The 56,838-nt window shown below is 70.4% G+C and carries 48 protein-coding genes and 1 riboswitch (2 of these 49 cut by a window edge); of the genes, 16 read left to right on the forward strand and 32 right to left on the reverse strand.

Annotated features, from left to right (window positions below; all coding sequences use genetic code 11):
* The 4 genes in view from ABZ463_RS07890 to ABZ463_RS07905 are tightly spaced (at most 41 nt apart) and all read left to right on the forward strand, a layout consistent with a single transcriptional unit that may run on beyond the window.
* A protein-coding gene (locus ABZ463_RS07890) for an Asp23/Gls24 family envelope stress response protein (protein ID WP_352010258.1) crosses the window boundary here: on the forward strand, positions 1-330 show its 3' portion. 75 nt of this gene lie to the left of the window's left edge; 330 of the gene's 405 nt are visible here — the last part of the coding sequence; the start codon falls outside the window, past its left edge; its stop codon occupies positions 328-330.
* The gene (locus ABZ463_RS07895) at positions 327-1,100 is read left to right on the forward strand and encodes a DUF6286 domain-containing protein (RefSeq protein WP_352010257.1); all 774 of its coding nucleotides are present in this window, start codon (positions 327-329) and stop codon (positions 1,098-1,100) included. The genes ABZ463_RS07890 and ABZ463_RS07895 overlap by 4 nt, the downstream gene beginning before the upstream one ends.
* Positions 1,101-1,105: 5 nt before the next feature.
* Positions 1,106-1,669 carry a hypothetical protein gene (locus ABZ463_RS07900; protein WP_352010256.1) on the forward strand — a complete coding sequence of 188 codons (564 nt, stop codon included), beginning with the start codon at positions 1,106-1,108 and terminating at the stop codon, positions 1,667-1,669.
* 41 nt (positions 1,670-1,710) lie between these two features.
* On the forward strand, positions 1,711-2,148 hold the full coding sequence (locus tag ABZ463_RS07905) for an antibiotic biosynthesis monooxygenase (RefSeq protein ID WP_362774154.1): 438 nt from the start codon (positions 1,711-1,713) through the stop codon (positions 2,146-2,148).
* Between the two features lie 62 nt (positions 2,149-2,210).
* Here the strand turns inward: ABZ463_RS07905 and ABZ463_RS07910 are convergent, their stop codons facing one another.
* On the reverse strand, positions 2,211-2,807 hold the full coding sequence (locus ABZ463_RS07910; protein ID WP_352010254.1) for an HD domain-containing protein: 597 nt from the start codon (positions 2,805-2,807) through the stop codon (positions 2,211-2,213).
* A 71-nt stretch (positions 2,808-2,878) separates the two neighbouring features.
* Here ABZ463_RS07910 and ABZ463_RS07915 point away from each other — a divergent pair, with 71 nt between their 5' ends.
* The 3 genes from ABZ463_RS07915 to ABZ463_RS07925 all read left to right on the forward strand — a co-directional run bounded on the left by ABZ463_RS07915 (position 2,879) and on the right by ABZ463_RS07925 (position 6,972).
* Positions 2,879-3,835, forward strand: coding sequence for a helix-turn-helix domain-containing protein (locus tag ABZ463_RS07915; RefSeq protein ID WP_352010253.1), 957 nt, complete (start codon positions 2,879-2,881; stop codon positions 3,833-3,835).
* 446 nt (positions 3,836-4,281) lie between these two features.
* The gene (locus ABZ463_RS07920; RefSeq protein ID WP_352010252.1) at positions 4,282-4,896 is read left to right on the forward strand and encodes a cysteine hydrolase family protein; all 615 of its coding nucleotides are present in this window, start codon (positions 4,282-4,284) and stop codon (positions 4,894-4,896) included.
* Positions 4,897-5,343: 447 nt separating this feature from the next.
* Positions 5,344-6,972: a heparinase II/III family protein gene (locus ABZ463_RS07925; protein ID WP_362774159.1), complete on the forward strand. Its 1,629-nt coding sequence runs from the start codon at positions 5,344-5,346 to the stop codon at positions 6,970-6,972.
* A 60-nt stretch (positions 6,973-7,032) separates the two neighbouring features.
* Here ABZ463_RS07925 and cimA read toward each other — a convergent pair whose 3' ends face one another.
* The 3 genes from cimA to ABZ463_RS07940 form a co-directional block, all read right to left on the reverse strand.
* Positions 7,033-8,613, reverse strand: a complete 1,581-nt coding sequence (gene cimA / locus ABZ463_RS07930) for a citramalate synthase (RefSeq protein WP_352010250.1) — start codon at positions 8,611-8,613, stop codon at positions 7,033-7,035.
* Positions 8,614-9,063: 450 nt separating this feature from the next.
* On the reverse strand, positions 9,064-10,158 hold the full coding sequence (locus ABZ463_RS07935; protein ID WP_362774163.1) for a branched-chain amino acid aminotransferase: 1,095 nt from the start codon (positions 10,156-10,158) through the stop codon (positions 9,064-9,066).
* Between the two features lie 182 nt (positions 10,159-10,340).
* Positions 10,341-11,387, reverse strand: a complete 1,047-nt coding sequence (locus tag ABZ463_RS07940) for a 3-isopropylmalate dehydrogenase (protein ID WP_352010248.1) — start codon at positions 11,385-11,387, stop codon at positions 10,341-10,343.
* A 148-nt stretch (positions 11,388-11,535) separates the two neighbouring features.
* Positions 11,536-11,750, forward strand: a riboswitch (cyclic di-AMP (ydaO/yuaA leader).
* Here ABZ463_RS07940 and ABZ463_RS07945 point away from each other — a divergent pair.
* Positions 11,738-12,445 (forward strand): C40 family peptidase, encoded by a 708-nt coding sequence (locus tag ABZ463_RS07945; protein WP_352010247.1) that lies wholly within the window; start codon positions 11,738-11,740, stop codon positions 12,443-12,445. Its footprint overlaps the riboswitch before it by 13 nt.
* A gap of 525 nt (positions 12,446-12,970) precedes the next feature.
* On the opposite strand, the gene serA is transcribed toward ABZ463_RS07945, so the two are convergent.
* Entirely contained in the window at positions 12,971-14,560 is a 1,590-nt protein-coding gene (gene serA / locus ABZ463_RS07950) for a phosphoglycerate dehydrogenase (protein ID WP_352010246.1), read from the reverse strand.
* 208 nt (positions 14,561-14,768) lie between these two features.
* Here serA and ABZ463_RS07955 point away from each other — a divergent pair, with 208 nt between their 5' ends.
* Positions 14,769-15,701 (forward strand): hypothetical protein, encoded by a 933-nt coding sequence (locus ABZ463_RS07955; protein WP_362774168.1) that lies wholly within the window; start codon positions 14,769-14,771, stop codon positions 15,699-15,701.
* Between the two features lie 51 nt (positions 15,702-15,752).
* Here ABZ463_RS07955 and ABZ463_RS07960 read toward each other — a convergent pair whose 3' ends face one another.
* The 3 genes from ABZ463_RS07960 to ABZ463_RS07970 are packed head-to-tail and all read right to left on the reverse strand — an operon-like array spanning position 15,753 to position 19,599.
* Positions 15,753-18,371, reverse strand: a complete 2,619-nt coding sequence (locus tag ABZ463_RS07960) for an FtsX-like permease family protein (RefSeq protein WP_362774171.1) — start codon at positions 18,369-18,371, stop codon at positions 15,753-15,755.
* A complete protein-coding gene (locus ABZ463_RS07965) occupies positions 18,368-19,075 on the reverse strand; it encodes an ABC transporter ATP-binding protein (RefSeq protein WP_362774174.1) in 708 nt (235 codons plus the stop codon). Before ABZ463_RS07965 ends, ABZ463_RS07960 begins: the two co-directional genes overlap by 4 nt.
* The gene (locus ABZ463_RS07970) at positions 19,072-19,599 is read right to left on the reverse strand and encodes a PadR family transcriptional regulator (protein WP_362774178.1); all 528 of its coding nucleotides are present in this window, start codon (positions 19,597-19,599) and stop codon (positions 19,072-19,074) included. Before ABZ463_RS07970 ends, ABZ463_RS07965 begins: the two co-directional genes overlap by 4 nt.
* Before the next feature lie 88 nt (positions 19,600-19,687).
* Between ABZ463_RS07970 and ABZ463_RS07975 the strand changes: the two genes are divergently transcribed.
* The gene (locus tag ABZ463_RS07975) at positions 19,688-20,233 is read left to right on the forward strand and encodes a DUF1707 and FHA domain-containing protein (protein WP_352010229.1); all 546 of its coding nucleotides are present in this window, start codon (positions 19,688-19,690) and stop codon (positions 20,231-20,233) included.
* Here ABZ463_RS07975 and ABZ463_RS07980 read toward each other — a convergent pair.
* Positions 20,214-21,599 carry an MFS transporter gene (locus ABZ463_RS07980; protein WP_362774181.1) on the reverse strand — a complete coding sequence of 462 codons (1,386 nt, stop codon included), beginning with the start codon at positions 21,597-21,599 and terminating at the stop codon, positions 20,214-20,216. The genes ABZ463_RS07975 and ABZ463_RS07980 overlap by 20 nt on opposite strands.
* A gap of 173 nt (positions 21,600-21,772) precedes the next feature.
* On the opposite strand from ABZ463_RS07980, the gene ABZ463_RS07985 reads away from it, so the two are divergent.
* Complete coding sequence (locus tag ABZ463_RS07985; protein WP_362774184.1) at positions 21,773-22,552, forward strand: CAP domain-containing protein; 780 nt, start codon at positions 21,773-21,775, stop codon at positions 22,550-22,552.
* Positions 22,553-22,642: 90 nt separating this feature from the next.
* Here the strand turns inward: ABZ463_RS07985 and ilvC are convergent, their stop codons facing one another.
* From ilvC to ABZ463_RS08060, 15 genes are all read right to left on the reverse strand, one after another.
* A complete protein-coding gene (ilvC, locus tag ABZ463_RS07990) occupies positions 22,643-23,623 on the reverse strand; it encodes a ketol-acid reductoisomerase (protein ID WP_352010725.1) in 981 nt (326 codons plus the stop codon).
* Positions 23,624-23,672: 49 nt separating this feature from the next.
* Positions 23,673-24,197 carry an acetolactate synthase small subunit gene (ilvN, locus tag ABZ463_RS07995; RefSeq protein WP_184720112.1) on the reverse strand — a complete coding sequence of 175 codons (525 nt, stop codon included), beginning with the start codon at positions 24,195-24,197 and terminating at the stop codon, positions 23,673-23,675.
* 64 nt (positions 24,198-24,261) lie between these two features.
* Complete coding sequence (locus ABZ463_RS08000; RefSeq protein WP_352010226.1) at positions 24,262-26,025, reverse strand: acetolactate synthase large subunit; 1,764 nt, start codon at positions 26,023-26,025, stop codon at positions 24,262-24,264.
* Between the two features lie 295 nt (positions 26,026-26,320).
* Positions 26,321-28,981, reverse strand: a complete 2,661-nt coding sequence (locus tag ABZ463_RS08005) for a GGDEF domain-containing protein (protein WP_352010225.1) — start codon at positions 28,979-28,981, stop codon at positions 26,321-26,323.
* Between the two features lie 360 nt (positions 28,982-29,341).
* Positions 29,342-30,250: a 2-hydroxyacid dehydrogenase gene (locus tag ABZ463_RS08010; RefSeq protein ID WP_362774189.1), complete on the reverse strand. Its 909-nt coding sequence runs from the start codon at positions 30,248-30,250 to the stop codon at positions 29,342-29,344.
* Between the two features lie 455 nt (positions 30,251-30,705).
* A complete protein-coding gene (locus ABZ463_RS08015; protein ID WP_362774192.1) occupies positions 30,706-32,811 on the reverse strand; it encodes a VanW family protein in 2,106 nt (701 codons plus the stop codon).
* 241 nt (positions 32,812-33,052) lie between these two features.
* On the reverse strand, positions 33,053-33,421 hold the full coding sequence (locus ABZ463_RS08020) for an SH3 domain-containing protein (RefSeq protein WP_352010222.1): 369 nt from the start codon (positions 33,419-33,421) through the stop codon (positions 33,053-33,055).
* Between the two features lie 198 nt (positions 33,422-33,619).
* The gene (gene gatB, locus ABZ463_RS08025; RefSeq protein ID WP_362774200.1) at positions 33,620-35,125 is read right to left on the reverse strand and encodes an Asp-tRNA(Asn)/Glu-tRNA(Gln) amidotransferase subunit GatB; all 1,506 of its coding nucleotides are present in this window, start codon (positions 35,123-35,125) and stop codon (positions 33,620-33,622) included.
* A 171-nt stretch (positions 35,126-35,296) separates the two neighbouring features.
* Entirely contained in the window at positions 35,297-35,863 is a 567-nt protein-coding gene (locus ABZ463_RS08030) for a hypothetical protein (protein WP_352010220.1), read from the reverse strand.
* Positions 35,860-36,948, reverse strand: a complete 1,089-nt coding sequence (locus ABZ463_RS08035) for an AAA family ATPase (RefSeq protein WP_362774204.1) — start codon at positions 36,946-36,948, stop codon at positions 35,860-35,862. The genes ABZ463_RS08030 and ABZ463_RS08035 overlap by 4 nt, the downstream gene beginning before the upstream one ends.
* Before the next feature lie 42 nt (positions 36,949-36,990).
* A complete protein-coding gene (gatA, locus tag ABZ463_RS08040) occupies positions 36,991-38,481 on the reverse strand; it encodes an Asp-tRNA(Asn)/Glu-tRNA(Gln) amidotransferase subunit GatA (protein WP_352010218.1) in 1,491 nt (496 codons plus the stop codon).
* A complete protein-coding gene (gene gatC / locus ABZ463_RS08045; protein ID WP_352010217.1) occupies positions 38,478-38,777 on the reverse strand; it encodes an Asp-tRNA(Asn)/Glu-tRNA(Gln) amidotransferase subunit GatC in 300 nt (99 codons plus the stop codon). Before gatC ends, gatA begins: the two co-directional genes overlap by 4 nt.
* Before the next feature lie 177 nt (positions 38,778-38,954).
* Positions 38,955-41,036: an EAL domain-containing protein gene (locus ABZ463_RS08050; RefSeq protein ID WP_352010216.1), complete on the reverse strand. Its 2,082-nt coding sequence runs from the start codon at positions 41,034-41,036 to the stop codon at positions 38,955-38,957.
* A gap of 158 nt (positions 41,037-41,194) precedes the next feature.
* On the reverse strand, positions 41,195-43,375 hold the full coding sequence (ligA, locus tag ABZ463_RS08055) for an NAD-dependent DNA ligase LigA (protein ID WP_362774208.1): 2,181 nt from the start codon (positions 43,373-43,375) through the stop codon (positions 41,195-41,197).
* 149 nt (positions 43,376-43,524) lie between these two features.
* A complete protein-coding gene (locus ABZ463_RS08060) occupies positions 43,525-44,553 on the reverse strand; it encodes a methionine synthase (RefSeq protein WP_352010214.1) in 1,029 nt (342 codons plus the stop codon).
* Between the two features lie 148 nt (positions 44,554-44,701).
* Between ABZ463_RS08060 and mycP the strand changes: the two genes are divergently transcribed.
* Together mycP and ABZ463_RS08070 are read left to right on the forward strand one after the other, a co-directional pair.
* Positions 44,702-45,859 carry a type VII secretion-associated serine protease mycosin gene (gene mycP, locus ABZ463_RS08065; RefSeq protein WP_362774211.1) on the forward strand — a complete coding sequence of 386 codons (1,158 nt, stop codon included), beginning with the start codon at positions 44,702-44,704 and terminating at the stop codon, positions 45,857-45,859.
* A gap of 120 nt (positions 45,860-45,979) precedes the next feature.
* Positions 45,980-48,247 (forward strand): serine/threonine protein kinase, encoded by a 2,268-nt coding sequence (locus ABZ463_RS08070; protein WP_362774214.1) that lies wholly within the window; start codon positions 45,980-45,982, stop codon positions 48,245-48,247.
* An 81-nt stretch (positions 48,248-48,328) separates the two neighbouring features.
* On the opposite strand, the gene ABZ463_RS08075 is transcribed toward ABZ463_RS08070, so the two are convergent.
* On the reverse strand, positions 48,329-48,745 hold the full coding sequence (locus tag ABZ463_RS08075; RefSeq protein WP_352010211.1) for a YbaB/EbfC family nucleoid-associated protein: 417 nt from the start codon (positions 48,743-48,745) through the stop codon (positions 48,329-48,331).
* A 155-nt stretch (positions 48,746-48,900) separates the two neighbouring features.
* On the opposite strand from ABZ463_RS08075, the gene ABZ463_RS08080 reads away from it, so the two are divergent.
* Together ABZ463_RS08080 and ABZ463_RS08085 are read left to right on the forward strand one after the other, a co-directional pair.
* On the forward strand, positions 48,901-49,200 hold the full coding sequence (locus ABZ463_RS08080) for a hypothetical protein (RefSeq protein ID WP_352010210.1): 300 nt from the start codon (positions 48,901-48,903) through the stop codon (positions 49,198-49,200).
* Between the two features lie 91 nt (positions 49,201-49,291).
* Positions 49,292-50,092: a hypothetical protein gene (locus tag ABZ463_RS08085; protein ID WP_362774219.1), complete on the forward strand. Its 801-nt coding sequence runs from the start codon at positions 49,292-49,294 to the stop codon at positions 50,090-50,092.
* 7 nt (positions 50,093-50,099) lie between these two features.
* Here the strand turns inward: ABZ463_RS08085 and ABZ463_RS08090 are convergent, their stop codons facing one another.
* Genes ABZ463_RS08090 through ABZ463_RS08100 form a run of 3 tightly spaced genes read right to left on the reverse strand, consistent with a single transcriptional unit; the run spans position 50,100 to position 51,627 of the window.
* Positions 50,100-50,528 carry a YbaB/EbfC family nucleoid-associated protein gene (locus ABZ463_RS08090; protein ID WP_352010208.1) on the reverse strand — a complete coding sequence of 143 codons (429 nt, stop codon included), beginning with the start codon at positions 50,526-50,528 and terminating at the stop codon, positions 50,100-50,102.
* Positions 50,525-51,325 (reverse strand): hypothetical protein, encoded by an 801-nt coding sequence (locus ABZ463_RS08095; RefSeq protein ID WP_362774222.1) that lies wholly within the window; start codon positions 51,323-51,325, stop codon positions 50,525-50,527. The genes ABZ463_RS08090 and ABZ463_RS08095 overlap by 4 nt, the downstream gene beginning before the upstream one ends.
* On the reverse strand, positions 51,322-51,627 hold the full coding sequence (locus ABZ463_RS08100) for a hypothetical protein (RefSeq protein ID WP_362774225.1): 306 nt from the start codon (positions 51,625-51,627) through the stop codon (positions 51,322-51,324). The genes ABZ463_RS08095 and ABZ463_RS08100 overlap by 4 nt, the downstream gene beginning before the upstream one ends.
* A 204-nt stretch (positions 51,628-51,831) precedes the next feature.
* On the opposite strand from ABZ463_RS08100, the gene eccB reads away from it, so the two are divergent.
* Positions 51,832-53,283 (forward strand): type VII secretion protein EccB, encoded by a 1,452-nt coding sequence (gene eccB, locus ABZ463_RS08105; protein ID WP_352010205.1) that lies wholly within the window; start codon positions 51,832-51,834, stop codon positions 53,281-53,283.
* Positions 53,284-53,287: 4 nt separating this feature from the next.
* On the opposite strand, the gene ABZ463_RS08110 is transcribed toward eccB, so the two are convergent.
* The 4 genes from ABZ463_RS08110 to ABZ463_RS08125 form a co-directional block, all read right to left on the reverse strand.
* On the reverse strand, positions 53,288-54,052 hold the full coding sequence (locus ABZ463_RS08110; RefSeq protein WP_352010204.1) for a hypothetical protein: 765 nt from the start codon (positions 54,050-54,052) through the stop codon (positions 53,288-53,290).
* A gap of 84 nt (positions 54,053-54,136) precedes the next feature.
* Positions 54,137-55,207 (reverse strand): hypothetical protein, encoded by a 1,071-nt coding sequence (locus ABZ463_RS08115; RefSeq protein ID WP_362774229.1) that lies wholly within the window; start codon positions 55,205-55,207, stop codon positions 54,137-54,139.
* Between the two features lie 38 nt (positions 55,208-55,245).
* Entirely contained in the window at positions 55,246-56,553 is a 1,308-nt protein-coding gene (locus ABZ463_RS08120; protein WP_362774232.1) for a hypothetical protein, read from the reverse strand.
* 13 nt (positions 56,554-56,566) lie between these two features.
* Positions 56,567-56,838: the 3' portion of a hypothetical protein gene (locus ABZ463_RS08125; protein WP_362774235.1), read on the reverse strand. 208 nt of this gene lie beyond the right edge of the window; 272 of the gene's 480 nt are visible here — the last part of the coding sequence; its start codon lies off the right edge, out of view; it ends in the stop codon at positions 56,567-56,569.

Genomic DNA, 56,838 nt, shown 5'->3' on the forward strand with positions numbered 1-56,838 from the left:
CCGGAGCGGGTCGTCACCCGCATCGCGGTCTGCGCGGCCAAGGAGGTGGAACGGGTGCGGGAGGTTCGCGAGCGGGGGCCGCTGACCTTCGGGAGACACACCCACTCCACCGTCGACGGAGGGCTCGCCCTGCTGGAGCTTGAGGTCTCCGTCGACTATCCGGCCCCGCTGCTGGAGACGGCCGAGGAGATCCGGCGGCACGTCGGCGAACGCGTCCACACGCTGACCGGGCTGTCCGTCGGCCAGATCGACCTCGACGTGACCGGGGTGGTCCCCTCTCCCGAGGAGCAGGGCCCGCCCCGGCAGACCGTGTGGGAGGAGGAAGGATGACCGTCCCTCCCTCGGACCCTTCGTCGGGCTCCTCCTGGAGTCCCTCCCGGGAGGCGGAGGACGACACCGTCCCCATTCCCGGGTCACAGGTCCCCACCTCGGGGGAAAGGCCCGTCCCGGTTCCTGTCCCCGGGACGGGTCCCGCCCCCGGGGCATCCACCGCACCCGGCGCGGAGGTCACGGAGGAGACCGCTCCGCCCGCGCGGGTTCCGAGGAACCACGCCGCGGACAGGGCGGCCGTCAGGGCCTTCCGTCCGCGCCGGGTGGTCCCCGCCGTCATCACCGCCGTGCTGATGACGGCGCTGGGCGTCGTCGTGGCCGCGGAGGTGATCTCCGCGTTGCTCGGCCGCCCGCTGCGCTGGACACCGTACGACCGGATGCTCTCCTGGGCGTCCACGACCAGGTGGGACGACTCCAGGGTGCTGTTCGGCGCCGGGGTGGTCGCCCTGCTCGGCCTGCTGCTGGTGCTGCTGGCCCTCATACCGGGACGGCCCAGGCTCATCCCGGTCAGGACGGGCGACCCCGAACTGATCATCGGCATGCAGCCAAGGGGTTTCACCCGCGCGCTGACCCACGCCGCGGAACAGGTGCCCGGGATCGACCGTGCCCGCGTCAGGCTGCGGGGCAGGACCGCCGAGGTGACGGCCCACAGCCCGCTGCGCGAGCCTGCCGGGCTCGCCGAGGCCGTACAGCGGGCCGTGACCACACGGATCGCCGCCCTCGGCCCGCTGAAGGACTACCCGGTGCGTGTACGCCTACGAGGAGAGTGAGCGTCGTGAACAGGAAGACCGGGCGGGGCAACAGGGTCGGCCTGTTGATCATGGGGGTGCTGCTGTTGCTTCTCGGTGGCTACACGCTGGCCCGGGGCGCGCACACCCTGCCCAGGGCGGTGGCGCCCGGGGACGAACCGCTGGTCAACGACCCGGTACGGGCCACCTTCGCCACGCACTCACCGTGGCTGTGGTGGGTGATCGCCCTGGCGGCGGTCGTGCTGGCCCTGTTCGGGCTGCGCTGGCTCCTCGTGCAGGGACGGCGTGACCGGCTGGGCGACTTCCGCCTGCAGAGCGGTTCCGGCGGGACCACCGACGTGCGCGGCTCGACCGTCGCCGACGCGGTCGCCGACGAGGTCGGCGCCCACCCGGCGGTCCTGAGCGCCAGCGCCGCGATGGTCGGCACGAAGGCCCATCCCGCCGTACGGCTGCGCGTCGTCGCCGACGAGGACGCGCCGATGAGCGCGCTGCGCGAGCAGCTCGGCCGCCGCGCCATCCCCCACATGCGCCAGGCTCTGGAACTGGCGCACGTACCGGCCGTCACCAGGGTGAACCTGGAGAGGCGCTAGTCGCACGAACCGGCGTTGACCTCGTGGGGCAGGATGGGTTCATGAGCGTTGTGAAGATCAATGTGCTGACCGTTCCCGCCGAGCGGCGCGAGGAGCTGGAACAGCGTTTCTCCGGACGGGCCGGGATGGTCGAGTCCTCCGACGGCTTCGAGTGGTTCGAGCTGCTCCGCCCGCTGGAGGGCACCGACCAGTACCTCGTCTACACCCGCTGGAGGTCCGAGGAGGACTTCGAACGCTGGACGCAGAGCCAGGCCTTCCAGCGAGGCCACGCCCAGGCCTCGGCCGAGGCCGCGGCACAGGGCCAGCAGGGTCAGCAGGGTCACGGCCATGCGGCGGCCCCCCATCAGGGACCCGGCCAGGGACACGGCCAGGGACACGGCCAGGGACACGGTCATGGCCACGGCGGGCCCGCCGCGACCGGTTCCACCCTGTGGTCCTTCGAGGTCGTCCAGAGCACCGGCCCCAGGAACGGTTCCTGACCACCGCCTCGTGAGCGCGGCGGAGCACGGCCCTTCGCGGGCACCGTGGGCGCCGCCGCGCGTCAGCGGTCCAGGACGTTCGACGCGACCCGGGCGGCGAAGCCGTTGCGGACGAAGTGGCCGGCCAGGCTGGTGGGTTTGCGCTTCGCCTGGTCCTCGAAGCACGCGGCGAACTCCCCGGCGATCCCGAGGCGGGGGTGACGTTCGAGGATCTCGGCCCTCAGCTCCTCGGGGAAGGCCTCCGACCGTCTTCCCGAGATGTCCAGGCCGGTGGACAGTTCGAGCAGGTGGCCCTCCGGGTCCTTCTCGACGTCCACCTCGGCCCACATGTGGCGCACGATCACCTCGCAGGCGCGCACCCGCCGTTCCACCGGCCATCCGGCCGCCGCGCAGAAGACCCACGCGAGGTGGCCCCCCGCCTCCTCGAACGGCACCGTGTGGCTGTCGAACTCCCTGACCAGCCCGATGTCGTGGAGCATCGAGGAGACGTAGAGCAGTTCGGCGTCGAAGGCGATGTCGTTCATCGCGGCGTACGCCGCGGCCCACAGGTAGGCCCGCACGGAGTGGTTCAGCAGCGCGGGCGAACAGTAGGCGGTCGCCACCTCGATGGCCGCGCGGGTGGCCGGGGTCTCGGGGACCACGATTTCGGCGTATTTCATGCGATTCAGCCTGCCGTGACCGCCGATGACCTGCGAGTGGCCGGAGAGACAACCATCGATAGGATTCCGCCATGGGGTTCAGGACGATCGCCGTGGTGATGTTCGACGAGATCCCGCTCTTCGAGGCCTCCGTGCCGATCGCGGTCTTCGGCGAACGACGTACCGGCTCGCCGGAGTTCGACGTGCGGGCGGTCTCCGCCGAGGGCGGCCCGGTGCGGACGGACGCGGGCATCGCGTTGTCGGCGCCGTACGGCTTGGACGCCGTGGACGAGGCCGACCTGGTGATCGTGCCGACCTGGCGGCACCCGCTCGACCGGCCGCCCGCCGCCGAGTCCCTTGAGGCGCTGCGTACGGCCCACCGCAGGGGCGCGACCGTCGTCGGACTGTGCCTGGGCACGTTCGTGCTGGCCGCGGCCGGCCTGCTGGACGGACGGCCCGCCGCGACCCACTGGCGTTACGCCCCGCTGCTCGCCTCCAGGTATCCGAGCATCGAGGTCAAGCCCGACGTGCTGTACGTGGACGAGGGTGACCTGCTGACCTCGGCGGGAAGCGCGGGCGGCATCGACCTGTGTCTCCATCTCGTCCGCAGGGCCTACGGCCACCAGGTGGCCAACGACATCGCCAGGTCCATGGTGATGCCGCCGCACAGGGCCGGTGGGCAGGCGCAGTACATCGACCATCCCGTTCCGGTTCCCGAGACCGGCGACCCGCTGGGCGAGACCCTGGAGTGGGCTCTGCGCAACCTCGACCAGGAGCTGACCGTGGACGCCCTGTCCTCCCGGGCCATGATGAGCCGCCGCACCTTCGACCGGCGCTTCCGCCAGGCCACCGGAACCACCCCCACCCAGTGGCTGCTCCACCAGCGGGTCCTGCACGCGCAACGCCTGCTCGAAACCACCGGCGAACCGGTCGAACGGGTGGCCCGCAGATCCGGCTTCGCCTCCGCGGTGGCCCTACGCCCCCACTTCCGCCGCCAGGTAGGCGTCTCCCCCACCACCTACCGCCAAGCCTTCGGCCCCCCAGCCTGACCCAAGGACTCTCCCTTGGCTTAAGCCTTACCGGTGCCGTCCGTGAGGGGTATGGCTTTTGTGCCCTACCGGTGCCGTGCATGAAGAGTGTCCGGCTTGGGCGCGTCGGTGCTTGGACTGAGGAGCGAAGGAGCGAAGCGGACGAACGACGAGGGAAAGCACCGACCCGAAGCGCCCAAGCCCGCGACGCCGCCAGGCGGAGCAAAGAAACCCGGCTTGGGCGCGCCGACGCTTGGACTGAGGAGCGAAGGAGCGAAGCGGATGAGCGACGAGGGAAAGCGTTGGCTCGAAGCGCCCAAGCCCGCGCCGCCGCGAGGCGGCGCAAAGAGACACAGCGCCCAAGCCCGCGGCGCCGCAGGCGCCGCGAATAGGCAGGGCCGGATTTTTGTGGTCGATGGCTGAGAGAACTATCACGCGGCCACCGTCCGCCCCGTCAAGCTGGAGTCATGAAGCGAGCACTAGTCGTCATCGACGTCCAGAACGAGTACTTCACCGGCAATCTCCCGATCGCCTTCCCCCCTCGGCAGGAGAGTCTCGCCAACATCGTGGCCACCATGGACGTGGCGCGCGAGCACGGTGTCCCCGTGGTGATCGTCAGGCACACCGCTCCGGCCGAGTCCCCGCTGTTCGCGAAGGGCAGCCCCTCCTGGGAGCTACGCGAGGAGGTCGGGAGCAGGCCGTACGACCACCTGGTGGACAAGACGCTGGCGTCGTCCTTCGCCGGGACGGATCTGGCCGGGTGGCTGGCCGCTCAGGAGATCGACACGGTGACCATCACCGGCTACATGACCCAGAACTGCGACGAGTCGACCGCCCGGGACGCCGCCCACCTGGGCCTGAAGGTGGAGTTCCTGTCCGACGCGACCGGCGCCCTCCCGCTGTCCAACAACGCGGGCACCGCGACGGCCGAGGAGCTGCACAACCACGTGCTGGTGGTGATGGCCTCCAACTTCGCCGCCGTGGCGACCACCGCGGAGTGGATCGACGCGGTCAGGGCCGGTGAGCCCCTCCCCCACTCGAACATCTGGGTGAGCACCGAGATCGCCCGCGCCACCCCCTGACCGGCACGAGAACGGCTCCGCCGGGGGCGCCTCAGGCGCCCCTCACCCCCAAAAGGTCACAGAAGCCACAAAGAAACCAGAGGGCCCGCTTTTCCCCGATGACTCACCGCTAAACTGACCCGACCTGGACACCCCCGCGGACAGAGCCGTCCAGCGCCCCCTTCTCTGGTGAACGGCGTGGCCTGGGCGCCGTCCGTGCTTGGAGTGAGGAGCCGACCTTGGCCCCCTCATCGCCGGGGTTGAGAGTTCTGGTTCGAGCGCCGTCGGTTAGGGGTGAGGGTTTTGGTTTGGGCGCCGTCGGTGCTTGGACTGAGGAACGCGGGAGCACGACGACGGAGAGATGAGGAAAAGCTCCGGCTCGAAGGCTCCCGAACCTCGCGACGCCGCCGGACGGCGCAGAGGAGCACAGCGCTGGCCGTCTCGTTCGTCCTGGCCCTGGCCTGCGGCGTGACGAACGGTACGGCGCAGGCCGCCGAAACGGTCAAGCGGACGGCCGAGTGCCAGGGAGACTGGCTGCCGGCGACGCCGACCTCGGCGGACATCATGGCGGGCAAGGTCGAGTTCGTCGGGCTGCCGCCGGTGAAGGTGGGCAAGGACGTCAACTGGCGTACCGACCCGTACCGCAACCGGTCCTGGAGCATGGTCTTCCACTCGCTGCGCTGGATGGGCCGCCTGGTCGCCGACTACGAGACGACCGGGGAGAAGGCCTATCTGGCCCGGGCCACCGAGATCGCCAAGGACTGGGTGGCGGACAACCCCAGGGGCGGGGGGCCGAAGGCCAGCCCGTACGCCTGGCAGGAGCACCCGATCGCCCTGCGCGCCCCGGCCCTGACGTGCCTGAGCAGGCACGTCAACGAGTCCTGGCTGTCGAAGAGCCTGGCCGAGCACGCCAAGATGCTCTCCAACCCGGCCCTGTACGAGAAGGGGCACAACCATGGGATGGACCAGGACATCGCGCTGTTCGGCATCGGCTGCCGCTTCAAGAACACGACGTGGTCGAACCTGGCGCTCAGGCGGCTGACCACGACCGTCAAGCTCGACATCGACTCCCAGGGGGTGCTGCGTGAGCAGGCCCCCCGGTACGCGATCTACGTCTACGACCGGCTCAAGCTCGCGATGGAGCGCATCGAGGAGTGCGGCAGGAAGGTTCCCGGCGAGATCCGCTCCCGGTGGGAGTCTCTTGAGGACTTCATCGCCCACTCGACGCAGCCGAACGGGTTCATGGTCCCGATCGGCGACGGTGGCGCAGACGTACAACCCTCGGGTTACGACCACCCCAAGAAGACGGTCCGGGTCTTCGGCAACGGCTATGTCTACGGGCGCACCGCCTGGGGCAAGCCGGAGTCGGCGTTCTACTCGATCCGGTTCGGCCCGGCCCTGAGGTTCCACGGCCATGAGGACCACCTGGGTGTGACCTACTACGCGCAGGGCCGTGACGTCCTGGTCGACGTGGGCTTCGACTCCTACGAGAAGACCCCCTACCGGCGTTGGACGATGTCGCCGGAGGCGCACAACACCCCCGCCGTGGTCGGTGCCCGGTTCCGTCCCAAGACGGCCAGCGCCCTGAGCAAGTCCTCGGTCGGGCAGGACAGGCAGAGTTACCGGCTGACCGACAGGGCCTACGGCGTGCCGAGGACCCGGTCGGTGCTGGTCAACCACGGCGATGACGTGATGGCGGTGCTGGACACCGTGCCCCGGGGCTCCAAGGTGAGCAACGTCTGGCACTTCGCCCGTGAAATGTCCCTGGTCTCCAACGGCGGCGGCCGGGTCGTGGTCAAGGACAAGTCCGGCTGGAAGGCGACGCTGGTCCAGCTGTCCATGCCCTCCTGCAAGCCGGTCGGCGGGCAGCGGGTGGTCTCCGGCCAGCAGAACCCCTTCCAGGGCTGGGTCTCTCCCACCTATCTGAACAAGCAGGCCGCTCCCGCGGTCCTGTCCCCCGCCACGGAGGGCGCGCTGCTCACCGTCGTGGTGCCGGGAACCGCCTCCCCCGAGGTCTCCTGCTCGGGCGGCAGGGTGCGGCTGCAGACCTCCGAGGGTCAGGTCACCTTCAAGGTCTCGGGCGCCAACCTGTCCTGACCTCGCTCTCCGCCCGTCCGGCGAGGGGTACGGCCCAGGCCGTACCCCTCGGTTGTGAGGTCAGTCGGCGATGTGGCCCGCCCTGAGCAGGCCGTAGGTGACCGCCTGCTCAAGGGCCTGCCAGGAGGCCTCGATGATGTTCTCGTCGACGCCGACGGTCGCCCACTCACCGGTCTCGTCGCTCGACGTGATGAGGACCCTGGTCACGGCGTCCGTGCCGTGGGTGCCCTCAAGGATGCGCACCTTGAAGTCGATCAGCTCGACGGCCGCGAGCTCGGGGTAGAGCTTCTCCAGGCCGAGCCGTACGGCCTTGTCCAGGGCGTTGACCGGGCCGTTGCCCTCACCGGTCGAGACGATCCGCTCGCCCTTGGCGTGCAGCTTGACCGTGGCCTCGCTGACCAGTTCGCCGTCGCGGGTCCGCTCGACGATCACCCGCCACGACTCGACCTCGAAGTGACGCCGCTTGCGGTCACCGGCGACGGTGTCGCGCAGCAGCAGCTCGAAGGAGGCGTCGGCCGCCTCGAAGGTGTAGCCCTTCGACTCAAGCTCCTTGACCCGTTCGACGAGGACGCGCGAGGTGTCCGGCGACAGGTCGTAGCCGAGTTCGCGCCCCTTGAGCTCGACGGAGGCGCGGCCCGCCATGTCGGAGACGAGCATGCGCATGTCGTTGCCGACCAGGGAGGGGTCGATGTGCTGGTAGAGGTTGGGGTCGACCTTGATGGCGCTGGCGTGCAGCCCGGCCTTGTGAGCGAAGGCGGAGACACCCACGTAGGGGGCGTGGGAGTTCGGGGTGACGTTGGTGACCTCGGTGATGGCGTGCGCGACGCGGGTCATGTCGGCCAGCGCCTCCTTCGGGACGAGGTCGAAGCCCCGCTTGAGCTGGAGGTTGGCGACCACGGTGAACAGGTTGGCGTTGCCCGAGCGCTCACCGTAGCCGTTGGCGCAGCCCTGTACGTGGGTGGCGCCCGCCTTCACCGCGGCCAGGGTGTTGGCCACCGCGCAGCCGGTGTCGTCGTGGCAGTGGATGCCGATCCTGGCCGTGGTCGCGACGGCGGCGGCGACGACCTCGGCGAGTTCGTCGGGGAGCATGCCGCCGTTGGTGTCGCACAGGGCGATGACCGAGGCCCCCGCCTCGGCGGCGGTGCGCAGGACTTCGAGCGCGTAAGCTGGGTTGGACTTGTAGCCGTCGAAGAAGTGCTCGGCGTCGAGGAAGACTCGCTGGCCCTCCGCACGAAGGTGAGAGACCGTGTCGCGGATCATCGCGAGGTTCTCCTGGAGAGTCGTGCGAAGGGCCAGCTCCACGTGCCGGTCGTGACTCTTGGCGACAAGGGTCACGACCGGCGCGCCGGATTCGCGCAGCGCGGCGACCAACGGGTCGTCGGCGGCCTTGACACCTGCTCGGCGGGTCGCGCCGAACGCGGCTAGCTGCGCGTGCTTCAGATCGAGCTCTGTTCGAGCCCGTCTGAAGAACTCTGTGTCCTTGGGGTTGGCTCCCGGCCAACCGCCTTCGATGAAGCCGACGCCCAGGCTGTCCAGGTGGCGGGCGATGGCCAGCTTGTCCACGACCGTGAGGTTGAGGCCCTCCTGCTGGGCACCGTCACGGAGTGTCGTGTCGTACACGTGGAAGCGGTCGTCGGCCATATCAGTCTCCTTCGCGGGGTTTCGATGTGATTCGCCGCGCGCTCTCTCGGCTCCGAGAAACAAAAAAACCCCTCACGGACGTGAGAGGTCTGCGCGCTGGCGGTGTCCTTTTTCAGCCAGCGCGCCTGCCGATAATGAGCAGACCGTAGAACATGGTGTCTTGGAGTCTGCCACACCCAACCACCACTTGACACATTGATCTCAGGATCTGGAACGCCCGTCCCGCCGACGCGCCCGGAAACCGTTCGCGGAGACAGCTCTGACCAGCGGGAACGGCCACCCGAAGGCGACTTTCCCGGATCCGGCCGTGGGGCGGTGCCCACGCGCGCACGCCACATGGCCCGACGGCGCGCCCGCGGGCGCGGCCGGGGGAGTTCATGGGTTCAGGCCGCCGGCGGCCGGGTGGCGTCGCTGACGCTCCCGGTCGCCGGCGGCCTCGGGTCCGCGAGGTCAGCAGATCTTGTGCACCCAGCCATGGGTGTCGGGGCGGGAGCCGTACTGGATGCCGACCAGGGCTTCGCGGACCTTGGCGGTGACCGGGCCCTGGGTGCCGTCGCCGACGGTCCAGGCGCGGTCGGCGCCCTTGACCGAGCCGACCGGGCTCACCACGGCGGCGGTGCCGCAGGCGAAGACCTCGGTGAGGTCGCCGGACTCGCAGCCCGCCTGCCACTCCTCGATCGACAGGCGGCCCTCCTCGGCGGTCAGGCCGAGTTCGGCGGCCAGGGAGAGGATCGAGTCACGGGTGATGCCGGGCAGGAGGGTGCCGGTCAGGGCGGGGGTGAGCAGCCGGTCTCCGTAGACGAAGAACAGGTTCATCCCGCCCATCTCCTCGACGTAGCGGTGCTCGTTGGCGTCGAGCCAGACGACCTGGTCACAGCCCTGCTCGACGGCCTGGCGCTGCGCGACGAAGGCCGCGGCGTAGTTGCCGCCGCACTTGGCGAAGCCGGTGCCGCCGGGGGCCGCGCGGGTGTACTCGGTGGACAGCCAGACCGAGACGGCCTTGGCCGCGCCGAAGTAGGCCGCCGCGGGAGAGGCGATCACCATGTAGCGGTAGGTCCGCGAGGGGTAGTTGACGCCGAGCGCGGGCTGGGTGGCGATCATGAAGGGGCGCAGGTAGAGGCTGTGGCCCTGGGTGGTCGGCACCCATTCGCGGTCGGTCTGCACGAGCAGTTCGATCGACTCGACGAAGGCCTCCTGCGGCAGTTCGGGCATGGCCATGCGCAGCGCCGACTGGTTGAAGCGGGCGGCGTTGGCGTACGGCCTGAAGCAGGCGATCGAGCCGTTCCCCTGCCGGTAGGCCTTCAGCCCCTCGAAGAGCTCCTGGGCGTAGTGGAAGACCGACGTCGCCGGGTCGAGGCTGAGCGGGCCGTACGGCGTGAGCCGCGCGTCGTGCCAGCCCTCCCCCTCGGTGTAGTCGATGGAGATCATGTGGTCGGTGAAGGTCTGACCGAATCCGGGATTCGCCAGTACCTGCTCGCGCTCGGCCGTGGAACGAGCGTGGTCGGAGAGCTGCACGTCGAAGGTCAGCTTCTGAGCGGTGGTCATGGCGGCGGTCCTTCTCTTCGTGGCGGAGTGCACCTACGGTCCATTCTGGGACGGAGCAGGCACCGGAAAACTACTGCATATATGCCAAAATCCGGCAGCCTGCTCGGTGAGACGAACAAAAAAGACGCGCCCGGCGGCTCTGCTGAGCCACCGGGCGCGTCTGGGGTCGTGCGGGCGGCTTGTCAGCCGGCTACTCGGGCGGTGATGTCGTCGCCGATCTCGTGGGTGGTACGGCTCGCCCACCCGGTCTGGCGCTCGACCAAGTCCTCGGCCACGGCCTGCTCGACCTTGGCCGCCTCCTCGGTCAGGCCGAGGTGGTCCAGGAGCATGGCGACCGACAGGATCGTGGCGGTCGGGTCGGCCTTGCCCTGGCCCGCGATGTCCGGGGCGCTGCCGTGGACCGGCTCGAACATGCTGGGCGCGGTGCGGTCGGGGTTGACGTTCCCGCTGGCCGCGAGGCCGATGCCACCGGCGACGGCGGCGCCGAGGTCGGTGATGATGTCGCCGAAGAGGTTGTCGGTGACGATCACGTCGAACCGCTCCGGCTGGGTGACGAAGAACATCGAGGCCGCGTCGACGTGGTAGTAGTCGGTGGCGACGTCGGGGTACTCAAGGCTGACCCGGTCGACGGTGCGGGACCACAGGTCACCGGCGAAGGTGAGGACGTTGGTCTTGTGGATCAGCGACAGCTTCTTGCGCGGCCTGCTGAGCGCCTTCTCGAAGGCGTAGCGGACGACGCGCTCGACACCGTAGGCGGTGTTCAGCGACTCCTGCGTGGCGATCTCGTACGGCGTGCCGCGGCGCAGCACACCACCGGCGCCCGCGTAGAGGCCCTCGGTGCCCTCGCGGATGACGACCATGTCGATGTCCTCGGGGCGGGAGCCGCCCAGCGGGGTCGCGACGCCGGGGAAGAGCTTGACCGGACGCAGGTTGACGTAGTGGTCGAGCTCGAAGCGGAGCTTGAGCAGCAACTCGCGCTCCAGGATGCCCGGCGGCACACTGGGGTCGCCGACCGCGCCGAGCAGGATCGCGTCGTAGCCGCGCAGTTCGTCGAGGACCGCCTCGGGAAGGACCTCACCGGTTCTGTGGTACCGGCCGGCACCCAGGTCGTAGGTGGTGGTCTCCACCTTCGTTCCGACGGCTTCGAGGACCTTCAGGCCCTCGGTGACGACCTCGGTCCCGATCCCGTCTCCAGGGATGACGGCCAGACGAACATTGCGCGAATCCATAACGGGCACCCTATCTGCTCTGTCTCGACAATCGAACCACCGATCTCACCCCTCGGACACTTCTCACCCCGGAAGGCCCTGAAAAGTTTGTCCTGTTTGCGATCTTTTGACCGTTTCGTTAAGGTCCTGGCCATTCGTATCGTCGCCTAATTCGCGCAGGCCATCCCCCTCTTTCGGTCCGCGCGGAGCCGGGGAACCACTTCCGGGGTCCACGGGGCGTCCGAGCCGCACTCCGTCTGGCGGAGCACGTTTCCGGCGTTTTCCACGAGGCCCCTCGGGGCGAGTCGGCGCCACCACGCGCCGTAGGGCGACCTCCACGCCCGAGCCCGACAGCTCACCCGGCCGGCCCTATGGAAGGAACGGTCCTGAACGGCAAGACCTACCCCCGTGTCCTGACCCTGATCGTCACCGGCTCGACCATCCTCGCGACACCCGCCGTCGCACTGGCGGACTCCTCCCTCACCACCTCCTCCCCCACTCCTCTCCTCGCGCTCGCCGCCGCCGGATTCGCCCTCGCGCACCCGGCCCCCACCGCGGAGAGCTCCCGGACCCCGCTCACCGCTCCCGCCGTCGAACCCGCCCCGGCCGGCTTCTCCGGGACCGCGCGGAAGGTCCCGGCCTGGAAGAAGGCGCTGAACTGGGCGATGTCCAAGCGCGGCACACCGTACGTCTGGGGCGGCACGGGCAGGGGCGGCTTCGACTGCTCGGGCCTGATGCTCCGCGCGTACGGCGCCGCGGGCATCCGGCTGCCCCGCACGACGACCCAGCAGTACTCCGCGTTCGCCAGGAAGATCTCCTGGAAGAACCTCAAACCCGGTGACCTGGTCTTCTTCCACAACCTCGGTCACGTCGGCATGATCACCAAGCCCGGTTACATGGTCCACGCCCCGCGCAGCGGCGACGTGGTCAAGGTGGAGAAGCTGCAGGCCTGGCGCCGCGCCAGCTTCGCGGGAGCCGTACGGCCAGACCCCAAGGGGGTCGAACTCGCCGACGAGCGGGCCGAGCTGGACACGGCGATCAGGCAGTCGACCCAGGCCGGTACGGCCCTCGCCCGCTGACCCACGCCTCTCCCGGTCCCGGGCGCCGCACCGCCCGTGGCCTCGGAGGGACCCGGCTCAGGAGGAGTGCGGGGGCACTCCGCCGTTGTCGCGGCGGTCCAGCGCGGTCTGCAGGGCCTGGGCGGCCTCGTTCTCGTTGTCCTCGGGACGGTTCCAGGGATACATGTCGTACATGACGCTTCTCGTCTCGTTCGCACGGAGCTGGCTGAAGGAGGAAGGGGAGCCTGGACCCTGGTCACGGGCCCTCATCGGATCGCGGATCCGGATCACGGATCGACGGGAAACCGGGGCCGACGAACGCCATCACACCGCGGCGAGTTGCCGGCCCGCCCCTGTGTCAGGCCTCGCCGCGGCAGGTAATAAGTACGAGAACCTGGCGCATTACCAGCCATAATAACCGGCCCTCCGCAATCTGTCTCACCCCTCGTGCAGGCTTCTCACATATTGAGACGAGGCTCGGCCGGAAAAGCAGACGGCCGCCGCCCCGCGAACGGGGACGGCGGCCGTGGGAGCCGTGCTCCGGGATCAGTCGGCCAGGTCGACCGAGCGGCCGCTGTCGGCGCCGATCTCGCCGCCGATCTGGTCGATCACCTCGGCCGGGATGGCGGAGTCGACGGTCAGCGCGATGAGGGCCTTGCCGCCCTTGGCGTCCCTGGCGACCTGCATGGAGGCGATGTTGATGCCGTGGTCGCCGAGGATGCGGCCGACGACGCCGACGACGCCGGGGCGGTCGTCGTAGGTGAAGAACGACAGGTGGTCGGTCGGCTCGATCTCCATCTGGTAGCCGTTGACCTCGACGATCTTCGTGACCTGCCGCGGGCCGGAGAGCGTGCCGGAGACCGAGACGGCGCGGCCGTCGGCCAGGACACCGCGGACGGTCACCACGTTGCGCCAGTCGGGGCTCTCCGCGCTGGTCACCAGCTCGACGGTGACGCCGCGGTCCTTGGCCAGGAGCGGGGCGTTGACGTAGGTGACGGAGTCCTCGATCACGTCGGTGAAGACGCCCTTGAGGGCGGCCAGCTCCAGCACGCGGACGTCCTGGGAGGCGATCTCACCGCGCACCTCGACGTCGAGCCTGGTGGCGACCTCACCGGCGAGGGCGGTGAAGACGCGGCCGAGCTTCTCCGCCAGGGGCAGACCCGGCTTGACGTCCTCGGCGACGGCGCCGCCCTGGACGTTGACGGCGTCCGGCACGAACTCGCCGGCCAGGGCCAGCTTCACGCTGCGCGCGACCTGGGTGCCGGCCTTCTCCTGGGCCTCGTGGGTCGAGGCGCCCAGGTGCGGGGTGACGACGACCTGGTCCAGCTCGAACAGCGGGCTGTCGGTGACGGGCTCCTTGGGGAACACGTCGATGCCCGCGCCCGCGACGCGGCCTTCCTTGATCGCGGAGTAGAGGGCGCCCTCGTCGATGATGCCGCCGCGCGCGACGTTGATCAGGCGAACCGACGGCTTGACCTGGTGCAGCTCGCGGTCACCGATGAGCCCGACGGTCTCCTTGGACTTGGGCAGGTGCACGGTGATGAAGTCGGACTCGCGCAGGACCTCTTCGAGGGAGGCCAGCCTGACGCCCATCTGCGCGGCGCGGGCGGGCTGCAGGTAGGGGTCGTAGGCGATCAGCTCGACGCCGAACGGCTGCAGGCGCTGGGCGACCAGCTGGCCGATCTTGCCGAGACCGAGGATGCCGACGACCTTCTCGTCCAGCTCGACGCCGGTGTACTTCGAACGCTTCCACTCGCCGCCCTTGAGCGCGGCGTGGGCCTGGGCGACGTTGCGGGCCGAGGCGAGGATCAGCGCGACGGTGTGCTCGGCGGCGCTGGTGATGTTGGAGGTGGGGGCGTTGACGACCATGACGCCTGCCTTGGTCGCGGCCTCAACGTCGACGTTGTCGAGTCCGACGCCCGCGCGGGCGACGACGCGGAGCTTGGGCGCGGCGGCGATCGCCTCCGCGTCCACCTGGGTGGCGCTGCGCACGATGAGCGCGTCCACGTCGGCGAGGGCGGGCAGGAACTTGGCGCGGTCGGCGCCGTCGGTGTGGCGGACCTCGAAGTCGGCTCCCAGGACGGCGAGACCTGCCTCGGAGAGTTCCTCTGCGACCAGTACGACGGGCTTGTTCACGGGCTGGATCCTTTGGAGACGTGGAGGCTGCGGACGGACCTCACGTAGTCTATCGAGGCTTGTGAACGCGTTCACGAGTGTCCCGCGATCCGAGACGGTTACCCACTTCGTACACCTTCTATGCCTACAAAATTCATCTTGGTCTTGATCTAGATAAAACTTCGCGATTACCCTGATAAGCCGTGGTTCTCTACCTAAGGTTCCGTGTATGAGCATCGGGAACCCCGCTCTCGGCGACGTACTCTCGCAACACGGCAGCCCGCACCGGCTGCTGACGGCGCTGGCCGAATACGGGCTCCTCGTGGCCGTGCGCCCTGATCGCTCCGTCGTGCTCGGCACGACCCAGACCGGCGAACGGGTCCTGCTCGGCTACACCTCGCAGAGCACCTACGCGCGCCACCGCGGCAACCACGCCCTGTCGGCGTGCGACGCCGACACCATCCTCGACATCCAGCGTGCCACCGGCGTGCGCGAGATCGTGATCGACGCCGCCGGTCCGGCGGCGGCGGCCGTACCGATCGAGGATCTCCAGCGCCACCTGCTCTCCACCCGCACCGGCCCGACGCCCGCGCTGTCGAGCGCGGCCCCGACGGCCTACGCGACCGGAGCGATGGCCACGGTCCCGCGTGCCTCCGTGCCTCCGGTCGTCCCCGTGGCTCCGGCGACCCCGGTGGCTCCCGCAGCCGCTCCCACAGTGGCTCCCGCGGCGGGCCGGCGCACCGGCCCGGCCCCCGTGCCGCCCGCGCCCGCCGCCCAGCCGTGGATCCCCGCGCCGCGTCCCCACCTGTCGGGGCCGATGCAGATGGTCGATCCCGGTTACGGGCGCTGCACACACCCGATCCTGCCCGCGCTGCGCTTCGCGATCTCCTACGTGCTCGCCGACTACCCGCTCGTGCACCACGTGTGGATCTCCGAGGCCAAGACCTCCTCGGGGGCCCCCGGGATCATGCTGCACGTCAAGGTGCACATGTCGGCGGCCGAGGACGTGGTCAGGGACATCCACCGCGGAGTGCGCGCCCGGCTGCCGCAGCTGGCCGCCAGCGAGGCGCCGATCCTGATGGCCAGGGTCGCCGACGCCCGCAGCGAGCAGCGGATGATCGAGATCGGCGCCCACGTGGTCTGCGCGGGCACCACCGACTGAGCCGGACAGGTGGCGGCCCGCCCCTGAACGGGCCGCCACCTGTCCGCCTGACTAACCCAGCCGCCGGGTCAGCGTGACCCCGGTCCTGGCGAAGGCCAGGGCGATCAGTCCCGCCAGCAGCGGCAGCCCGACCCCGACGGCGACGAGGGGAGGCCACGGAACGCTGAGGACCATCTCAAGCTTGGGGTAGGCGACCCCGTTGAACCCGACCTCCCGGTAGTCGTTGCGCTGCACGACCGACTGGCTCGCCATGGCGAACCCGGGCAGCAGGCCGACCAGCAGACCGAGGGGCACCCCCAGGCCCGCGACGAACACCGCCTGCCCCGCCGCGACCGCCCTGCGGGTGCGGGGCCGGGCCCCGACCGCCGAGAGCGTGTCCAGGTCGGGCCGTGCGTCGGCGGCGGCGAGGCCCGAGGCGGCGAGCGTACCGCCGAGCACCACGAGCGAGGCCAGCGCCCCCATGACCCACAGGGTGGGATCGATCCTGCCGGAGTCCACGCTCCCCGCCGTCGTGACCGTGACGTCGGGGGTGATCACGCGTATCGCCTCGCTGAGCCGCCGCTCCCGCTCCGGGTCGGGACGGCCGTCCTCCGGGCGAACGATGAACCCGATGAGGCCGGGGACGTAGCCCGCCCTGGTCACCGCCGCCTCCGGCGCCACCCCGAGCACCAGCGCGGGCCCCTGGACGGTGGCGCCGACCGCAGGCATGGTGACCGCGGGCTTCTCGCCCCCCACCGGGAGCCTCCGGACGGCCAACCGGACCTCCCCGTTCCTGACCACGGCCGGATCGAAGATCACCACCTTGCCCTCGGCCAGCGCGACCTCCGCCGCCCGGTCGGTACGGCCCAGCAGGAGGCGCAGCAGGTCTGGGCCGCCCACTGGCAGAGTGCCCAGCGGCCCCCACAAGGTGAAGCATTTCCGACAGGAACGGCGCTCCAGCGCGAAGTCCAGCGCCCCGCCCTCCCCGTCGAGTGCCTGGTACGTCGCGAGCGGCGTCGTCCTCGGGAACACCTCGGCGACGAGCGGCCTGATCCGCTCCCAGGTCTCCTTGGGGACGTCGTCCCCGTAGATAACGGTCGTGCCCTGGGGGTAGCCGGTCCGGTAGTGCCGTTCCCCCGTCGCGACGCTGCTGGTGGCGCCGACGGCGACCGTGCTGAACGCCGCGGCGGCGGCCAACACCGCCACCACGGCGGGAGCCGTACGGCCCCGGTTGCGGGAGGCGTCCCTGACGGCCAGCCGAAGGGGAAGCGGGAGCCCTCCGGCCAGCCCGCCGATCCACCTGACCAGCCAGGGCGTCACCATGACCAGGCCGAGCAGGCCCAGCGCCCCACCGAGATAGATCCACGCCTCGATGCTCACCGTCCCGTAGAGCATCGCCGCGGTCCCCGCCGTGAGCAGGACCAGGCCGGCCAGTGGACGGCCCGCCCGGTCACGCGCCGTGGGACGCCTGCCCGCGAGCACCGTGACCGCGTCCGTCCTGGCCGCCTGCACCGCGGGCACCACAGCCGCCGCGACCCCGCTGACCAGGCCGAGCACGGCGACCGGCACGATCTGCCCGACAGGCACCTCGAACGGCCCCAGCTCACCGGCGGGCCAGATCCCCATGACGACCGCGATCACCCTGGCGGCGCCGACGCCGAGGACCGGGCCGAGCACGGCGGCGACCAGTCCCAGGGTCAGCCCGTCGGCCAGCACGACCAGTTTGAGGTGCCGGGCCGAGGCGCCCTGGGCGGACAGGAGCGCGAGTTCCCTGCGGCGACGGCGGATGCCCACCGCGAAGGCGGGGCCCGCGAGCAGCACGACCTCGATCACGGCCAGCACGATCCCCGAGACGGCCGAGACCATCCCCGAGGTGGTCCATGCCGTTCCTCCCCAATGGAAGGCGAGGGCCTGTCCCGGGCCCTTCCCCACCGAGGGCGGGTCGGCGAGCACCGCCGACGACATCGCGGCGATCCCGGCCTGGTTGAGGCGGAGCGTCCCCGCCCAGGTGAGCGGGGCGGGCAGGTCGGCCAGCCAGGCGTCGTCCGTGCCGGACCCGCCGGACGAGGCCGGCAACAGCGAGCCGGGGAGTCCGATGAGCGAGCCGCCGTACTCGGTCCGCTGTTCGACCACCCTGCCCACCACGTGTTTCGTCACGCCGCGGCGGGTGTAGCGGATCGTCGCCCCGACGGGGACATTCCTGGAGGCGGTGACCACGACCTCGTCGGCGCTCCGCGGGTAGCGTCCCTGGATCAGGGGGAACATGCCCTTCGTCATCGGGTCCCGCAGGTCCAGCTCGACGACGCCGATGGGGGTGTACCTGCCGCCCGTCGAGTACTCCTCGTCGGCCGAACGTACCGGGATGACTCGCGCCCCCTGGCCGAGCAGGGCCTGGATCCGCTCCTGGGATCTCGGCTCCGCCCGCCGCTCGCCGTACGGTTCCCAGCTTTCGCCGAGCACATCCTGCCGGATCGGTCGGCTCTCCCCCGTGTCGACCAGCCGGGCGTCGGCCGCGCCGAGGAGCATGGGGACCTGCTCCTCGGGCGTCAGCTCACGGGTGGCGAAGATGGTGAGGGCCGCGGTGACGGCCAGGACCGGGAGGCCGATCATGACCACGATGAGCGCGCTGCGCGCCTTGGCGCGCCAGATGTCCCTGCGGGAGATCCGCAGCGCGGCGAACAGGGCGCTCATCGGGCGCTCTCCATGGGGGCGGAGGTCATGTCGGCGATCTCCCCGTCGCGCAGGAAGACCACCCGGTCAGCCCAGGCCGCGTAGCGGGGCTCGTGGGTGACGAGGAGGACCGCCGCTCCCGCGTCGCAGCGGGTGCGCAGGAGCTGGAGGACCTCGTCGCCGGTCGGGGTGTCGAGGGCGCCGGTCGGCTCGTCGGCCAGGATCAGCCTCCGTTGGCCGGCCAGCGCGCGGGCGATGGCGACCCGCTGGCGCTGGCCGCCGGAGATCTCGTCGGGGAAGCGGTCGGCGACGTCGGCGAGGCCGACCTCGGCCAGTACCTCCCTCGCCTCCCGCCGGGCCTGGGCCGCCCTGACGCCGTCCAGCTCACGCGGGAGCATGACGTTCTCCACGGCGGTCAGCGAGGGGATCAGGTTCAGGTCCTGGAAGACGTAGCCGACGTGGCGGCGGCGGAGCCCGGCGAGATCCGCGGCGCGCATGCCCGTCAGCGACGTGCCCTCGACGGCCACCTCGCCCGAGGTCGGGGTGTCGAGGCCGCCCGCGAGGTTGAGCAGTGTGGACTTGCCGGAGCCGGAGGGCCCCATCACCGCGATCAGCTCCCCCGCCGCCACGTCCAGGCTCACCTCCCGTAACGCCCGTACGGCCTGCGGCCCCTCGCCGTGGACGCGGGTCACGTCCGCGAGCCGTAGGACCGGTTCTGTGCTCATCGATGTCTCTCCTGCGTCTGGATGGAGGCCGTGAGCACGACCTCGCAGTGGTCGAGCCAGCGCTGTTCGGCCTCCGCCTGGAAGATCATCGAGTCGATGACCAGCCGTTGCGCCGGGCTCTCCGCGTTCGCCCGTTTCGCCCGGGTCAGTTCCTGCAGCGTGCTCATGGTCGCCACGCGCTGGGCCTGGATGACAGGCCGTACGTCGGCGCCGGCGGCGACCGCCATGGCGAGCTTGATGACGAGTTCGTCCCGAGGCCGGTCCGACTGGGCGACGGGGGTGCTGAACCATCGCGCCATCTCGGTCAGACCGGCCTCGGTGATCGTGTAGACGACCCGGCCCTGCTCGTCCTGCTCGCCGGGTGTCACCAGGCCGTCACGCTCCAGGCGGGAGAGCGTCGTGTAGACCTGGCCGATGTTGAGCGGCCAGGTCGCCCCCGTCGACGCCTCGAACTCGGCCCGCAACTGATAGCCGTAGCGGGGTCCCCGGCTCAGCAGAGCGAGGAGTCCTTGCTTGATCGCCATGAATACCGAGTATGCATACCGAGTATGGTTGTCGCAAGAGATCCGCATATTCTGGACAGGTTCCACCGTTGGGGCGGATACTCGGGGGATGAGCTCGACGCATCCCCCGGCCCGCGCCTCCGACGGGGACCGCGATCGTGCGATCAACGAGCTTCGTGACCGCGCCGTCGAGGGTCACCTCTCGCACGACACGTTCCTCGGCCGGGTGGACATGGCCCTGCGCGCCCAGAGTCAGGGCGAGCTGGAGAACCTGGTCGCCGATCTGCCGCAACGCGGCCGCTTCCGCCGGATGGTCACCGAGATCGTCGCCTCGGCCTCCGACTTCACCAAACGGGTGGAGTCCGCCTGGCGGCGCCCGAGGCTGCCCAGGCTCGCGCTGCCCGGGGACAACCGCACCCGCTACGTGGTCGGCCGGGGTTCCGCCTGCGACCTGGTCCTGGCTGACCTGACCGTCTCCCGGATCCACGCCGAACTGCGCCGCGACGGGGAGGGCTGGATCGTCGTCGACCTCGGCTCGCTCAACGGCACCCGGCTCAACGACTGGCGGCTGGTCGGCCCGGCGAAGGTCCGCCCCGGAGACGTCGTGTCCTTCGGCGACTGCGTCTTCCTGGTGATCACTCCCCAGCTGGGGTGACCCCTCCTGCCGCGAGCGTCCGCGCGGTCAGGGGGTAGCGCCTGGCCAGCAGCAGGCTGATCCCGGCGAAGAGGGCGGGCAGCAGGGTCCCGCCGTACAGGGTGACCGCGACCGCAGCCTCCGGCTGCGCGACCGGGTTCGCCGGGCCCGACTCGACGAAGCCCGCCGCGCCGAGCAGCCAGCCGAGCACGAGCGCGCCCAGCGCGAAGACCACGGTCTCGCACGCCGCCCAGAGTCCGGTGAACGACCCGGCGCGGCGCCCGCCGGTCACCATCGTGTCGTGGGCCACGACGTCGGCCAGCATCGAGACCTGCAGCAGCTGCAGCCCGGCGTAGCCGACACCGACGACGAGCAGGCACAGATGCGCGTAGACGGGCCCCAGGCTTCCCGAGAGGGCCGTTCCCGCCGCGCCCGCCGCGAACAGCGCCGACCCCAGGGCCATCGCACCCCGTTTGTCGTAGCGCCGGGACAGCCGCACCCACAACGGCATCGTGACCAGCAACGGCCCGACGACGCACATGAAGAGCGTGGTGACGGCCCCCGGATCGCCCAGGATGTAGGTGGCGAAGTACGGCGCGCCCGCGAGCAGCACCCCCGCGGCGAACATCTGCGCGCAGCCCAGCGCGAGCAGCGGCATGAACGCCCCGCTCGACCTGGCCTCGGCGAACTGGGCCCTGATCGACGGTCCCGCTCCGCGCGCCCCGGGGATCCTGGGAGCCCGGGGGGCCTCGGGGGCGGGAACGCGGGCCGTACCGAAGAAGGAGGCGAGCATGGAGGCCAGCAGCACGGCCGCGACGAGCAGGCCCATCAGCCGGTAGCCGGAGACCTCGTCGCCCGCGACCGCCGGAGCGACGGAGCCCGACAGCAGGATCGCTCCCCCGACGAAGACCATCTTCCACTGCAGCAGCGTGGAACGCTCGTGGTAGTCGTCGGTCATCTCCGCGGCCATCGCCTTGTAGGGCACCTCGTAGAAGGCGTAGGCGGTCGCGGTGGCCAGATAGCAGACCGCGACGTACAGCGCGGCGGGCAGACCGGTGAGCGGCGGCCCGGCGAACATCAGCGCGAACGTCACCGGAAGGGTGAGCGCGCCCAGCAGCATCCAGGGACGGCGCGCGCCGAACCTGGAGACCGTGTGGTCGGAGCGGCGCCCCACCCAGGGGTCGAGGACCATGTCCCACAGCTTGGGCAGGAAGACCACGAGCCCGGCGGCCCACGCGGGAACCGCCAGCACGTTGGTCATGTAGAACAGCAGCAGCAGACCGGGGACCGTGGAGAACGTTCCAGTGCAGACCGAGCCGACACCGTAGCCGACGCGCACCGCACGGGGAACGATCAGGGGTGCGGGAACGGGTGCCGGCGTGACCATGGCCACATTCAAGCGCACGGTCTCCCGGGTGACGCTCCCGGAGGGCGGAAACGTTTCCGGATCGTCGCGCGGGCCGGAGACCGTGATCGTCGGCCGAGACGTGGTGACACGGACGGCACGCCCCCGGCAGAATGCGGAACCCATCCAGCGCCCAACGATCTGGAGGAACCACCATGCGCAGACCTCTGGGGATACTCGCCTGTGCCGGGGGCCTGGTGGCGCTCGGCGCACCGAGCGCCACCGCCCAGAGTGCCGAGGCCGTGACGGCGCCGCAGGTACGGCAGGCCGAGTGCCGTGTCTACGCCGCCGCCCCGGCCGTGTCCTCCGCGGGGAAGATCCAGGCCTCCGCCATCCGGGTCGGCTGCACCGGCAGCGCCCTGGTCCGCATCCGGATCGTGCAGGAGAGGACCGGCACCGACCCCACCGTCAGGAGCGCCTCCCTGCGGGGCGTCAACGGACGAGTCACCGTGACGGCGCCGTGCGTCTCCGGTGTCTACTACGCCGTCGTCACCGACGACCAGGGCAACACCGGCCGTTCGAAGAACGCCGCCCTGTCGTGCGGTGTCCCCAAGGCCGTCCAGGAGGTGCTCCGGCTGACCAACGCCGAACGACGGGCCGGAGGCTGCCCGGCCCTCAGGGACGACTCCCGGCTGCGTTCGGCCGCCCAGGGGCATTCCGCCGACATGGCGGCCAACAACTACTTCAACCACACGTCCAAGGACGGCAGGACCATGACCGACCGGATCAAGGCGTCCGGGTTCAGCCCGCTGTCGGCGTGGGCGGAGAACATGGCCTGGGGCCAGCGGACCCCGGCCGAGGTGGTCAAGGCCTGGATGAACAGCCCGGGTCACCGGCGCAACATCATGACCTGCTCCTACACCCACATCGGGATCGGCGTGGCCACCAGCCCGCGCGGCCGTGTCTACTGGACACAGGACTTCGCCAGGCACTGACCCCCGCGGGAGACGCGTACGGCCCGCGCCCCCGTGACGTGAACCGTCGCGGGGACGCGGGCCGTACGGCGACCGCTCTGACGGGCCCCGCTACTTGAGCCAGCTCATCATCGGACGCAGCTTGGCGCCGGTCTTCTCGATCGGGTGCTCGGCCAGCTCCTCGCGGTAGGCGGTGAACTTCTTCTGGCCGCTGTCGAACTCCTCGACGAGCTCCTTGGCGAACTCGCCCGACTGGATCTCGGCGAGGATGCGGCGCATCTCCTCCTTGGTCTCCTTGGTGACCACGCGCGGGCCACGGGAGTAGCCGCCGTACTCGGCGGTGTCGGAGACCGACCAGTACATCTTGTGGATGCCGCCCTCGTACATGAGGTCGACGATCAGCTTCATCTCGTGCAGGCACTCGAAGTAGGCGACCTCGGGCTGGTAGCCGGCCTCGATCAGGGTCTCGAACCCGGCCTTGATCAGCTCGGAGACGCCACCGCACAGGACGGCCTGCTCACCGAACAGGTCGGTCTCGGTCTCCTCGGTGAAGGTCGTCTTCAGCGCGCCCGCGCGGGTGCCGCCGATGCCCTTGGCGTAGGACAGGGCCAGGTCCCAGGCGTTGCCGCTGGCGTCCTTCTCGACGGCGACGAGGCAGGGCACACCGCGCCCGGCGGTGTACTGGCGGCGGACGAGGTGACCCGGGCCCTTGGGGGCGACCATGGCCACGTCGACGCCCTCCGGCGCCTCGATGAGGCCGTAGCGGATGTTCAGGCCGTGGCCGAAGAACAGCGCGTCGCCCTCGACGAGGTTCGGGGCCACGTGCTCGGCGTAGAGGTGGCGCTGGATGTGGTCCGGCGCGAGGATCATGGTCAGGTCGGCCTCTTCGACGGCCTCCGAGGGCGACACGACGCGCAGGCCGTCGGCCTCGGCCTTCTCGCGGCTCTTGGAGCCCTCGGGCAGGCCGACCCGGACGTCCACGCCGGAGTCGCGCAGGGAGAGCGCGTGGGCGTGGCCCTGGCTGCCGTAGCCCAGGACGGCCACGTGCCGGCCCTGGATGATCGACAGGTCGGCCTGGTCGTCGTAGAAGATCTCAGTCACTCTCTTAACCTTTCGGGTTTTCCCGTACGGCTCGTACGGTCTACGCGCTCCGGTCCAGGGCCCGGAGAGAACGGTCGGTGATGGAACGGGCACCGCGGCCGATGGCCACCATGCCCGACTGGACAAGCTCCTTGATGCCGTACGGCTCCAGCAGCTTGATGAAGGCCTGCAGCTTGTCCGGAGTGCCGGTGACCTCGATCGTCACGGCGTCCGGAGCCACGTCCACGCAGCGCGCCCGGAAGAGGTTGACCAACTCAAGCACGCTCGAACGGTTCTCGGCGTCGGCCCGCACCTTGATCAGGGTGAGTTCACGGTGCACGGCCTGAGCCGGGTCGAGCTCCACGATCTTGAGCACGTTGATCAGCTTGTTGAGCTGCTTGGTGACCTGCTCAAGCGGGAGGTCTTCGACGTTGACCACGATGGTCATCCGGGAGATGTCCTCGTGCTCGGTCGGCCCGACCGCCAGCGAGTCTATGTTGAAACCGCGACGGCTGAACAACGCCGCGACGCGCGCGAGCACGCCCGGCTTGTTCTCGACCAGCACGGAGAGCGTGTGCCTGCTCATGCCATTCCCTTCGCCCGGCCGTCCGCCGGAACACCGCTGTGCCTGTCGGTCCGCTCGCCCACCGCTAGTCCTCGCTGTCCCAGACGGGCGCCATGTCACGGGCGAACTTGATGTCGTCGTTGCTGGTCCCGGCCGCGACCATCGGCCAGACCATGGCGTCCTCGTGGACGACGAAGTCGATCACGACGGGCACGTCGTTGATCTCCATGGCCTTCTTGATGACCTCGTCCACGTCCTCCGGGCGCTCACAGCGCAGGCCGACGCAGCCGTAGGCCTCGGCGAGCTTCACGAAGTCGGGGATGCGGCGGACCGTCTGCAGGTTGGTGTTGGAGTAGCGCTGGTTGTAGAAGAGCGTCTGCCACTGCCTGACCATGCCGAGGTTGCCGTTGTTGATGATCGCGACCTTGATCGGCACGCCCTCGATGGCGCAGGTGGCCAGTTCCTGGTTGGTCATCTGGAAGCAGCCGTCGCCGTCGATGGCCCACACCGTGGTGTCCGGCCTGCCCATCTTCGCCCCCATCGCGGCGGGGACCGCGAAGCCCATCGTGCCCGCGCCGCCGGAGTTGATGAAGGAGCCGGGGTTCTCGTAGCCGATGAACTGGGAGGCCCACATCTGGTGCTGGCCGACGCCCGCGGTGTAGATCGCGTCGGGGCCGACGACCGCGCTCAGCCGCTGCATGACGTACTGCGGGGCGATGGAGCCGTCCTCGAACTCGGTGTAGCCCAGCGGGTAGGTCTCCCGGTAGGCGTCGAGCTGGCTCCACCACTCGCTGTAGTCGCCCTTGCGGCTCTCGTTGCGCACCGCGTTGATCAGCTCGGTGATGACCTCCTTGCAGTCACCGACGATCGGGACGTCGGCGTGCCGGTTCTTGGAGATCTCCGCCGGGTCGATGTCGGCGTGGACGATCTTGGCGTACGGCGCGAAGCTGTCCAGGTTGCCGGTGACGCGGTCGTCGAAGCGGACGCCGAGCCCGATGAGCAGGTCGGCCCGCTGCAGCGCGCCGACGGCGGGCACCGAGCCGTGCATGCCGGGCATGCCCAGGTGCTGGCGGTGACTGTCGGGGAAGGTGCCGCGCGCCATCAGCGTGGTGACCACGGGGATGCCGGTCAGCTCCGCGAACTCCAGCAGTTCCCCGGCCGCCCCTGCCTTGTGCACGCCGCCGCCCACGTACAGGACAGGGCGCTTGGACTCGGCGATCAGCTTGGCCGCCTCGCGGATCTGCTTGGAGTGCGGCCTGGTCACCGGGCGGTAGCCGGGGAGCTGCATCACCGGGGGCCACTGGAAGACGGTCTTGTTGGTCAGCGCGTCCTTGGAGATGTCCACGAGCACCGGCCCGGGACGGCCCGTCCCCGCGATGTGGAAGGCCTCGACGATCGTCCTGGCGATGTCGGCCGGGTCGGTCACCAGGAAGTTGTGCTTGGTGATCGGCATGGTGATGCCGGAGATGTCGGCTTCCTGGAAGGCGTCGGTGCCGATGGCCGCGCTGGTCACCTGGCCGGTGATGGCGACGATCGGGACCGAGTCCATGTAGGCGTCGGCGATCGGCGTGACCAGGTTGGTCGCTCCCGGGCCGCTGGTCGCCATGCAGACCCCGACCTTGCCCGTGGCCTGGGCGTAGCCCTGGGCGGCGTGTCCGGCGCCCTGCTCGTGCCGTACGAGCACGTGCCGGACCTTGACAGAGTCGTATAGGGGATCGTAGGCGGGAAGAATCGCGCCGCCCGGAATCCCGAACACAGTGTCGACTCCGACGTTCTCCAGTGCCCTCACGAGGGCCTGGGCTCCTGTCATCTGTTCGGTCATCGGCTCGTTCCTTGTGTGGCTGAGCATGTTTGATGGGGTCGATCTCTACAACGGCATAAAAAATGCCCCATCCCGCCGGGGATGGCGGATCTGGGGCGGCGCGCAGGACGAGGTGCTTCGCTATCGGCCCGCGCGCCGGCGAAGTACTACGAGAATCCCACGGTGATGCATGGGTCCACCATGGCCGACGTACCGGGCCCACGTCAAATTCATGGGACGGCGATCTCACGATACGAGACGGAAAAATACGGGAACCTGGACGGCGCCTTTCCCACCCCCGGTCGCTGACCAGGTAAAACGGCCTTCAAAGCTGGCCGGTCCGTCAGACGCCACTCGGCATGCTCGGCATGTCCGTGTGCATGAGCGAGTCGACCCCGCGCGCCGCCATCGGCCGCGCGACCAGGAAGCCCTGCCCCCTGGTGCACCCCATCTCACGCAGCAGTTCGAGCTGTTCCTGACGCTCGATGCCCTCGGCGACCACGATCAGGCCGAGATCGTGGCCGAGCCGTACGATCGTGCGGGTCAGCAGGGTCAGCGTCTCGTCGCGTCCGAGACCCGAGACGAACGACGGGTCGATCTTGATCATGTCGACCGGGAGCTGCCGCAGCAGGGCGAGCGAGGCGTAACCGGTGCCGAAGTCGTCGATGGCCAGCCGTACGCCCAGCTCACGCAGCTCGGAGAGCCGGTTGACGGTCTCCTCGGCGTCCTCGACCAGCATCTCCTCGATGACCTCCAGGGTCAGCGCGCTGGGCGGCAGGCCGCTCTCCGACAGGGCCGACTCGACGCTCTCCACGAAGCGCGGCGCCATGATCTGGCGGGCCGACAGGTTCAGCGACAGGCCGATCTTCCACGAGGAGGCGTGCCAGGAGGCGACCTCCCGGCAGGCCTCACGCAGGATCCACTCACTCAACGGCACGATCAGGCCGGTGTCCTCCGCCGGGCCGAGGAAGAGCTCGGGCGGCACGAAGGCGCTCCCCCGCCACCAGCGCACCAGAGCCTCGACCGCGGTGACCCGTGAGGTGGCCAGGTCGACGACCGGCTGGTACTCGATGGCGAACTGGTTCTCCAGCAGCGCCCGCTGCAGGTCGGCGGCCAGTTCGAGGCGCCTGACCACATCGGTGTGCATGTGCGCGGCGAACACCTCGACCCGGCGCCCGCCCAGCTCCTTCGCGCGGGCCATCGCCACGTCCGCGTTACGGATCAGATCGGCCGAGGAGACGTCCTCGTCGGCGAAGGCGACCCCCACGCTCGCGGTCAGCGCGACGTCGCGGTCCGCCACCCGGAACGGCTCCGAGGAGACCGTGCGGACCAGGCGCTCGGCCAGGTCGACCGCCGTCTGGGCGTCCGTCGCCCCTTCGAGCAGCACCGCGAACTCGTCCCCGCCCCACCGCGCCAGCGTGTCGTCGGCCCGTACGGCCGCGCGCAGCCTGCGGGCCGCCTGGCCGAGCAGGTAGTCGCCGCTGGCGTGGCCGACCGAGTCGTTGACCGCGGTGAAACCGTCCAGATCGAGGAAGACCACGGCCGCGGCGCCCGCACCGGGACGGGCCAGCACCTCCCGGGTCCGCTCCTCGAAGTAGGCCCGGTTCGGCAGCCCGGTGACACCGTCGTGGAAGGTCAGATGGGCGACCTGGTTGCGCAGGGCCTCCTGGTCGCTGACGTCCCTGGTGGTCACCAGCAGCAGTTCCTCACCGCGGACCCGGCGGGTCGCGACCGACTCCGTCGGCCGCCAGGTGCCGTCCGACGCCCTGACCCGGCAGGCGACCATGCAGGTCCCCGCGTTCTCGGCGGGCTCCTCGTCCAGGCTCATCGCGCGCATCGCCACCTGGATGGCGGGCACGTCCTCCGGGTGGATGTAGTCGAAGATCCTCCTGCCCACGATGTCCTCGGGGCGGTAGCCGTACGTGGTCTCGACGCCCTCGCCGATCTCACGCACCACGCCTTCGTAGTCGCACACCAGGACCACGTCCCCGGTGCTCTCCGCCAGGTCGTGCAGCTGCCGTTCCCCGAGATCGACCAGGCGCCGCATCCGGCCGGTCTCCATCAGCACGACGAACAGCCGCAGCACCAGGACGACGACGACCGAGACCGAGACCAGCGCCAGGACCGGCACCGGCCCCTGGACGCCACCGCCGAGCACCCGCAGGAGCACGACCACGGCGGCGGCCACGACCAGGACCAGCGGCGCGGCGGACAGCAACGAGGAGGCCGTCTGACCGACCAGTTCCTCCGTCTCGCCCTCCGCCGCAGAGGACTCGGTCTCCTGCTGCTCCCCCGGCTCCGCCACGGCCTCCGCCATGGCGTCGCCCGCCGCCTCGTCCCGGTCCTCGCCGGAGATGTCAGGGCGGGCCGTACGGTCACTCCACGCGACCGCGGCGAGCAGCAGGAAGGCCGCGGGCGCCAGCCACACCTGGCCCAGCGGCGGCTCGTCACCGGTCAGTCTGGCCAGCGCGGTGACGGTCTCGGAGGCGGTGACCGCCGCGAGTACGGCCAGCGCCGCGAGCCCGACCGGCCAGGCCGAACGCCTGGCGGGCACGACGGCCGGGCCGACCGCGCAGGCCAGGACCAGGCAGAGCAACGGTGAGGCGAGGGTCACCGCGAAAGTCCCCGCGTCACCCGCGTCGCGGTAGGCGGGGCCGAACAACGACACCCAGCCGATGACGAAGAGCGAGGCCGCGCAGACATAGGCGTCGGCCAGGTCCCGTAACAGCGCCTGACCACGCGCCTGTCTGACCGCGCACAGACCGGTGCCGACGGCGAGCATCGCGGTGCCCGCGAGCAGGACCAGATCGGCGAACGTCACCACGAAGGGCGTCCCGTCGGCCAGCGGCCGTACGGCGATGCCGACCAGCCAGGTGGCGCTGCCCGCGGCGAGCCAGCGCCAGGCCAGCGCACTGGCCCGGTCGGACGGACGGCGCGCGGCGGCGAACAGCGAGAACGCGGCGAACGCCGCGGCCGTAACGCCCGCGACCGCGCCGACGATCACAACGGCAGCACCACTGAGAAAGGCGGCAACCAGCCCCGCCACGCCGGTCAAGGCCGCGGCGGTCAGCGCTACCCGGGGGTCACGCCAGCGGATCAATGTCGTCTGCCCATCGGTTTCGGTTCGTCTCGCGTGCGCGGCGGTCTCCGTTTGCCGTGCCCGCGTTGCCGTCGAGAACGCGTCGTCCTTCGTCCTCCGCGTCCCACGACGGCACACGATCAGTGTGTGCTCTCCGGCTGACGCGGATGGTGACAACGCCGGAGTCGTCACCGATCCGATAACCGCGCGAGCGATCGGACTCGCAGTAATTCACCGTACGCACCCCAGGTCACGAGGCAGCCACGGTCGGGAATCCTTTCCCGGTCAGTACGAACCGGTGATCACGTTTTTAAGCTGCTCTCCGGCGAGGTGTCTCAGCAGCTGCGAGCGCAGCAACCTCAGCAGACGCCGCCCCGAGGCGGGGGTGCTTCCCGCGACGTGCGGGGTGACGAAGACCCCGGGTGCCGACCACAGCGGGTGACCGGCGGGAAGCGGCTCCGGGTCGGTCACGTCGAGTGCGGCGACCAGCCTGCCCCGTTCGAGCTCGGCCACGAGCGCGTCGGTGTCGACGACCCCGCCCCTGGCCGCGTTCACCAGCAGGGCGCCGTCCCGCATCGACGCCAGGAAGGCCGCGTCGACCAGCCCCGTGGTCGCGGGGGTCGCGGGTACCAGCAGCACGACCACATCCGCCTTCGGCAGCAGCTCGGGCAGCTCGTCCTGCCCGTGAACGCCCTCCCGCGCCGTCCGCGCGACCCGCACGACGTCCACCTCGAAGCCTTCGAGCCGCCGTTCGAGCGCCTGGCCGATCGAGCCGTACCCGACGACCAGCACGGTCGAGTCGGCCAGCACCCCGGTGTGGTGGTAGGTCCACTCCCCCCGCCCCTGGGCCGCGGCGAACCCCGGGAACTCCCGCAGCACCGCGATCATGGCCCCGACCACCCACTCCGCGGTACCCGCGTCGTGCACCCCCCGCGCGTTGCACAGCACCACGCCCTCGGGCAGGTGGGGCCGGTAGGCGTCGACCCCGGCGGTGACCGTCTGCAGCAACCGCAGCCCGTGCATCCGACCGAGCAGTTCGGGAACCAGTGAGGGCGGGATCAACGGCGGAACCCAGACCTCCACCTCCCCGATCCCCTCGGGCGTCGGCCCGGTCCCGTCGTAGACGACGCACTCCACATCGGGGAGATCACGAAGAACATCAGCCGCGGCCTGCGAGGGGACCCAGATTCTCATGGCCCCGATTATTGCGCTGTGCCTCTTTGCGGCGCCTTCGGCGCCGCGGGCTTGGGCGCTTTCGAGTCGGTGCTTTCCCTCGTCGCTCATCCGCTTCGCTCCTTCGCTCCTCAGTCCAAGCACCGACGCGCCCAAGCCGAAACCCCTCACACACGGCACCGGTAAGGCCACGTCAAAAACAGTCCCAGCGGAATCAGTCGTGTGGCCAAGGCATCGGGGGAAACACCTGCGCCCGAACTGGATACCGTCGATCTCTCCCGATGCCGGATGTGAAGGGTTTGATCTTTTGTCTTACCGGTGTCGTGCGTGAAGAGTTTCGGTTCGGGCGCGCCGACGCTTGGACTGAGGAACGCAGGAGCGAAGCGACGGAGTGACGAGGGAAAGCGTCGGCTCGAGGCGCCCGGACCCGCGGCGCCTTCGGCGCCGCAAAGAGGCACAGCCCGCGGCGCCGCAAATCACTCCGTCTGGGGTGTTCCGCCCGCCACGCACTTCAGGTTTAGTTCGGGGCGGTAGACGGTGGTCTGCTTGACGCGTTTGATCTCTTCGCCGTCTTGTTTGAAGATCCGCCAGACGTCGATCGTGAAGCCCTGCTGGCCTTCCATGGGGATGCAGCCCGGGCCGCTCTCGGTCACGCTCTTGAACGGCGTGAGATTGTAACGTTCCGAGGAGATCGACTCGATGTCGTAGCGCTTGGTGCTCCAGAAGGCGACCGTGACACCGCTCGCGGTGTAGGAGGTCTTCACCAGCACGCCGTACTTGGAGTCGTTCCGCCAGCGGAAGTCGGGCTCCGGCCAGGAGACCGTGGACTCACGGCCCGCCGGGTAGCGCGAGATGTAGAACTCGTGTGGCACGTGCTGGACGTCTTCGAGGCCGCCGAAGAACACCGCGTTGTACATGGTCGTGACGAACTGGGAGATGCCCCCGCCGACCGAGTCGATCAGCCTGCCCCCCTGGATCATCGGCGCCGGGACGAACCCCCGGGCCGTGTCGCGTTCGCCGATGACGCCGTTGAGGGAGAAGGTCTCGCCGGGTTTGACGATGTAGCCGTCCATGATCTTGGCCAGGGTCCTGATGTTGGTCACCCTGGGCGGACAGCAGACGTACGGGGTGGTGAACTCGCTGATCTTCTCCTTGATGCCGAGGGCACGCGCCTGAGCCTCGGAGAGTCTCGGTTCGACGGTCGTGAGCGTGACCTGGACGCTCCGTTCGCCGCCCTTGGCGAGCATGGCGGCCATGTCGTCGGCGAGCTTTCCGGTGTCGACGCCCTGCCCCTTGTGCCCGGGGACCAGCTTCGGCTTGTCGCCGACGATCTCGAAGGTGGGCTCCCTGGGGGCCAGTCCGGGGTCGACGAGACCGTTCTCCAGGTCGGCGACGGCGCCCTTGGCGTCGAAGACGGGACGCATCTCACCTTCCGGCCCAGGCTCGTAGGACAGGTGGGCGGCGAGGGTCTCGACCGTCATTCGCACCTGTTTGTCCCCGCGGACCAGGGTCACCGGGCCGGAGAGCGCCTTGGTCGCCGCGGTCTTGGCCTGTTCGACCGCCTCGGGGGTGGCCTTCGGCTTGATCACCGAGACGGGCAGGTCGACGGCTCCGGGCGAGCCGAGGAAGGCCTTGGCGATGGCGTCCGCCGCCGCCTCCTGTTCCAGCTTGCGGCCGTCCCTGGGGGCCACGGCCACGGGCCGGGTGCCCTTGAAGGTGACCTCGCCGTCCCTGACCTTGAGGTCGATCCTTCTCGCCAGTCCCTTGACGGCGTTCTTCATGAGTTCGGGGTCGACGGAGATCTTGGGGTTCAGGTCGTTGGTCCCGGTGAGGGCCCGCCAGACCTCTCCCGGCGAGGGGAAGTCGCTCGGCGCCTGGTCGATCGTCGCGACGACGTCGAACTCCAGCCCGGCCTCCTCGGGGTCGAGGGTGTACTCCTTGCCCGCGGCCCGCAGGGTCATCGCGCTGGTGGCGGGGGCGGCGAGTTTGTCCCTGAGCCGTTCGGCGGCCTCGGTGGCGGTCAGCCCGCCGATGTCGACGCCCCTGACGTTGGTGCCGGGCAGCATCTTGCCCGCCATGACGATCGCGGGGATGCCGTAGGCGAGGCAGCCGAGCACCAGCAGGAGCAGCAGGGTCAGCAGCAGCCCGCGTCCGCCACGGCGTGCGGGTGTCCCCTCGGTGCGGGGTGACCCTCCCCGGGGAGGTCCCGCGTCACCGGGTGCGGACTCCTGACGCGACGGGGCGGCCTTGTCCTGGGGGGTCGCCATCCGCCAGGGCTCCGGTTTGGGGGCGGGCGGTGGCAGGCCGGGCGAACCGGGGGATCCCGGTGCGCCGGGGTTCATGGGGCCCTGCTGTCCGCCGGCGCCGCGCGGGCCGGGAGAACCGGTAGGACCGAGCAGACCGGGCGAACCGGTGGGGCCGAAGATGTCGGGGGAGACGCCGGGGGGCAGCTTCGAACGCCCCTTGGGCCTGTTTCCCGGCGGCTGGGCGGGGTCACGGGCGCCCGGGGGAACGGGATGCGAGGGCAGGGGCACCGCCGCGAACGGGTCGGTCGGCGGATCTGTCGACGCTCCGTTCCGCACTTCCTCAGGCTCCTCCTGCTTCGTGACCTCTGCTTCCGGCAACCCTAAACCACAACCGTCCGCGGGCACCCTTGGTGAGCGGTAACAAATCACCTCGGCATGGCGGGTTTGCGGCATGGTTCGTGCTTCGCAAGGGCCCTTTCCCGCCTTTTCCGGCACCGTCGGAGTGGTTTTCCGCACCCCGAGCCGCGCCCGCCGTACGGGGCCTGGAGATGAGTCCGTACGGCGGGCCCGGCCTCTGTCAGGCGCCGAGCGCGTCGACGGCCGTCTGCGAGAAACGCACTCCGTCCTCGGTGGCGAAGTATGAGCAGGAGGCCCATCCGACGGTTCCCGCGGGTAGTCCCGAGGCCGACCTTCCGCCGAGTCTGAACTGGCACCAGGTGCCCGAACTGACGCTGAGGATCTGTCCGTAATCCCCGTAGTAGAGGTAGCCGACCACCCAGCTTCCGCCGGGGGTCGATCTCAGCCGGACGCCGTTGGCGATCACCATGGCGTCGATCGCCCGGGCGCTCGTGACGGCGGAAACGGCGGCCTGCGCCGGGGTGACGACGGCCGACGTCCCGCAGACGGCGGCCGAGAGCACGGCGAGGAGCGCCAGTTGTCTCTTCATGGAATTCTCCGATCTCGGGCTGTGCGGCACCAGAGAGAAGGGGGAGATTAATGTGATTACTGTGCAAGAAGTTAACAACCCCAGTCAATGCACATTTAGTGGGAGAAAGTGATTTCCAGATAACAAAAAGGCCCCACCAAATCGGTGGGGCCTTTCGTCGGCCGAAGCCGGCCGAAACCTGACTGCCTCCGGCAGGGACTACTCGGAGACGCCGAGCTTCTCCAGCAGGAGTTCACGGGCGCGGGCCGCGTCCGCCTTGCCCCTGCTGGCCTTCATGACGCCGCCGACCAGGGCGCCGACCGCGGCGATCTTGCCGGAGCGGACCTTCTCCGCGGCGGCGGCGTTGTCCGCCAGTACCTGGTCGATGATCGCCGAAAGCTCACCCTCGTCGTTGACGATCTGCAGGCCGCGCGCGGCGACCACCTCGTCGGGGGAACCCTCGCCGTTCAGCACGCCTTCGAGCACCTGGCGGGCCAGCTTGTCGTTCAGCGCTCCCCCGGCGACCATCGCGCACACCCTGGCGATCTGGTCGGGGGTGATCTCCAGCTCACCGAGCGGGACGCCCGCCTCGTTGGCCCTGCGGGCCAGCTCGCCCATCCACCACTTGCGGGCGTCGGCGGGCGGGGCCCCGGCGGCGACGGTCGCCTCGACCAGGTCGATGGCGTCGATGTTGTGCATGGACTCCATGTCCAGGTCGGACACGCCCCACTCCCGCTGGAGCCGCAGGCGCCGTACGCGCGGCAGCTCGGGCAGCGCGGCCTTCAGCTCGGCGACCCACGCGGGGTCCGGCGCGATCGGCACCAGGTCGGGCTCGGGGAAGTAGCGGTAGTCCTGCGCCTCCTCCTTCGAACGCCCCGAGGTGGTGGTGCCGGTGTCCTCGTGGAAGTGCCGGGTCTCCTGGATGATCACGCCGCCGTCGGCCAGGATCGCGGCCTGACGGGAGATCTCACCGCGGACCGAACGCTCGACGCTGCGCAGCGAGTTGACGTTCTTGGTCTCGGTACGGGTGCCCCACTCGGTCGCGCCACGCGGCATGAGGGAGACGTTCACGTCGCACCGCATGGAGCCCTCCTCCATGCGCACGTCGGAGACGCCGAGCGCGCGCATGACCTCGCGCAGTTCGGTGGCGTAGGCGCGGGCGACCTCGGGGGCGAGCCGGTCGGTGCCCGGGATCGGCTTGGTGACGATCTCGACCAGCGGGATGCCCGCGCGGTTGTAGTCGACGATCGAGTAGTCGGCGCCGTGGATGCGCCCGGTGGCGCCGCCCACGTGGGTGGACTTGCCGGTGTCCTCCTCCAGGTGGACCCGCTCGATCTCGATCCGCACGGTCTTGCCGTCCACCTCGACGTCGAGGTAGCCGTCGAAGCAGAGCGGCTCGTCGTACTGGCTGATCTGGTAGTTCTTCGGCATGTCCGGATAGAAGTAGTTCTTCCGGGCGAAGCGGCACCACTCGGCGATGGAGCAGTTGAGCGCAAGGCCGATGCGGATCGTCGACTCGATCGCGGCGGCGTTGGCCGTCGGCAGCGCCCCGGGCAGCGCCAGGCAGACCGGGCAGACCTGGGTGTTGGGCGGGGCGCCGAACGTGGTCGGGCAACCGCAGAACATCTTCGAGGCCGTGCCCAGCTCGACGTGCGTCTCCAGGCCCAGCACCGGTTCGAAGCGCTCAAGCGCCTCGTCGTACGGCATCAGCGTTTCCGTGCTCATCGGTTGTTCACCAATCCTCGTTGACTGGGCGGGAGACTCGCACCTCGCGCGCCGCTCCGCCCGCTGCGTCGGGCTCTCGCGCGCTCATCGGTCGATCACCCTCCTCGTTCACTCCGCGGAGCGCCCGCGTCCTGCGCGCCGCTCCGCCCGCTGTGCCGGGACTCCTCCCGCTCACAGGTAACCAAGTCCTTTCAGTGCGTTCCTCGTCTCGGCGACCCAGTCGGCGTATCCGGGGACCTGGGCCAGCACGGCGAGGTCCATGTTGCGCCCCGCGTACTGGAGGTAGTCGCCGATCGGCTTGCCCCGCTGAGGAACGGTCGCGGCCAGCACGGCCTCCGGGTCGGTGATCCTGTCCGCGTCACGGGGACGGGCGGGGAGCAGGCCGAGGTCGCTGCCCTCAAGCCGGGCCCACATCGCCCGGTCGGCCAGCAGCCACCGCTCCGTCTCCCCCAGGCCGATGACGGGCACCAGGTAGTGCGAGTGGTAGCGGACGCCGTCGCCCTTGCCGCGCTCACGCTCACTCTCGTGGGTGAACAGCAGGTGGCAGTCGGCGGCGAGCTCCTCAAGCGCCGTGACCACGCCCTCCCTGCCGGAGGAGACGACCTCCGTGGCCCCGACGTCCACCGTGTGCGGGGACATCCAGGTCAGCTCGCGCAGCTGGCGGGAGATCACGATGCCGAGGAAGCCCTCCTCGACCTCTCCCCTGGCGATCAGGCCGGGTACCAGCGGACGGCTCATGCCGCCGTCCCGAGGTATTTGCCGACCTGCCGTGGCGAGACGAACGTGCCCGGCTCGCCGTCCGGCTGGACGGACTTGGCCACGGTCACCCGGGAGACCCGGTCCCTGTCGGGATCGACGCGGACCGCGGTGTCCAGGAAGGTCAGCGCGTCCGGGTCGGCCCGGTAGGTCTCGGCGACCACCACCGGCGATTGGGTGGTGAGGATCACCTGCCGGTGCGGCTCCACGCCCCCCGGCCGGGTGATCCGCTGCCTGACCCGCCGCAGCAGCTCGCCGAGCCGCGTCGGGTGCACGCCGTTCTCGATCTCCTCGACCAGCAGGGTGCCCGGGTGGTCGGGGTCGTGCAGGGCGGCCAGCAGGCCCAGGACGCGCAGGGTCCCGTCGGACAGCAGGGGCGTCGGGACGCTTCCCTGGCCGTCGACGACCAGTTCGAAGGAGCACTCCTCCCGCTCGGTCCTGGGCACCAGCGCGACCACGTCGGGCACGATTCCCGCGAGGTCGGCCGTCAGGTCGGCGAGCGCCGCCGTACCGGCCATCCGCCCGAGCACCGCCGCGAGGTTGCGGCCGTCCGCGGCCAGCGGCCCGCGGTCCTCGGCGGACCAGCGCCCGCGCATGACCCGCGGTTCCGGCACGTAACGCCGCCACGTGGTGACCGTACGGCGGGGCGTCTCCTCGGGCTCGGGGTCCTCGACCATGAGCTCCAGGAGTTCCTCCGGCAGGTCGCTGGCCACGTGGCTGACGACGACCCCGCTCGACCTCGGGATCTTCAGGACCATCTCCGCGCCCGCGTCGAACCTGACCGGCAGCAGGGCTCCTGGCTCGGGGGTGACCAGGGTCTCGACGGAGACGACGAACCCCGGCACGGGCGTCCCCCGCGCGACCCGGTGGAACTGCTCGGCGGGCAGGCCCCTGGAGGCGCCCAGCAGACCGCCCTGGCCGGTGACCTCGGCGGCCACGAAGTCCAGGGCGTCGAACAGGTTCGACTTGCCACTGGAGTTCGGGCCGACCAGCACCAGGAAGGGCGGCACGTCGAGGACGAAGTTCAAGAATGACTTGAACCCGTCTATCTCGATCCGAGTGATCATGCCGCCTTTCCCCCTGTTTTCCTTTCTCGCCTTACCCGTGCCCTAGAGCACCGGGGCCTTGGACAGCAGGCTGCCGCCCCAACGGCCCTCCAGCGCCCTCTCCACCGCGGCGCCGACCCGGTAGCAGCGGTCGTCGCCGAGCACCGGGGCCATGATCTGCAGGCCGACGGGCAGCCCGTCCTCGTCCGCCAGGCCGCACGGCACCGAGATGGCCGCGTTGCCCGCCAGGTTGGTCGGGATGGTGCACAGGTCGGCGAGGTACATCGCCATGGGGTCGTCCGCGCGCTCGCCGATCGGGAACGCCGTGGTCGGCGTGGTCGGAGAGACCAGCACGTCCACCTGGTTGAAGGCCGCCTCGAAGTCGCGGGCGATCAGCGTGCGGACCTTCTGCGCCTGGCCGTAGTAGGCGTCGTAGTAGCCGCTGGACAGGGCGTAGGTGCCCAGGATGATGCGCCGCTTGACCTCGGGACCGAACCCGGCGGCCCTGGTCAGCGCCATGACCTCCTCGGCGCTGCGCGTGCCGTCGTCACCGACGCGCAGGCCGTACCGCATGGCGTCGAAGCGGGCCAGGTTGGAGGAGGCCTCGGACGGCGCGATCAGGTAGTAGGCCGGCAGCGCCGTGGTGAACGACGGGCAGGAGACCTCGACGACCTTGGCGCCGAGTGATTCGAGCAGCTCGACGCTCTCGTGGAAGCGGGCGAGCACCCCGGGCTGGTAGCCGTCGCCGCCGAACTCCCTGACCACGCCGATGCGCAGCCCCGCGACGTCGCCGTTGCGCGCCGCCTCGACGACGGAGGGCACCGGAGCGTCCACGGAGGTGGAGTCCATCGGGTCGTGCCCGGAGAAGGCCTCGTGCAGCAGCGCGGCGTCCAGCACGTTACGGGCGAAGGGGCCGGGAGTGTCCAGGGAGCTGGCGAAGGCGATCAGCCCGTAACGGGACGAGCCACCGTAGGTCGGCTTCATGCCGACGATGCCGGTGACGGCCGCGGGCTGGCGGATCGAGCCACCGGTGTCGGTGCCGGTGGACAGCGGGGCCTCGTAGGCGGCGACCGCGGCCGAGGAACCACCCGAGGAACCACCCGGGATGCGCGACAGGTCCCACGGGTTACGGGTCGGCCCGTAGGCCGAGTTCTCCGTGGAGGAGCCCATCGCGAACTCGTCGAGGTTGGTCTTGCCGAGGATCACCAGGCCCGCCTCACGCAGCCGCCTGGTCACGGTCGCGTCGTACGGCGGGCGGTACCCCTCAAGGATCTTGGAACCGGCCGTGGTCGGCATGTCCGTGGTCGTGAAGACGTCCTTGTGCGCGATCGGCACACCCGCGAGCGGGCCGAGCCGCTCCCCGGCGGCCCGGCGGGCGTCGACGGCGCGGGCCTGCGCGAGTGTCGTCTCCGCGTCGACGTGCAGGAAGGCGTTGACCTTCGGCTCCACCTCGGCGATCCGGTCGAGGTGGGCCTGGGCGACCTCGACGGCCGAGACCTCGCCGCCGGCGACCAGCGCGCCGAGTTCGGCGGCTGAGGTGTGGACGAGGCTCATGCTTCCTCCCCGAGGATGCGCGGAACACGGAAGCGGTCGTCCTCGACGGCCGGGGCGGCGGCCAGCGCCTCCTGCGGCGTCAGGCCGGGCCGTACCTCGTCTGGGCGGTAGACGTTGGTGAGCGGAAGCGCGTGCGAGGACGGCGGGATGTCGTCGGCCGCCACCTCGGCGACGCGGGCGACCGCACCGATGATCACATCGAGCTGCGCGGCGAAGTGGTCGAGTTCCTCGTCGGCCAGCGCCAGCCGGGACAGCCTGGCGAGGTGAGCGACCTCGTCGCGGGTTATGGCGGACATGAGTCGTTGAACCCGTTTCGTGAATGGCAATTGGACACTGTCATCCTAGGGCTCGTGACCTGACGTACCTGACCCAATAACCCGCGCCCTCCCTTCCGGCGTCTCCACGGGCCCCCGCGTCACCGGGCGGCCGTCCCCGAACCGCCCGGGAGCGCGCGTGCCGGCCTTCGCCGGGGATCAGGCCGTCTGGGGGTCGAGAACCTCGCTTCCGCGCAGGAATCCGAGGTCGGGCACGGCCCTGTCCCGGTGCTCGCTCAGCCAGACGGTCGCGTCGGCGGCGGACATGGGCTCGGTGAAGAGCCGTCCCTGGGCCAGTTCGCAGCCCATTTCGGCCAGGCGGGCGGCCACCTCGTCCGACTCGACGCCCTCGGCGACCGAGCGCAGCCCCAACGAGCGGACCAGGTCGATGATGGAGCGGACGATCCGCTCGTCGTCCACGGACTCGCCGAGCCTCCTGACGAACGAGGCGTCGATCTTGACCTCGGAGACCGGCAGGCGCTGCAGGCGCACCAGTGAGGAGTAGCCGGTGCCGAAGTCGTCCAGCGCGAGCTGCACCCCGAGCGCGTTCAGGGCGCGGACGGCGTCGGCGGTGTAGGCCTGGTCGGTCATCAGGACGCGCTCGGTCACCTCCAGCTGGATCGCCTCCGGCGGCAGGTGGTACTGCGCGAGCCCGGCCCCCAGCAGGTCGGGAAGGGTCGAGTCGAGCAGGTCACGGGCGGAGACGTTGACGGAGATCTGCTCGTTGAGCCCGATCCGCCACCAGTGCGCGGCCTGTTCGAGCGCCTCGTCGATGACGTACTGGGTGAGGTGCCGGATGAGGTAGGACTGCTCCGCCATCGGCACGAACTCCCCCGGCGAGATCATCCCGCGCTCGGGGTGGCGCCACCGCAGCAGCGCCTCGACCCCGCGCACCTGGCCGCTGGCCAGCTCCAGCTTGGGCTGGTAGTGAAGACGCAGCTCACGGCGGTCGATGGCCCTGCGCAGGTCGCCCATGAGGTTGAGCCGCTCGGGGCTGTTGCGGTCCTTCTCCGCGACGTAGACCTCGACGCCGGTGCGCGCCTCCTTCGCGAGGTACATCGCCACGTCGGAACGCTGCATCAGCATCTCGAAGTCGGGGGCGTGGTCGGGGTAGAGGGCGATGCCGACCGAGGCGTCCAGGTCGAAGGTCATGCCCTCCAGCCTGACCGGTTCGGTGAGGGCGACCCGCAGCCGCGCGGCCACCTCCCTGGCCGCCGCCGCGTCCCTGATCGAGGGCAGCAGCACCGCGAACTCGTCGCCGCCGAGCCTGGTCACCACGTCGCCCGGCCGTACGCTGTGGGTGAGCCGGTGCGCCACGATCTGCAGCAGCCGGTCGCCGACGGGGTGGCCGAGGGTGTCGTTGACCTCCTTGAACCGGTCGAGGTCCAGCAGGAAGAGCCCGACCTTCTCCCCGGCCCTCGCCTCGGCGATGGCCTCCTCGCTGCGGCCGACGAGCATCTTGCGGTTGGGCAGGCCGGTCAGCCCGTCGTGGGTGGCCTGGTGGTCGCGCCGTACGGAAAGGGTCGCGGTGAAGTAGACGGCGGCCATCGGCGCGAGGAAGAGCGGCACCAGCGCCGGGGAGTCGTTCATCACGACCACGACCAGCGGGGACAGGCCGAGCAGGCCCGCGTAGACCAGGCTCTGGTGGCCGATCGTTGTCTTGATCACCCGGTGCAGGGAGCGCCGTTCGTGCAGCGCGACCGCGCCGGAGACCAGCAGCGCCCTGACCGAGAAGTAGGCGAGCCCGGCCAGGGCGATCGCGAGCAGGTCACGCCCGTCGGGCACCCAGGAGATCGCCGGGGCCGAGTGGCGGCAGAGCACGGCGAGCACGGCCCCCGCGGCCGTGAGGGCCAGTGTCGTCTGGGCGATGTTGAACATGACCCGGTGCCACGCCTTACGGGTGACGGCGCTGTTGACGACGATGGCGACCGCCTGCGTCAGCACCGCCACCGGCAGCCCGTAGTGGAGCAGGGCCGCGAAGGTGAACATCGTCGACGGGTAGGTGCCCCCGACCGTCATCGACGACGACAGCATCACCGGCCGCAGCTCGCCCAGGACGACCAGGACGGCCAGCATCCAGAACATCGGGCTGCGCGCGAGCCCCGCCAGTTGCGCGGGGCCGGTCAGCCACTGGGCCAGCAGGAGAGCCGTGAACCCGAGCGTGATGACGGTGGTGAGATAGGCCCACAGCGGTGAGCCCGCACGCGGACCTGTGTCGCGTGTGTCATTTGGGTCGGCCATGAGTAACAAAACCCCCATTAGTTCACTATGGGAGAGTACGGCCTCTGGGCCACTTCGCGGAACCAATTGCGCACGTTCCGTCACCGGCCATTCGAAGCACCTGTCACGGAACGGCCCCCCGCTCGTCGTTTCCCCTGGTCGGCCTCTCGCCCCCGTGGTCACTCCTCCGGCGTCACCGCCACCGCGGCAGCCGCCTCCGGCCCCTCCTCCAGCAGGACCCGCAAGCCATCCTCGTCGAGAATCGGCACTTTGAGCTTGACGGCCTTGTCATATTTGGAGCCTGCGTTCTCCCCAACGACCACGAAAGAGGTCTTTTTAGACACCGAACCGGACACCTTTCCGCCCCTGGCTGAAAGGGCCGCGCCCGCCTCGTCACGGGTGAAGGTCGCCAGCGTCCCGGTCACCACGAACGTCAGGCCTTCGAGCGTCCGCGGAAGCAGGTCGGCGGGAGGCTCGTCCTCCATGCGGACCCCGGCCTGCCTCCAGCGGGTCACGATCTCCTTGTGCCAGTCGACCTGGAACCAGTCGTGGATCGCCGCCGCCACCCGGGGGCCGACCCCCTCGACGGCGGCCAGCTCCTCCTCGGTCGCCCGCTCGATCGCGTCGATCGAACGGAACTCGGCGGCGACGGCCTGCGCGGTGGGCGGGCCGACGTGCCGGATCGAGAGCGCGACCAGCACCCGCCAGACGGGCTGGTCCTTCGCCCGCTCCAGCTCCTCCAGCATCTTCTCGGCGTTCTTGCTCGGCTCGCCGCTCTGGTTGGCGAAGAAGGTGACGACCCTGGGCTCACCGGTCTCCGGGTCGGTCTTGGGAAGGCCGGTGTCGGGATCACGGACGACGGACCTGATCGGCAGCAGCCGCTCGACGGTCAGGTCGAACAGGTCGGCCTCGGTGCGCACCGGCGGCTCCTGGGGCGGCAGCGGCTGGGTCAGCGCGGTCGCCGCGACGTAGCCGAGCCCCTCGATGTCGAAGGCCCTGCGCCCGGCGGCGAAGAAGATGCGCTCACGCAGCTGGGCCGGGCACGCCCTGGTGTTGGGGCAGCGCAGGTCGGCGTCGCCCTCCTTCTCGTAGGCCAGCTCCGTGCCGCACTCCGGGCAGTGCGTCGGCATCGTGAACTCGCGTTCGGTGCCGTCGCGCAGGTCGGCGACGGGGCCGACGATCTCCGGGATGACGTCGCCCGCCTTGCGCAGCACCACGGTGTCGCCGACGCGCACGCCCTTGCGCGCGACCTCGGAGCCGTTGTGCAGGGTCGCCCGCTCGACCGTCGAGCCCGCGACCACGATCGGCTCCATGACGCCGTACGGCGTGACCCGGCCCGTGCGGCCGACCCCGACCTGGATGTCCAGGAGCTTGGTGTTGACCTCCTCCGGGGGGTATTTGTAGGCGATGGCCCAGCGGGGCGCCCTGCTGGTCGAGCCCAGGTTGCGCTGGATCTCGATGCGGTCGATCTTCACCACGACGCCGTCGATCTCGTAGACCGGGTCGTGGCGGTGCTCGCGGTAGAACTCGATGAAGGCGTTGATGCCGTCGAGGTCGTCCACGACCTTGTAGAGGTCGCTGACCGGCAGGCCCAGCGCCCTGAGCCGCTCGTAGACCGCCGACTGGGTCGGGGGCAGGGGCTCGCCCTCCCATTTGCCGACACCGTGGACGATCATGTGCAGTGGTCGCTGCGCGGTGATCCTGGGGTCCTTCTGCCGCAGTGAACCCGCCGCGGAGTTGCGGGGGTTGGCGAAGGGGGGCTTGCCCGCCTCGACCAGCTGCTCGTTGAGCTTCCTGAAGCCCTCGACGGGCATGTAGACCTCGCCCCTGACCTCGACGAGGTCGGGCACGTCCGGGCCGGTGAGCCGCTGGGGGACGTCGGCGATCGTGCGCACGCTCGCCGTGACGTCGTCGCCGACGCGGCCGTCGCCCCTGGTCGCGGCCCGCACCAGGCGGCCCTTCTCGTAGACCAGCGCGATGGCCAGGCCGTCGATCTTCAGCTCGCACAGGTAGGGCGCGGTCTCGCGCTCGGCGAGCCGTTCCGCCCTGACCTGCCAGGAGAGCAGGTCGTCGGCGTTGAAGGCGTTGTCCAGGCTCTCCATCCGCTGCAGGTGGGCGACCGCCGTGAAGTCGCTGGAGATCGGCGCGCCGACCTTCTGCGTCGGGGAGTCCGGCGTGCGCAGGGCCGGATGCTCCTCCTCAAGGGCGCGCAGCTCGCGCATCCACGCGTCGTACTGGGCGTCGCTCGCGGTCGGTGAGTCGAGCACGTAGTAACGCCAGTTGGCCTCGTCGGCCAGCTCGGCCAGCTCCGCGTGCCGTTCAAGCGCCGCAACCGGCACACCCTCGACCTCAGCGCCCATCGCAGGCTCTCCCCTCGTCAACCGGAAACGAGGAGAACGCTATCGCCGACCACCGACAGTGCGCGGCGCCGTTACCCGCCCATGGACAAGCTCCGCGGACGAGCCCGCCCTGGTCACGCGACCGCCGTACGGCCCCGCGGCCGGGGAGGTCACTCGCCCGGGTCCTCCCGCAGCACGCGGGCCGCCCGCGCGCAGGTGGCCAGGGCGGTCCTGGCGTAGGCGGGTGAGGCCCCGGCCAGCCCGCACGCGGGGGTGAGCACGACCTGCGAGGCCAGCGTCGAGGCGGGGAAGCCGAGCCTGCTCCACAGCTCCGCGGCGGGCCTGGCGATCACCCCGATGTCGGGCAGCGGCGCGTCCGTGCCGGGCACGACGCCGAGGAAGAGCGCGATCCCCGCCTCGATCGTCTCGCCGATCGCGTCCTCGTCGCGTCGCCTGAGCAGGGAGGCGTCCAGCGAGAGGCCGCGAAGGCCCGCCTCACGCAGGACGCCGAAGGGCACCCTGGGCGCGCAGCAGTGGGCGATCGGGAAGACTCCCCCGGGCAGCACGGAGCCGAGCAGCTCGGTGGCGTCGTGGGCCTCGACGGCGGGCAGCCGCCCGAAGCCGGACGCGGTCGGGACCGTACCCGCCAGCACTCCCGGCAGGCCGGGCTCGTCGAGCTGCAGCACGATCTCCGTGGCGCCCGGCACCCTCTTGCGCACGTCGGCGACGTGCGCGGCGAGCCCCTCGGCGAAGGAGGCGGCCAGGTCGCGCACCGCCCCCGGGTCGGCGAGCGTCCTGTCGCCGTGGCGCAGCTCGACGGTCGCCGCCAGCGTCCACGGCCCGGCCACCTGGATCTTGAACGGCCCCCGGTACCCCTGGGCCGCCTCCTCAAGAGCGTCGAGGTCGCGCAGCAGGTGGTCACGGGCCCGCCTGGCGTCGCGTCCCGGCCGGTCGGCGAAGCGCCATCCCGAGGGCTGGACCTCGACGGCCAGCTCGACCAGCAGCGAGGCGGACCGCCCGATCATGTCGGCGCCGACGCCTCGTCCGGGCAGCTCGGGGAGGTACGGCAGAGCGGAAAGCTCCCCGAAGACGACCCTGATCGCCTCCTCGTGGTCCTGACCCGGGTGCGACCCGACGCCCGTCGCCGTCGCCTCGCCCCACGCGTATCCGGCCGCGGTCCCGGCCGTGTGTTCTCCCATGTCCGCTCCCCGCCCTCTCACCGAACCCCGGGCACCCGCCCGCCTCGCCCGGTCACGGCAGTCAGCTTAGGACCGCCGGACACCGTGACGGCGCTTGATCGGGTTCAGTAGGGTTCTGCCCGGTATCACCGGTCTTGGGGGACAGAAGGTGAACGGATTCACGCGAAGGCTGACGGCCGCGGCCATCGCGATCGTGACCGCGGGGGCCGTAACCGCCGCTCCCGCCGTGGCCGCGCCCACCAGGTGCGCGCCGAAGCGCGGCACGACGAGCATCGCGGAGCCGTGGGGGCAGCGGCGGCTCAACCTGCCGCAGGCGTGGCGGCTGTCCAGGGGCGCCAAGGTGACCGTGGCGATCGTCGACAGCGGCGTGGACGTCACGCATCCCCAGCTGACCCGGGTGACCGCGTTCGACCTCACAGAAACCGGCAAGGCCGACTGCGTCGGTCACGGCACCGCGGTCGCGGGCATCATCGGCGGGGCCAGGCTCAAGGGGGTGCCCTTCGCGGGGGTCGCGCCCGAGGCCAGGCTGATCTCCATCAAGCAGCCCCTGGGCGACGAGGGCGACCTGGGCAGGCTGGCCCTGGGCATCGTCAAGGCGGCCCAGCTCGGCGCCGACGTGATCAACGTCTCCATCCAGGCGAGCGACCAGCCCGACCTGCGCAACGCGGTCGCGTACGCGCTGGCCAAGGACGCGGTCGTGGTCGCCGCGGCGGGCAACGTGAACAAGGAGGACGGCACTCCGGCCCCCGCCTATCCGGCCGCCTATCCCGGGGTCATCTCGGTCGGCGCGGCCAACTCCGACGGGAGCGTCGCCGACTACTCGAACTCCATGACCCCCGTCACCGTGCTGGCCCCCGGCAGTGACATCACCAGCACCTGGCCGGGGCGCTCCTACGTCGAGAAGGAGAACGGCACCAGTTTCGCGGCGGCCTACGTGTCGGGCGTCGCGGCTCTGGTGCGCTCCCGCTACCCGGAGCTGAACAAGGACCAGGTGCGCTGGCGCATCGCGCGGACCGCCGACGGCGCCTCGGGGACGGGCAGCGGCGCCGGGATGGTCAACCCGCTGCTGGCCGTCTCGACGATCATGGCCTCGGACGAGGTGGCCCTGGCGCCGCAGGAGCCCACCCCGCTGCCCGCCGACGCGATCCGGCGCACGCCTCCCGAGGACGCCCTGAGCGTCTCGATCACGCTGTGGGTCGCCCTGCTCTGTCTCGCCGGAGTCCTGCTGGCCGTGGTGTTCAGGTTCGCCGTGCCGCGAGGCCGGCGCCGGGGATGGCGGCCAGGGCATCCGGGAGAACAGACATGAAAGAGCTGTGAAACATGTGAACTTCACTGATCAGATTTGCTTTGATAGCCCTAGATATACCTATAGCAGTCTTTATCGATAGTTGAGTTGGAAGGATGGCCGATGGGGGATTTCAACCCATTGACACCTGAAGATCCGGAACGGATTGGTGTCTACCTCCTCACCGGACGTCTCGGCGACGCCTCCGGTCAGACCGTCTACCTGGGGCGTCTTCCCGATCAGGAGACCACCCGGGTCATCCGCCTGCTGCCCGCGCTTCCCGGTGCCGACCCCCAGACGCGGGAGCGGATCACCAACCGGCTGCACGCCGCCAAGCGGATCTCCGGCGCGCACACCGCCAAGCTTGTCGAGGTCGGCTGGTTCGACGACTCCCCCTACGTCGTCCACGAGCACGTCGAGGGCCGCTCCCTGCGCGAGACGGTCACCGCGGACGGACCGCTCGACCCCGACGCCCTGGAGCGGCTGGCCTCCGGCACCCTCGCCGCCCTGACCGCCATCCACCTGGCGGGCCTCGCCCACGGCGGGCTGAACCCCGACACCGTGGTGCTGAGCGCGGAGGGTCCGCGGGTGCGCGACACCGCCCTCGGCGTCACCGGGCCCGAGCCCGACTACCACGCCCCCGAGCTGGTCCACGCCAACCTCACCGGCGGTCCGGCACCGGCGCCCGGCAGGCCCGCGGACCTGTTCGCCTGGGCCGCGACCATCGCCTACGCCGCGACCGGCCGCGCCCCCTTCGGCGGGGACCCGCAGGCCGTGCTCAACGGCTCCCCCGACCTCACCGGGCTCGCGCCCGCGCTGACCGCCCTCCTGATCTCCTGCCTCGACAAGCAGCCGCAGCAGCGTCCCGACACCAAGGCCGCCATGCTGCAACTGCTCGGCGACCGGCCCGCCCTCACCGGCACGGCCGTCACGGGGGGCGCCGTCACCGGAGGCGCCGTCACGGGGAGCGCAGTCACCGGGGACGCCGTCGCACCGGCCGTGCCCCAGCAGCAGGACGCCGCCGCCTCGCAGCCTGCGGCGTCCGCGGGATGGAGCGCGCCGCCGCTGCCCAAGGACACCTCGGCCTCGACGCAGCCGCCCATCGTGCTGCAGGTCGCGGCCTCGACCACGGGGAGCAAGAAGCCCGGCGGGCTTCTGCTGGCCGCCTGCGTCGGCACGGTCGCCGTGCTGGCCGGAGCGGGCATCTGGGCCGCGGGGAACTACACCTCGCTCAACAACGTCGAGCGCGCCTCCGCCGACGGGAAGGTCGCGAACCCCCTCGAACTGGTCGACCAGGGCAAGGGGCGGCAGCCGTACCCGACGAACGGCACGGGGGGTCAGGGACAGCAGGGCACCGACGACCCCTCGGACCGGGTGACCGTGCCGTGGGGCACGACGCCCGACCCGAACGTCCCGGACGTCGCCCCGCTCCAGCTGACCACGGAGGCGCCGACGGGTGAGCCCCCGGTGCCGACGCTGACCTCGTTCACCACCCCGCCACCCGCCGTACCGACCACGCCCCCGATTCCGCCGACCAACGTCCCCGCGCCCCCGAGCACGGCGCCGACCGCGGAAACCTCGGCGAAGCCGACCGGGAAGCCGACGGGCAAGCCGAGCCAGACGGCCGAGCCGACGCAGGCCCACACGCCGACGCCGACCGTCACCGTGACCGTGACTCCCACCGTCCCGCCCAGCGGGCCCGCGACCGCGTCCCCCAGCGGATCTCCCACGGCCTCTCCCAGCGGGACCTCCACGGCGTCCCCGTCGCCGAACGGCAGCCCCGAGCCGAGCCAGACGGCCTCCCCCTCACCGGCGCCGACGGCCACCCCGACGCCCGCGGCGAGCGCACAGCCGACCCACGCCGCGAGGCCGACGCCGTCGCCGACGCCGACCCGGACGGCACGCACCCCCGAGGAGACCAAGACCGTACGGTCGACTCCGACCAGGACCGCGAAGCCTGAGACGAAGCCCGAGACGGAGCGTCCTTCGGAGAGGCCCATCGAGCCCGGCAACGTCAGGCCGCCGCTCCAGCCGACCGCCGAGCCCTCGACGGCCAAGCCCCCGGCCGGGGAGTCCCGGCCGCAGACCAACCCCTACACGCCGCAGCAGGCCTGCGGGGCGGGCTACTACGTGCAGCGGTCCGTGCCCTTCACCGGTGGAGCCGTCTACCAGCTCTACAACTCCTCGACCGGCTCGAACTGCGTGGTCACCATGAAGACCACCGACGTCGGGAAGGCGACCTCCGTCTGGGCGACCCTGGAGGTGAAGGACGGCGGGAGCAAGACCGAGCGCGGGGAGTTCAAGTACTACGCGGGCCCGGTGATCCTGCCGGCGAAGGGCAAGTGCGTGAGCATCAGCGGTGGCAACTCGGCGGACAGCGCCAGCGCCCCGCCGGCCAACTGCGGATGACGCGCCTCTGAGTGCCTCGCAACGACGACGTCGGCCCCCGCCGGGTTCGCCCCGGCGGGGGCCGACGCCTTCCAGGCTTCCTCAGCGCCGTTCGAACCGCCCGTCCTCGGCGCCGACTGAGTGGGCGAAGAACTCGTAGGCGGCCTCCATCCGCTCACGCGCGTCGTCGAGGCCCAGGGGGGTGGCCGGGAGCCCCGCGTCTTCGAGGATCTCCTTCGTCCTGCGCTCCCTGTCGTCCTGCGCGACCCCGATCGCCCGCATGAGCTCCTCCGCCAGGACGTGGCTGTCCAGGCGCATGACGCGAGGGTTGAGGTCGATCCTCTCGACCCTGCCCGAGGGGTCGACGGTCACGCCGATCAGCCCGTCCGCCCCGGTTCCCGTGCCGCGTACCTCGTCCAGTTCGCCTTCGATCTCGGCCAGGCGCGCCGTCTGACGTTCGGCGTCTCTGCTGATGCGTTCCAGGTCTTCCAGCCCGAAGTTGGTGGGATCGAACACCACGCGCCTCCTCCTGACGATGAGTGACAACAGATAACCGAAATCACTCCTGACACCAGAAAAGCCACACGGTACCGTAAAGATCACTTAAACACCGCTGTTCACACGCGAAACCACCAGATGTCCAAAAGCTGAACTACACGGGGGTACGTCGGCGGATGAGTCAGAACATTCACGTCACCTCGACCTGCATCGCGAACATCCAGCGCAACCTCAACGAACGAGTGGTACCGGCGTTCGAGGACCTCAAGACGAAGATCGACGAGACCAACGTCGACAGCCCCGGGTTCGGCCTGCTCGGTCTCGCCTTCGGCGGCGCGTACGAGAGCACGCAGCGCGACGTCAAGAAGTCCGTCGAGGACGCCACCGCCGCGATCAACGCCTGGGTCGGCGCCCTGGAGACCATCAAGCAGAACTGGAGGGACGCCGAGGACGCGAGCAAGGTCACCTACTCATGACGGCTCCGCCGGAAGGCGCCGGCTCCCCCATCCGGGAAGTCCGGGAAACCCGAGAAGAACGACGGCAGCGACAGCAAAGGCGGCGGAGAAGGTGACGGGACCGAAGGTCGACCTCACCCACCATGGTCGGGCGGCGACGGCGGCGCGCAGGGAGCTCACGGCTTTCGCGGACGAGGCCCTCAAGGCGCTCAGGGCGAACGCCAGGCCGGTTCCGGCCCTGGCCACCGCGGTGGCCATCGTGAGCACGGCCGTGGCGAACACCCCGGGGATGAACGACGCCAAGGCCAACTGGAACGCCCTGGCCAAGGCCCTTGAAGTCGCCTACCCCTCTCTCATCGGCAACGCGGTCTTCCTGTCCCGTGCCGACTGGCAGGCCGACGACCGCGAGGAGTTCCTGAACGCGACCGCCCTGTTCAGTGGCGAGCTGCAGAAGCTCAGCGGCGTCTGCTACACCCTGGAGGGCAAGGTGGACGCGGTCCACCAGGCGTACTACGACTACTGGAAGGGAATCCTCGTCCTTTCCTCCGCGGTGGCCCTCTACATAACGGCCATCCGGCTCGCGAGCAGGGGAAATCCGGCCACGGCCGCCGCCGCGCAGGTGGCGCTCCAGCGAATCGGCCCCATCGTCAACAGCCTCGCGGCCAAGATGACCGCGCTTCTGGGCGGCTACCTCGCCCTGATAGGCACCACCCTGCTTCCCCTCACGCAGCGGATGCTCGACCTGAACAACATCATGCCGACCGGCGCCATGAAGATCGACTTCAAGAAGGCCGTCATCTCCACGGAGCCGCCCTCGGCCTGGGTCGCCCCCAAGCGTGAGGTGGGGGAGCCCGCCTCGAACAAGCCCGACCCCAAGGTCGACGCGACACTCGACAAGATCAACGGCAGGTAGCGCCGGGTCAGAAACCCGAGGACAGGTCCCGCAGGGTGCGGGCCAGGTCCTCGCCGATCTCCTCAAGCTGGCGGCGGGCCGCGGCCATGTCCAGCGTGATCGGCTCGCCGCCCGTCGCCTCGCTGATCAGTTCCTCGCTACGGCGCCGCGCGTCGTCCTGCGCCGCGCGGACCGCCTCGGTGACCGCCTCGGCGATCGTGGCGGTGTCCAGGCGCGCGATCCTGGGGTCGAGGGTGACGCGCTCCAGGCGTCCCGTCGAGTCGACCACGGCCCGCGCCATGCCGTCGGCCGCCTCGCCCTCTCCGGTGATCGCGCCGAGCTCGTACTGGACGCCGCCGAGCCTGTTCAGCATCTCGTCGCTGCGCCGTACGAACTCGTCGAGACCTTCCGGGGTGTCCAGGCGCAGGTCGTCGAAGTCGCGGTTCATCTGTGTCATGGCGCCGGAAGCTCTCTCTTGGGGGCCAGCCACTGGAAACCCGCCGAGGGCGGGAGCCGGGTCGGCTGCCCGGGTTGCGAGGGGGGCGGTTTCTGGAAGGAGGGCAGGTTCCCCGTCACGATCATCGCCTGGGTGAAGTCGATCTTCGCGGCGCCGGTCGGCGAGAGGTTGAACATCTGCCAGAACGCCTTGCCCGAGAAGAACAGCGAGACGCTGCTCGCCCCCGCGGCGATGATCTTCACCAGCGCGGCGGTCGAGGCGCCGATGATGCTGCTGGCCAGGGTGCCGAGCATTCTCAGGTTGAGCATGGCCGACCCGGCGAACGGTGTCGTCAGCATGGCCGCGGCGATCAGCAGCAGGGAGATCAGCCGGGCGGCCAGCGCGGCGAGCGCGGCCCAGTAGGCGCGGTAGGCGTCGCCGAGCTCGTCCACGATCCCCGCGACGGCCTTGACGTAGGCGCGCAGGCTCTCCACCGCCTCCTGGTACTGCTGGACCGCGTGGTTGAACGCCTCACGGTCCTTGGCGATCCACCCGTCCTTCTCCTTGTCCCGCAGGGAGGCCAGGAAGCTCTTGTTGAGGGTGTCCAGGCGCGAGTGGATCGACTCCCAGTTGTTGTAGGCGTCGGCCATCCCCGGCACGTTGGCGACCGCCGTCCCCGCGATCGCCACGCCCGCCCACAGGGTCGGCGCGAGCCGCGCGCCCTTCTCCAGACTGCTGATGATCTTCGAGGAGTTGACGACGACGCCCTTGGCGCTGCGTGTCGCGGTCCTCCACCGGGGCCTGTTCGAGACGGTCATCGGCGGACGACGACGCCGCTGGCCGCTTCCGCGGTCTTCCAGTTGCCCTCGGCCGTCAGCAGCCCCTCCTGCCAGGAGGCCAGGACGTCGAGGGCCTCGGTGAACCTCTCCTCCATCTGGCGCTGGATCTGGCGGTACCTGATCCCGATCGCCACCTCACCGGCCGCCCCCCAGCCGGGAAAGGACACGTGGGTGCTCGCCACCATGTCCCGCAGTTCCCTGACCTTGGGGATGGTGGTGTCCGTCACCTCGGTGTGGAGTGCTCGAATCGCGTCGGACGTGACGTGAATGTCCAGCGCCATGTGCCCCTCCTTGATCAACGGTCGTTCCTGTATCTCCTATCACCGCCCGGCCCGCCGTCCCGGCTTTCCCGGACCTTGTTCAGCGGGCTTTCGATGATCGGAAACGCTCTGGACGGCAACCGTTTACATCCACCACAAAAAGGACCATTTTCAAGATCGTCCTTCTATGCTTGCGGTAACGCATCCAGCGATACGGGGGTTGGGATGCAGACCCGGCGTGACCTCTACCAGGCGTACAGGCTGATGACGCAGCGCCTGGGCACCGCCCTGCTCCAGGGCGAACCAGACCTGCCCGAGTCGCCCATGCGCAGACACAACGTGGCGATGTTCGGCGGCGTACTGGTCGCCGTGCTGGTCGCGGCCGTCTTCGGCGTGATCGGCCTGCTGCGGCCGGGCAACGCGACCGCGCTCACCGACCCGGGAACCGTGATCGTCGAGGAGGAGACGGGCGCCACGTTCGTCTACAGCGCCCCCCAGGGCACGATGATCCCGGTCGTCAACATGGCCTCCGCGCGGCTGCTGGTCGGCCAGGAGAACGTGAAGGTGCGTGTGGTCAGCTCCGCCTCGCTGTCCGGCTACCCCCGCGGCACGCTGGTCGGCATCCCCGGCGCCCCGGAGTCGCTGCCCGCCCGTGACCGCCTGGTCCGCTCCCCCTGGTCGGCCTGCGTGGTCGAGGGGGCGGACGCCAACGGCGAGCGCAGGCCGTACACCACCCTGGTCGGGGGGTTCGCCGTCGGCGGCGAACCGATCGGGCAGGACAAGGCCATGCTCGTCGAACAGGACGGGCAGGCCTGGCTGCTCTGGTCGAACCAGCGGATGCGCGTCTCCACCGAGGGGGCACGGGCGCTGACCGAGGAGCGGCCCCGACAGGTCCCGCTGGCCTGGCTCAACGCGTTGCCCGCCGGGCCCGACTTCCGCTCTCCCTCCGTCCCCGGCCTCGGCCGCCAGACGCGTGGCCCCGACGGCGGCGCGTCGATCGTCGGCAGGGTGTTCACCGTTGCGCCGGTCGCCGGCGGAGGCGCCAAGTGGTACGTCCAGCTGGCCGACGGCCTGGCGCCCCTCACGCCGGCCCAGGCCGCCCTGCTGCTGCAGGACCCCGGCAGCAAGAAGGCGTACGGCCGGGCCCCGGTCAAGGCGATCGAGCTTGACCCGGCGACCGCGACCGGCGCCAGGCGTTCGGCGACCTCGATGGGCGGCGGCGACCTCCCGCGGACCATGCCCGCGGTCATCACCCCGCCGTCGACCAGCCCGGTCTGCGCCGTCTACGCCGACACCGAGCGCGGCTCGGCCAAGGCGCTGCTGACGGTCGGCAGCACGGTCGCGGTCCCCACGCCGCCGAAGGGCTGGTTCAACCAGGACGTGGTCGACCAGGTGGTCCTGCCGTACGGCGGAGGCGCCCTGGCCGGGCTGCTGCCCGGGGACGGCAGGCTGGACGCGATCCAGTCGCTCTACCTGGTCGACGACCAGGGACGGCGGCACGCCGTCACCTCACCGCAGGCGCTGACCGCCCTCGGCTACACGACGCAGGACATCGCCCCGCTGCCCGCGCACCTGGTGCACCTGATCCCCGAGGGACCGGCGCTCGACATCCCGGCGGCCAGGAAACCGGTGCAGGCCGACCGGCCCCGGACCACCGGGCCGCAGCAGCGACAGTGACCGGTCAGAAGACGCCGGGAATGATTCCGCCCTTCGGCTTGGGAGGCTTCAACGCGGAGGTGTCCGGCTTCACCGTGAGTCCGGTGCTCTTCTCGTACTGCAGGTTGACCTGGGTGAAGTCCGTCTCCAGCTCCGGCATCGACTGCATGCCGTAGAACAGCCGTCCGTGCTCCTTCGCCATGTCGTTGACGATCATCAGGATCACCGAGACCGCCCCGATCGCCAGCAGCTTCTTCTTGAGCACGGCTCTGACGACGGCGTCGAGTCCCTTGAGAAAAGTGTTGATCTGCAGCATGAGACCCGCCCGCAGCGGCGGGAAGGCCCACAGGGCGAGGGAGGCGGCCGCCGCGACGGTCATGGCGCCGATCACGAGCGTGGCGAACTGGAAGGTCCTGTGGTACAGGGACGCGGTCTGGTCGAGGGTGTCGGCCGTTCCCGCGCGGAAACTCTTGACGCCGTCCAGCTGGGTGACGAATTCGTCGATGGTGGCGGCGAAGAGCTTCTGCGCGTCCCCCTCCCACTTGCCCTCCTTCTCGGCCCTCCCCTTCAGGTCGATCAGTTGTTGTTTGAGCGTGTCGATGTCGACCCCGCCCGCCCCCTTCGGGTCACGCCACTCACCGGCCGCCTTCGCCATGTCGCCGGGGTTGGAGACCATCGTCCCGATGGCCGCGACGATGAGGTAGGCCCCCGGATGCATGAGGACGGCCGCGGCGGCGAGCCCCGTCGGGATCAACGACATGTATCCCCATCGATCACTCTCGTAGGCCACGGCTCGTCTCCTTCTCCGGCATCCGGTTCCCGCTCATACGCCTCAGCGTTCCGTCTCCCTCGGGCCGCGGCCCGAGGGGGTCAGTCATTCCTGGCCGATCACCGGTGGGGCGATGTCCTCGTCGCCGCCCCAGACGCTCTCGTCCTCCGAGGTCCAGGTGGTCTTCTCGCGTTCCTTGCCCTGCTCGCCGCCCGCGCCACCGGGTGCCATCGGCATCATCGGCATGCCGCCCATGCCACCCGCGCCGCCCGTGCCCGTGCCGGACAGGCCGCCCGGGAGGGCCCCGTTGCCGCCGACCCCGGAGAACCCGCCGCCCCGGCCGGACGAGCCCGGCCCCAGCGTGTCTCCCGTCCAGGTGGTACCGCCCGGCAGTCCCGAATTCCCGGTCGGCACGTTACCCAGATTGCCCAGGTTGCCCACGTTGGGAGGGTTGTAGGACGACAGGGCGGTCTTCGTGGGGTCGTCCAGCCCGAGGCCGGGCTTGTTGAGGTCGCCCCCGACGCCGTTCGGATCGGGGAGCTTGGCCCCGGGCAGATTGGAGTCCGGCAGGTTTTGGTTCGTCCCGTTCTGGCCGGGGAAATTGGTGTTGTCAGGGAACTTGACGTCGTCAGGCTTGGTGCCTTCGAGGGATCTGGTGTCGTCGGGGAACTTGCGGTCCAGCAGGTCCTTGTCCAACGAATCCGTCCCCGACCCGGGGAACTTCATATCGTCACCGGCCCCACCGTCGAGGCCACCGCCCATCTTGGGGAGACCGGCACCTCCCAGCTTGCCGGGGCCTCCCAGATTGCCGGGACCCCCCAGACCGCCGGGGCCTGGCTTCTCCTCGGTCGTGCTCGCCTTCTCCGCGGCCGCGTAGTTCTCGGACGCGGCCTTGAGAGCCGCGTTCCACGAGTCGATCGCCGCCTTGCCCGCCTTGAGGGCGTTGACGGCGCCGTCGCGGGCGGTGTCGTGGGCGGTGTTCAGCCCTATCCCGAGCACGCCGAAGGCGGGCGGGGCGATGCCGATCGAACCGGTGCCGTGGATGAGACCGTCGACGTCCTTGGCCCGGCTGCCGAACTCGGTGCCGAGGTTCTTCAGCTGGTCATCGGTGAACGAGACGACCTTGGCGGGACCACCGACCCCGAGCGAGATCCCGTCCAGTGGCGAATCGCCCATTTCCTCTCCTCACGACATCCTCACGACAGACCATCACATCAGACGATCACGGGGGGAGTGGTGTCGCCACCGTTGCCCCAGACCTCGTCGTCCTCCAGGAGCCAGGTGCTGCTCTCCCGGTCCTGGTTCTCCTCCGAGCCCGCGCCGCCGCCGGGAGCCATCGGCATCATCGGCATCCCCGGGGTTCCCGCGCCCCGAAGCCCCCCGGCCCCCGCGCCGAGGCCTCCGGCGCCGCCGAGGCCCCCGGTGCCGCCCGGCAGGCCGACCCCCACCCCGACGCCGGTTCCCGTTCCCGTGCCGGCGTTCGTACCGGTGCCGATCAGGCCGTTGGCGTTGCCGAAGGTGCCCGCTCCCTGGCCGTTGGGCAGACCGGGCGTGCCGTTGCCCAGGTCGTTGGGGTTCAGGCCGGCGAGGGAGGTCGAGCCGGTACCGAACCGGTCGTTCGGATCGGTGCCGGGGAGGGAGCCGTTCACGGTTCCCGGGTTCGTGAGGTTCGGGTCGGAGCCGTCGGCGCCGGAGCCCGGACCGCCCGTCCCCGAACCGGGCGGGAAGCCGTCCACCGATCCGGGCCCCTGCCCGGGGAGGTCCTTGCCGCCCTGTCCTGAACCGTCCAGGCCGCCCAGGTCACCCTGGCCGTAGGGGTCCGAGCCGTTCAGACCCAGGCGGTTGGTGGGGTCGTCGACGGACAGCCGGGTGGGCGTGCCGTTGTAGTCGCCCCCGCCCGGCCCCGTGACCCTTCCCCCGGGGCCCGTGGGCAGGTTGACGCCGCCGTAGTCGGGCACGGGGAGCTGCATCGGGGTCGGCAGCGAGTGCTGCACGTCCTCGGGGAGTTCCCTGTAGTGCTGGATGATCTTCTCGTTGATCTCGTTGAACCGGTCCCTTGCCCTGTCCTCGGCGCGGTACGCGCCGTAGAACGGGATCTGGTCCGCCCAGTCGGTGTCGTGGTCGGAGCGCGAGTCCTCGCCCCGCTTGGTGACGATGTTGCGCTGGGCCCAGTTGAGCGTCTCGGAGTAGCCGCGCAGCGTGGTGCCGACCTGCCGCATCTTGCCCGCCAGCTCGCGGATGCTCCCGTGCAGTCGCTGGAGCTCCTTCTGGGCCTCGACGCTCTCGGCTCCCTTGTAGGTCCCGGCCAGATCGGTCGCCCGCTGCTTGAGGGTGGCCGCGGCCTCCTGGAGCAGGTCGTGCGCGGCGACGTAGTAGTCACCCGCGCGCTTCACCGAGTTCGGCTGGGTGGCGTCCACCCACTCTCTGACCTGGTCCTTGATGCTGTCGAAGAGCGTGACCGACAGGTGCGTCTCCTGCGGCTCGATGCCGTACTTGAGCCGGTTGGAGCCTGTTTCCGCCATGATGGCCTCCCTATCAGGCGCCCGTCTTGGGAGCCGTGCCCTCGTTCGCCACCTCAGCGCCGTCGTAGGCCTTGGCGATCTCGTAGAGCGTGTCGATGACGGCCTTGTACTGCTCGATCGTCGAGGAGTACAGGCCGCCGCCCTTCTGGCCCCGCTCTCCGACGAGGACCGAGTAGGACGTGTTGATCGCCATGGTGAACTGCTGGGCGGTCAGCCACTTGCCGAGGTGCTCGTCGCTGAGCGCGCACTGCAGTTGCAGGTCGGGAAGCGACCCGCCCCCCGGGG

The organism is Streptosporangium sp. NPDC020145, assembly GCF_040631275.1.
In the GTDB taxonomy this organism is placed as follows: domain Bacteria; phylum Actinomycetota; class Actinomycetes; order Streptosporangiales; family Streptosporangiaceae; genus Streptosporangium.

What these genes read in the sequence shown, in the direction of transcription:
- ABZ463_RS07970 (WP_362774178.1), bottom strand. Translation starts at nt 19,599, where the DNA reads ATGGCGATCAAGCAAGGACTCCTCGCTCTGCTGAGCCGGGGACCCCGC.
- ABZ463_RS08000 (WP_352010226.1), bottom strand. Translation starts at nt 26,025, where the DNA reads ATGCTCAGCCACACAAGGAACGAGCCGATGACCGAACAGATGACAGGA.
- ABZ463_RS07940 (WP_352010248.1), bottom strand. Translation starts at nt 11,387, where the DNA reads ATGGATTCGCGCAATGTTCGTCTGGCCGTCATCCCTGGAGACGGGATC.
- ABZ463_RS08060 (WP_352010214.1), bottom strand. Translation starts at nt 44,553, where the DNA reads ATGGGAGAACACACGGCCGGGACCGCGGCCGGATACGCGTGGGGCGAG.
- ABZ463_RS07945 (WP_352010247.1), top strand. Translation starts at nt 11,738, where the DNA reads ATGGAAGGAACGGTCCTGAACGGCAAGACCTACCCCCGTGTCCTGACC.
- gatC (WP_352010217.1), bottom strand. Translation starts at nt 38,777, where the DNA reads ATGTCCGCCATAACCCGCGACGAGGTCGCTCACCTCGCCAGGCTGTCC.
- gatA (WP_352010218.1), bottom strand. Translation starts at nt 38,481, where the DNA reads ATGAGCCTCGTCCACACCTCAGCCGCCGAACTCGGCGCGCTGGTCGCC.
- ABZ463_RS08120 (WP_362774232.1), bottom strand. Translation starts at nt 56,553, where the DNA reads ATGGCGGAAACAGGCTCCAACCGGCTCAAGTACGGCATCGAGCCGCAG.
- gatB (WP_362774200.1), bottom strand. Translation starts at nt 35,125, where the DNA reads ATGAGCACGGAAACGCTGATGCCGTACGACGAGGCGCTTGAGCGCTTC.
- ABZ463_RS08115 (WP_362774229.1), bottom strand. Translation starts at nt 55,207, where the DNA reads ATGGGCGATTCGCCACTGGACGGGATCTCGCTCGGGGTCGGTGGTCCC.
- ABZ463_RS07915 (WP_352010253.1), top strand. Translation starts at nt 2,879, where the DNA reads ATGGGGTTCAGGACGATCGCCGTGGTGATGTTCGACGAGATCCCGCTC.
- ABZ463_RS07920 (WP_352010252.1), top strand. Translation starts at nt 4,282, where the DNA reads ATGAAGCGAGCACTAGTCGTCATCGACGTCCAGAACGAGTACTTCACC.
- ABZ463_RS08030 (WP_352010220.1), bottom strand. Translation starts at nt 35,863, where the DNA reads ATGAGCCGTCCGCTGGTACCCGGCCTGATCGCCAGGGGAGAGGTCGAG.
- eccB (WP_352010205.1), top strand. Translation starts at nt 51,832, where the DNA reads ATGCAGACCCGGCGTGACCTCTACCAGGCGTACAGGCTGATGACGCAG.
- ABZ463_RS07965 (WP_362774174.1), bottom strand. Translation starts at nt 19,075, where the DNA reads ATGAGCACAGAACCGGTCCTACGGCTCGCGGACGTGACCCGCGTCCAC.
- ABZ463_RS08020 (WP_352010222.1), bottom strand. Translation starts at nt 33,421, where the DNA reads ATGAAGAGACAACTGGCGCTCCTCGCCGTGCTCTCGGCCGCCGTCTGC.
- ABZ463_RS07935 (WP_362774163.1), bottom strand. Translation starts at nt 10,158, where the DNA reads ATGACCACCGCTCAGAAGCTGACCTTCGACGTGCAGCTCTCCGACCAC.
- ABZ463_RS07985 (WP_362774184.1), top strand. Translation starts at nt 21,773, where the DNA reads ATGCGCAGACCTCTGGGGATACTCGCCTGTGCCGGGGGCCTGGTGGCG.
- cimA (WP_352010250.1), bottom strand. Translation starts at nt 8,613, where the DNA reads ATGGCCGACGACCGCTTCCACGTGTACGACACGACACTCCGTGACGGT.
- ABZ463_RS08095 (WP_362774222.1), bottom strand. Translation starts at nt 51,325, where the DNA reads ATGACCGTCTCGAACAGGCCCCGGTGGAGGACCGCGACACGCAGCGCC.
- ABZ463_RS08080 (WP_352010210.1), top strand. Translation starts at nt 48,901, where the DNA reads ATGAGTCAGAACATTCACGTCACCTCGACCTGCATCGCGAACATCCAG.
- ABZ463_RS08050 (WP_352010216.1), bottom strand. Translation starts at nt 41,036, where the DNA reads ATGGCCGACCCAAATGACACACGCGACACAGGTCCGCGTGCGGGCTCA.
- ABZ463_RS07955 (WP_362774168.1), top strand. Translation starts at nt 14,769, where the DNA reads ATGAGCATCGGGAACCCCGCTCTCGGCGACGTACTCTCGCAACACGGC.
- ABZ463_RS08010 (WP_362774189.1), bottom strand. Translation starts at nt 30,250, where the DNA reads ATGAGAATCTGGGTCCCCTCGCAGGCCGCGGCTGATGTTCTTCGTGAT.
- ABZ463_RS07980 (WP_362774181.1), bottom strand. Translation starts at nt 21,599, where the DNA reads ATGGTCACGCCGGCACCCGTTCCCGCACCCCTGATCGTTCCCCGTGCG.
- ABZ463_RS07910 (WP_352010254.1), bottom strand. Translation starts at nt 2,807, where the DNA reads ATGAAATACGCCGAAATCGTGGTCCCCGAGACCCCGGCCACCCGCGCG.
- ABZ463_RS07960 (WP_362774171.1), bottom strand. Translation starts at nt 18,371, where the DNA reads ATGAGCGCCCTGTTCGCCGCGCTGCGGATCTCCCGCAGGGACATCTGG.
- ilvN (WP_184720112.1), bottom strand. Translation starts at nt 24,197, where the DNA reads ATGAGCAGGCACACGCTCTCCGTGCTGGTCGAGAACAAGCCGGGCGTG.
- ABZ463_RS07895 (WP_352010257.1), top strand. Translation starts at nt 327, where the DNA reads ATGACCGTCCCTCCCTCGGACCCTTCGTCGGGCTCCTCCTGGAGTCCC.
- ABZ463_RS08100 (WP_362774225.1), bottom strand. Translation starts at nt 51,627, where the DNA reads ATGGCGCTGGACATTCACGTCACGTCCGACGCGATTCGAGCACTCCAC.
- ABZ463_RS08035 (WP_362774204.1), bottom strand. Translation starts at nt 36,948, where the DNA reads ATGATCACTCGGATCGAGATAGACGGGTTCAAGTCATTCTTGAACTTC.
- ABZ463_RS07905 (WP_362774154.1), top strand. Translation starts at nt 1,711, where the DNA reads ATGAGCGTTGTGAAGATCAATGTGCTGACCGTTCCCGCCGAGCGGCGC.
- ABZ463_RS08090 (WP_352010208.1), bottom strand. Translation starts at nt 50,528, where the DNA reads ATGACACAGATGAACCGCGACTTCGACGACCTGCGCCTGGACACCCCG.
- ligA (WP_362774208.1), bottom strand. Translation starts at nt 43,375, where the DNA reads ATGGGCGCTGAGGTCGAGGGTGTGCCGGTTGCGGCGCTTGAACGGCAC.
- ABZ463_RS07975 (WP_352010229.1), top strand. Translation starts at nt 19,688, where the DNA reads ATGAGCTCGACGCATCCCCCGGCCCGCGCCTCCGACGGGGACCGCGAT.